56 protein-coding genes and 1 other annotated feature are annotated in these 48819 nt (G+C 26.1%); of the genes, 8 read left to right on the forward strand and 48 right to left on the reverse strand.

Going from position 1 to position 48819, the window contains the following annotated elements; genetic code table 11:
• Positions 1-151: 151 nt before the first annotated feature.
• The 33 genes from RWY47_RS17720 to RWY47_RS17880 all read right to left on the reverse strand — a co-directional run bounded on the left by RWY47_RS17720 (position 152) and on the right by RWY47_RS17880 (position 25629).
• Positions 152-547 carry a hypothetical protein gene (locus tag RWY47_RS17720; protein ID WP_224170791.1) on the reverse strand — a complete coding sequence of 132 codons (396 nt, stop codon included), beginning with the start codon at positions 545-547 and terminating at the stop codon, positions 152-154.
• Positions 544-1008, reverse strand: coding sequence for a LytTR family DNA-binding domain-containing protein (locus RWY47_RS17725; protein ID WP_224170792.1), 465 nt, complete (start codon positions 1006-1008; stop codon positions 544-546). The genes RWY47_RS17720 and RWY47_RS17725 overlap by 4 nt, the downstream gene beginning before the upstream one ends.
• Positions 1009-1477: 469 nt before the next feature.
• The gene (locus tag RWY47_RS17730) at positions 1478-1912 is read right to left on the reverse strand and encodes a GNAT family N-acetyltransferase (RefSeq protein ID WP_224170793.1); all 435 of its coding nucleotides are present in this window, start codon (positions 1910-1912) and stop codon (positions 1478-1480) included.
• Between the two features lie 102 nt (positions 1913-2014).
• A complete protein-coding gene (locus tag RWY47_RS17735) occupies positions 2015-2536 on the reverse strand; it encodes a GNAT family N-acetyltransferase (RefSeq protein ID WP_199874290.1) in 522 nt (173 codons plus the stop codon).
• A 57-nt stretch (positions 2537-2593) separates the two neighbouring features.
• Positions 2594-3277 (reverse strand): helix-turn-helix transcriptional regulator, encoded by a 684-nt coding sequence (locus RWY47_RS17740; protein WP_224170794.1) that lies wholly within the window; start codon positions 3275-3277, stop codon positions 2594-2596.
• A gap of 31 nt (positions 3278-3308) precedes the next feature.
• Complete coding sequence (locus RWY47_RS17745) at positions 3309-4490, reverse strand: M20 metallopeptidase family protein (RefSeq protein ID WP_224170795.1); 1182 nt, start codon at positions 4488-4490, stop codon at positions 3309-3311.
• Between the two features lie 263 nt (positions 4491-4753).
• Positions 4754-5377, reverse strand: a complete 624-nt coding sequence (locus RWY47_RS17750; protein ID WP_224170796.1) for a hypothetical protein — start codon at positions 5375-5377, stop codon at positions 4754-4756.
• A 337-nt stretch (positions 5378-5714) separates the two neighbouring features.
• Complete coding sequence (locus RWY47_RS17755) at positions 5715-6491, reverse strand: CPBP family intramembrane glutamic endopeptidase (RefSeq protein WP_224170797.1); 777 nt, start codon at positions 6489-6491, stop codon at positions 5715-5717.
• A gap of 451 nt (positions 6492-6942) precedes the next feature.
• Positions 6943-8910 carry an ABC transporter ATP-binding protein/permease gene (locus RWY47_RS17760; protein WP_224170798.1) on the reverse strand — a complete coding sequence of 656 codons (1968 nt, stop codon included), beginning with the start codon at positions 8908-8910 and terminating at the stop codon, positions 6943-6945.
• 585 nt (positions 8911-9495) lie between these two features.
• Positions 9496-10197: a DUF4097 family beta strand repeat-containing protein gene (locus RWY47_RS17765; protein WP_025161707.1), complete on the reverse strand. Its 702-nt coding sequence runs from the start codon at positions 10195-10197 to the stop codon at positions 9496-9498.
• Between the two features lie 31 nt (positions 10198-10228).
• Positions 10229-11941 (reverse strand): ABC transporter ATP-binding protein, encoded by a 1713-nt coding sequence (locus RWY47_RS17770; protein WP_224170799.1) that lies wholly within the window; start codon positions 11939-11941, stop codon positions 10229-10231.
• Between the two features lie 32 nt (positions 11942-11973).
• Positions 11974-12594, reverse strand: a complete 621-nt coding sequence (locus RWY47_RS17775; RefSeq protein WP_224170800.1) for a hypothetical protein — start codon at positions 12592-12594, stop codon at positions 11974-11976.
• Positions 12566-13933: a radical SAM/SPASM domain Clo7bot peptide maturase gene (gene ctpM, locus RWY47_RS17780; protein ID WP_224170801.1), complete on the reverse strand. Its 1368-nt coding sequence runs from the start codon at positions 13931-13933 to the stop codon at positions 12566-12568. Before ctpM ends, RWY47_RS17775 begins: the two co-directional genes overlap by 29 nt.
• A 98-nt stretch (positions 13934-14031) precedes the next feature.
• Positions 14032-14178 (reverse strand): Clo7bot family Cys-rich peptide, encoded by a 147-nt coding sequence (locus tag RWY47_RS17785; protein WP_114543294.1) that lies wholly within the window; start codon positions 14176-14178, stop codon positions 14032-14034.
• A gap of 102 nt (positions 14179-14280) precedes the next feature.
• Positions 14281-14433, reverse strand: coding sequence for a hypothetical protein (locus tag RWY47_RS17790; protein WP_156317215.1), 153 nt, complete (start codon positions 14431-14433; stop codon positions 14281-14283).
• Between the two features lie 17 nt (positions 14434-14450).
• On the reverse strand, positions 14451-14585 hold the full coding sequence (locus RWY47_RS17795) for a hypothetical protein (protein ID WP_264319274.1): 135 nt from the start codon (positions 14583-14585) through the stop codon (positions 14451-14453).
• Between the two features lie 42 nt (positions 14586-14627).
• Positions 14628-14780 (reverse strand): Clo7bot family Cys-rich peptide, encoded by a 153-nt coding sequence (locus tag RWY47_RS17800; protein WP_021431926.1) that lies wholly within the window; start codon positions 14778-14780, stop codon positions 14628-14630.
• Between the two features lie 32 nt (positions 14781-14812).
• Positions 14813-14941, reverse strand: a complete 129-nt coding sequence (locus RWY47_RS17805) for a Clo7bot family Cys-rich peptide (protein WP_077175909.1) — start codon at positions 14939-14941, stop codon at positions 14813-14815.
• A 43-nt stretch (positions 14942-14984) separates the two neighbouring features.
• On the reverse strand, positions 14985-15137 hold the full coding sequence (locus RWY47_RS17810; RefSeq protein ID WP_021428669.1) for a Clo7bot family Cys-rich peptide: 153 nt from the start codon (positions 15135-15137) through the stop codon (positions 14985-14987).
• A gap of 22 nt (positions 15138-15159) precedes the next feature.
• The gene (locus RWY47_RS17815; protein WP_142731034.1) at positions 15160-15285 is read right to left on the reverse strand and encodes a Clo7bot family Cys-rich peptide; all 126 of its coding nucleotides are present in this window, start codon (positions 15283-15285) and stop codon (positions 15160-15162) included.
• Between the two features lie 272 nt (positions 15286-15557).
• A complete protein-coding gene (locus tag RWY47_RS17820; protein ID WP_021428754.1) occupies positions 15558-15719 on the reverse strand; it encodes a Clo7bot family Cys-rich peptide in 162 nt (53 codons plus the stop codon).
• A 52-nt stretch (positions 15720-15771) separates the two neighbouring features.
• The gene (locus RWY47_RS17825) at positions 15772-15933 is read right to left on the reverse strand and encodes a Clo7bot family Cys-rich peptide (RefSeq protein ID WP_021428894.1); all 162 of its coding nucleotides are present in this window, start codon (positions 15931-15933) and stop codon (positions 15772-15774) included.
• Positions 15934-16364: 431 nt separating this feature from the next.
• Positions 16365-16781 (reverse strand): hypothetical protein, encoded by a 417-nt coding sequence (locus RWY47_RS17830; RefSeq protein ID WP_224170742.1) that lies wholly within the window; start codon positions 16779-16781, stop codon positions 16365-16367.
• Positions 16782-17081: 300 nt separating this feature from the next.
• Entirely contained in the window at positions 17082-17642 is a 561-nt protein-coding gene (locus RWY47_RS17835; protein WP_150842066.1) for a histidine phosphatase family protein, read from the reverse strand.
• Between the two features lie 381 nt (positions 17643-18023).
• Positions 18024-18476: a GNAT family N-acetyltransferase gene (locus RWY47_RS17840; RefSeq protein WP_150842065.1), complete on the reverse strand. Its 453-nt coding sequence runs from the start codon at positions 18474-18476 to the stop codon at positions 18024-18026.
• Positions 18477-18824: 348 nt separating this feature from the next.
• Entirely contained in the window at positions 18825-19472 is a 648-nt protein-coding gene (locus RWY47_RS17845; protein ID WP_150842064.1) for an ABC-2 transporter permease, read from the reverse strand.
• The gene (locus RWY47_RS17850) at positions 19457-20332 is read right to left on the reverse strand and encodes an ABC transporter ATP-binding protein (protein ID WP_150842063.1); all 876 of its coding nucleotides are present in this window, start codon (positions 20330-20332) and stop codon (positions 19457-19459) included. The genes RWY47_RS17845 and RWY47_RS17850 overlap by 16 nt, the downstream gene beginning before the upstream one ends.
• Positions 20333-20372: 40 nt before the next feature.
• On the reverse strand, positions 20373-21644 hold the full coding sequence (locus RWY47_RS17855) for a radical SAM protein (RefSeq protein ID WP_224170743.1): 1272 nt from the start codon (positions 21642-21644) through the stop codon (positions 20373-20375).
• Between the two features lie 467 nt (positions 21645-22111).
• A complete protein-coding gene (locus tag RWY47_RS17860) occupies positions 22112-22249 on the reverse strand; it encodes a cyclic lactone autoinducer peptide (RefSeq protein ID WP_021428901.1) in 138 nt (45 codons plus the stop codon).
• Entirely contained in the window at positions 22230-22835 is a 606-nt protein-coding gene (locus tag RWY47_RS17865; protein ID WP_150842061.1) for an accessory gene regulator ArgB-like protein, read from the reverse strand. Before RWY47_RS17865 ends, RWY47_RS17860 begins: the two co-directional genes overlap by 20 nt.
• Before the next feature lie 61 nt (positions 22836-22896).
• Positions 22897-24225, reverse strand: a complete 1329-nt coding sequence (locus RWY47_RS17870) for an ATP-binding protein (RefSeq protein ID WP_224170744.1) — start codon at positions 24223-24225, stop codon at positions 22897-22899.
• Positions 24219-24929 carry a LytR/AlgR family response regulator transcription factor gene (locus RWY47_RS17875; RefSeq protein WP_021428698.1) on the reverse strand — a complete coding sequence of 237 codons (711 nt, stop codon included), beginning with the start codon at positions 24927-24929 and terminating at the stop codon, positions 24219-24221. The genes RWY47_RS17870 and RWY47_RS17875 overlap by 7 nt, the downstream gene beginning before the upstream one ends.
• Positions 24930-25314: 385 nt before the next feature.
• Positions 25315-25629, reverse strand: a complete 315-nt coding sequence (locus tag RWY47_RS17880) for a hypothetical protein (RefSeq protein WP_021428715.1) — start codon at positions 25627-25629, stop codon at positions 25315-25317.
• Positions 25630-25906: 277 nt separating this feature from the next.
• Here RWY47_RS17880 and RWY47_RS17885 point away from each other — a divergent pair, with 277 nt between their 5' ends.
• A complete protein-coding gene (locus RWY47_RS17885) occupies positions 25907-26797 on the forward strand; it encodes an AraC family transcriptional regulator (RefSeq protein ID WP_150842060.1) in 891 nt (296 codons plus the stop codon).
• A 111-nt stretch (positions 26798-26908) separates the two neighbouring features.
• On the opposite strand, the gene RWY47_RS17890 is transcribed toward RWY47_RS17885, so the two are convergent.
• Positions 26909-27418: a VanZ family protein gene (locus tag RWY47_RS17890; protein WP_224170745.1), complete on the reverse strand. Its 510-nt coding sequence runs from the start codon at positions 27416-27418 to the stop codon at positions 26909-26911.
• 210 nt (positions 27419-27628) lie between these two features.
• On the opposite strand from RWY47_RS17890, the gene RWY47_RS17895 reads away from it, so the two are divergent.
• On the forward strand, positions 27629-28444 hold the full coding sequence (locus tag RWY47_RS17895) for a CPBP family intramembrane glutamic endopeptidase (RefSeq protein WP_224170746.1): 816 nt from the start codon (positions 27629-27631) through the stop codon (positions 28442-28444).
• A 94-nt stretch (positions 28445-28538) separates the two neighbouring features.
• Here the strand turns inward: RWY47_RS17895 and aspS are convergent, their stop codons facing one another.
• The 3 genes from aspS to RWY47_RS17910 form a co-directional block, all read right to left on the reverse strand.
• A complete protein-coding gene (gene aspS, locus RWY47_RS17900) occupies positions 28539-29828 on the reverse strand; it encodes an aspartate--tRNA(Asn) ligase (protein ID WP_224170747.1) in 1290 nt (429 codons plus the stop codon).
• Between the two features lie 175 nt (positions 29829-30003).
• Positions 30004-30228, reverse strand: a binding site (T-box leader).
• 109 nt (positions 30229-30337) lie between these two features.
• On the reverse strand, positions 30338-30520 hold the full coding sequence (locus RWY47_RS17905; protein WP_021428861.1) for a hypothetical protein: 183 nt from the start codon (positions 30518-30520) through the stop codon (positions 30338-30340).
• 234 nt (positions 30521-30754) lie between these two features.
• The gene (locus tag RWY47_RS17910) at positions 30755-31462 is read right to left on the reverse strand and encodes a cyclic nucleotide-binding domain-containing protein (RefSeq protein ID WP_142731022.1); all 708 of its coding nucleotides are present in this window, start codon (positions 31460-31462) and stop codon (positions 30755-30757) included.
• Between the two features lie 119 nt (positions 31463-31581).
• On the opposite strand from RWY47_RS17910, the gene RWY47_RS17915 reads away from it, so the two are divergent.
• The 3 genes from RWY47_RS17915 (at position 31582) to RWY47_RS17925 (ending at position 33419) form a co-directional block, all read left to right on the forward strand.
• On the forward strand, positions 31582-32001 hold the full coding sequence (locus RWY47_RS17915) for a DMT family transporter (protein WP_142731021.1): 420 nt from the start codon (positions 31582-31584) through the stop codon (positions 31999-32001).
• Positions 32002-32017: 16 nt separating this feature from the next.
• Positions 32018-32473 carry a DMT family transporter gene (locus tag RWY47_RS17920; protein WP_142731020.1) on the forward strand — a complete coding sequence of 152 codons (456 nt, stop codon included), beginning with the start codon at positions 32018-32020 and terminating at the stop codon, positions 32471-32473.
• A 253-nt stretch (positions 32474-32726) separates the two neighbouring features.
• A complete protein-coding gene (locus tag RWY47_RS17925) occupies positions 32727-33419 on the forward strand; it encodes a CPBP family glutamic-type intramembrane protease (protein WP_224170748.1) in 693 nt (230 codons plus the stop codon).
• Between the two features lie 73 nt (positions 33420-33492).
• Here the strand turns inward: RWY47_RS17925 and RWY47_RS17930 are convergent, their stop codons facing one another.
• The 3 genes from RWY47_RS17930 to RWY47_RS17940 all read right to left on the reverse strand — a co-directional run bounded on the left by RWY47_RS17930 (position 33493) and on the right by RWY47_RS17940 (position 38521).
• Positions 33493-36765, reverse strand: coding sequence for a ligand-binding sensor domain-containing protein (locus tag RWY47_RS17930; protein WP_316030384.1), 3273 nt, complete (start codon positions 36763-36765; stop codon positions 33493-33495).
• Positions 36766-37095: 330 nt separating this feature from the next.
• On the reverse strand, positions 37096-38025 hold the full coding sequence (locus RWY47_RS17935; protein WP_142731017.1) for an anti-sigma factor family protein: 930 nt from the start codon (positions 38023-38025) through the stop codon (positions 37096-37098).
• 4 nt (positions 38026-38029) lie between these two features.
• Positions 38030-38521: an RNA polymerase sigma factor SigX gene (locus RWY47_RS17940; protein ID WP_021428781.1), complete on the reverse strand. Its 492-nt coding sequence runs from the start codon at positions 38519-38521 to the stop codon at positions 38030-38032.
• 315 nt (positions 38522-38836) lie between these two features.
• Between RWY47_RS17940 and RWY47_RS17945 the strand changes: the two genes are divergently transcribed.
• From RWY47_RS17945 to RWY47_RS17955, 3 genes are all read left to right on the forward strand, one after another.
• Positions 38837-39424 carry a cupin domain-containing protein gene (locus RWY47_RS17945; protein WP_150842053.1) on the forward strand — a complete coding sequence of 196 codons (588 nt, stop codon included), beginning with the start codon at positions 38837-38839 and terminating at the stop codon, positions 39422-39424.
• Positions 39425-39814: 390 nt separating this feature from the next.
• Positions 39815-40126, forward strand: coding sequence for a PadR family transcriptional regulator (locus RWY47_RS17950; RefSeq protein ID WP_142731015.1), 312 nt, complete (start codon positions 39815-39817; stop codon positions 40124-40126).
• Between the two features lie 17 nt (positions 40127-40143).
• A complete protein-coding gene (locus RWY47_RS17955) occupies positions 40144-40680 on the forward strand; it encodes a DUF2812 domain-containing protein (protein WP_142731014.1) in 537 nt (178 codons plus the stop codon).
• Between the two features lie 77 nt (positions 40681-40757).
• Here the strand turns inward: RWY47_RS17955 and RWY47_RS17960 are convergent, their stop codons facing one another.
• The 8 genes from RWY47_RS17960 to RWY47_RS17995 all read right to left on the reverse strand — a co-directional run bounded on the left by RWY47_RS17960 (position 40758) and on the right by RWY47_RS17995 (position 48722).
• Entirely contained in the window at positions 40758-41498 is a 741-nt protein-coding gene (locus RWY47_RS17960; protein WP_150842050.1) for a hypothetical protein, read from the reverse strand.
• A gap of 112 nt (positions 41499-41610) precedes the next feature.
• Entirely contained in the window at positions 41611-42276 is a 666-nt protein-coding gene (locus tag RWY47_RS17965) for a DUF3885 domain-containing protein (RefSeq protein ID WP_142731012.1), read from the reverse strand.
• A gap of 31 nt (positions 42277-42307) precedes the next feature.
• Positions 42308-43591 (reverse strand): B12-binding domain-containing radical SAM protein, encoded by a 1284-nt coding sequence (locus RWY47_RS17970; RefSeq protein ID WP_142731011.1) that lies wholly within the window; start codon positions 43589-43591, stop codon positions 42308-42310.
• Between the two features lie 156 nt (positions 43592-43747).
• The gene (locus tag RWY47_RS17975; RefSeq protein WP_142731010.1) at positions 43748-44572 is read right to left on the reverse strand and encodes a DUF6544 family protein; all 825 of its coding nucleotides are present in this window, start codon (positions 44570-44572) and stop codon (positions 43748-43750) included.
• 14 nt (positions 44573-44586) lie between these two features.
• Positions 44587-45018, reverse strand: coding sequence for a MarR family winged helix-turn-helix transcriptional regulator (locus RWY47_RS17980; protein WP_142731009.1), 432 nt, complete (start codon positions 45016-45018; stop codon positions 44587-44589).
• Positions 45019-45198: 180 nt separating this feature from the next.
• The gene (locus tag RWY47_RS17985; RefSeq protein WP_224170751.1) at positions 45199-45813 is read right to left on the reverse strand and encodes a sugar O-acetyltransferase; all 615 of its coding nucleotides are present in this window, start codon (positions 45811-45813) and stop codon (positions 45199-45201) included.
• A 237-nt stretch (positions 45814-46050) separates the two neighbouring features.
• Positions 46051-47121 carry a hypothetical protein gene (locus tag RWY47_RS17990; protein ID WP_150842047.1) on the reverse strand — a complete coding sequence of 357 codons (1071 nt, stop codon included), beginning with the start codon at positions 47119-47121 and terminating at the stop codon, positions 46051-46053.
• A 434-nt stretch (positions 47122-47555) separates the two neighbouring features.
• Positions 47556-48722, reverse strand: coding sequence for an MFS transporter (locus tag RWY47_RS17995; RefSeq protein WP_168932523.1), 1167 nt, complete (start codon positions 48720-48722; stop codon positions 47556-47558).
• Positions 48723-48819: the final 97 nt, after the last annotated feature.

Raw genomic sequence — 48819 nt, forward strand, 5'->3', positions numbered from 1 at the left:
GTTTAATACTATTAAGACATCCATAAAATTTAAATAAGATCAAAAGAGTTCAATATTTGCATGAGTCCTTTTGATCTTATTTGATGTAAGAAATTTGCTTACACATTTTTTATAATAAAAAAATTATATTCATTTAGGTAATTTATATAATTTAATACTTTGAATTTTTTACAAGATTATTTAAGTATCTTATTTCTTTTATATAAATTCTCTTATTTATATAATACGTTACGATAGCAATTAAACTATACTGAATTAAAAAACTAATATAGTTTGTTAAATATCCTAATGTATTTCCTAATACATATAAAATCGTTGATATGAATAAATTTTGAGCAATTAATATGAGTTTATAATTGTTTTCTCCGTATTTAATCAATAATTTTGGATATAGTACTGTAATTGAGTATGAAAATAGAAAAGATATTCCTAAAATAGTTATCAACCAATTAGATATAGTCCTATCAGATGTAACTATTCCATATATCATAAATATAATTAAACACTCTGATAATATAAGAAAAAATTTGGAGTTATAGGTTTTCATTGATCATATTCCTCCTCTATACATTTTTTGAAATCTTTAAAATAACTTCTATTTACTACTTGCTTATATTGATTGCTTAGTATTACTTGAAATCTCATATTAGAATGGTAACTAATCTCCTCTATATGCTTAACATTTATTATTGTATTTTTATTTACTTTTATAAAATAATTTCTTCTTGATAGAATTTCCTCTAATCTTTTCATCGATATCTTTATAATTAATAATTTGTTTTCAATAGTTGTAAAACATACATCTCTTCCATAAGTTTCAAAATATATTATATCTTTATCCTTTACCTTTATTTCTTTATTTGTATCTAAGTCCTTACCTATAATACTTGAATTATGCACTGTTAATAATTCTTTTATATAAATATAGTCATTTTCATTATCGTCATTGGTTATTACATTTACATTAGTTTCATTTATTAAATTATCTTTAATATGGTTTATTTTCATTTTTACCTCCTCTCTCAATATAATTTAATTGTATGAATACTATTCCTTGCTGTCTACATAACTCTCTTCTTGTTTCAAATATCAATACACTTTTTACAAAACTAGTTCGTGTATTTATAAACTTACATAAATATTACTTCCTGTAATATTTGATTTTGCTAAACTTTGCCTTTAATTAACTTAAAAACTTCTATAATTTAACTTTATTTAAATATATTTTTAACACAAATAAAACTAATAAATAACAAATTTATTTATTAGTTTTATTTGTGCCCCCTCTTTTATCCTGTTTTGTATATTTCTTGTAAGCACAATTCTTACAGGTTGATTTCTAATTAGTTACTAATTGTAAGCTTTATTTTCAATATGTTTTAACTAAATTTATTTTACAAATTATCTTAGTTAAAACATAGTTATATTATAATTCAAACTATTTTTTAATAACTAATAGTTCTACATTTAAGTATTTCTAGTTAATAGGTAGTACATAATTATCTTCAATATCCTTTTGAACTTTAATCATATAACAACAATGTTCATTAACTGTTTTAAACCCCAACTTATTATAAAAATCTTCTTTATAAGGTGTCGCTAAATATATAGTCCTAACATACATCTCTGGTTGTTCTAATAAACTTTCAATTATCTTACTCCCTATACCTTTACCTCTATGCTCAGGATGAACCAATACATCTATTATTGTAGCCCATCTTACTTCGTCACTTAAAGATCTAGCCATTCCTATCAAACTATTATTATCCCAGCAAGTTATAATACTTGAAGATTTTTTTATTATTTTTTCCCAATCCTCATATTTACTTGGTATTTTCCAGGTTGCATAGTTACAATAAAAGTCCTTTACTTTATCTATATCTAAATCTTTAGAATTCAAAAATCTAACCAACCTAATCCCTCCTAATTAAAATCTAGTTTAATTTTATCAGATTATTTATGCTTAATTCATTTCTAAAATATATGTTTTTAACATAAAAAAAGAGCAATAATATTATTGCTCCGTAATTAATAGACTTAATATATCTACATTATGACTTTTATTTTCAATGTGCATGGTTGTTGTTTTTACATACTGGTATTCTAGTGAATCCCAGAATCTTCGTCCATTAATATTATCTTCTAGTACTCCTATTCTCAATTTTATAGCACCTTCACTTAATGCATATCTCTTTATTTCTTCATGAACATCTCTACCTAATTTTTTATTTCTCTCGCTTGGCGAAAGTAAAAGTAGACCTATCATCCAAGTTCCAATTTCTGGGTAGTCCTTAAATATATCTACTATTCCAATTAGAACTTGACTATTATCGTATACTCCTAATGTTAAAGAATCCTCTACAGTCTTTTTTTCACTATACTTAAAGATATTATCTATATCTTTATCAGTCGCACTTCTCCCACTAGCCAGCATGTGATAATCAGAGCATAAATCATACAACTGCTTTATCTCCCTATGATTAACTTTGGTTAAAGTCTTAATTAAATACCCATTTTCTAATGCGATTTTCACCATTTTTTATCCCCCAAATTAACATTAATTAGTCTTCAATCTAATCCTATACTAATTGACTTAAATTTTACTACTTTTATTGTTCTCACTACAATAATACTTTATATTCTCTTTATTATCATTATATTTTATTATAGGACTATCACAGTATCTTTCACATTCCCAAGCATTACATATACAGTCTATTGATATCAAATTATACTCAAACTCATCATAATAATATAAATGCAGCCCTGATTTTTTAAAAACATACGATATTGGAAATATTTCTATGAAATTGCCTTCAATCTCTAATCTTACAAAAGATTTTTTATCTAAACATTTGTCTATTACTTTGCATGTACTGCTATCAGTAATTACTTTATCTTCATCTAAATCTATTATTAATCTTTCCTCTAACTTGTCTAATATTTCAGTGCATCTATGTGAATCAACAAGTCTAAACTTATCTATAAGATCTGATTTTTTTAAATTATCTACTATATTTTCAGAAATATATAATGATAATATTAAATCTTTGTAATCACTATCAGTTAATACATATTTAGCTATAATATAATGTTTATCTATCTCTATACCTCCACTTTTACCCCTATATGAAATTATAGGAATCCCAAGAGCTGATAGTTTATCTAAATCTCTTTGTATTGTTTTCGTCGAAACATTAAACATATCAGATAATTCTTTTACAGTGGTTTTAGAATTTATCTTTAATAAATAGAATAGCATTTCCAGCAATCTCATATCAATCTCCTTTAACTCATCTATGTTTAATCTAATTATTTTTTAACCATTCAATTGCACAGTAGGCATGCATAGCAGCTCCTGTAACCATTATATCCTCATTGAATACAACTTTATTATTGTGCATTGGCAATCCGTATAATGGATTTTCTTGCTTTGTTCCTGCTCCTAACATAAAATACACACTTGGAACTTCATATGAATAAGATGCGAAATCTTCAGAACCCATACCGCCACCTTCAAATGAAACAACACCTTTTTCACCAACTAAATCTTTTACATAAGATCCTAGTTCATTTGCTAAATCAGTATCGTTTGCTAATGGTGGAACTGAAGATAATTCTATTAGCTTAGCCTCTCCTCTAAACATATTTGCTGTTGATTTTACTATTTCATTCATCCTATCAAATATAAATTGCCCTAATTCTTTATCTAAACTTCTTATTGTACCTTCCATAATAACTTCTTCAGGTATTATATTAGGAGCATCTCCTCCTGCAAATTTTCCAATTGTCAGTACAGCTGGTTTAGTTGAAGGTACTTCTCTACTAATTATCTCTTGTAAAGATAAGTATATATGTGCCGCTATATTTATTGGATCTACTCCTGTTTCTGGTAGAGCTCCATGACATCCAGTTCCCTTTACTACTATTCTAAATCTATTGCATCCAGCTATGCTAGTTCCTAAACCATATAGAACAACATTAGAAGGTGTTCCTGAATGTACATGCATAGCCATAGCTGCATCAACCTTAGGATTCTCAAGTACGCCTGCTTTTATCATCTTTTTAGCACCAGTAAACCCTTCTTCATCAGGTTGAAATACTAATTTAACTGTACCTTCAATTTTATCTTGATTTTGTTTAAGTAGTTTTGCTGCACCTAGAAGCATTGCAGTATGCATATCATGCCCGCATGAGTGCATACATCCATTTGTTGACTTAAAATCATAATCAGTAATTTCTTCCATAGGTAAAGCATCCATATCAGCTCTAAGTAAAAATGTTTTTGAAGACTTATTTCCTTCAATAGTAGCAACTATTCCACTTTCACAAATTTCTGTTGGTTCGTATCCAAATTCTCTTAATTTATCCATTACGAAGGCTTTAGTTTTTGGTAGTTTATCTCCGACCTCCGGATTTTTATGAATTGTTCTTCTGTAACTTAATAAATCTTCTTTAATCATTTTTGCTTGTTTTAAAAAATCATTCATATTAACACCTCATTCTTTATTCATTAATCTTTTATTTTTTATAAAAAATCTAACTATTTATTTAAAAAGTATTTTAAACCTTAAACAGGACATATATAGTCCTATTTTGAAATATTTTTTAAATTTCTATTCAATTAAATTTATAAGATATATAAAGAATCCCATTAGTATTAATACCCGACTTATTAAGTTTATCTATTAAATAAAAAAGAAACCGCCATAAGTACGATTTCTATTAGTTACTACAAGTTTACTCAACCTTATTAGTTTTTACACTCTAATAAAACTTTAACTTTTTTAAAGGTTTCTGTATCCGTTACTATTTTTCTATCAATAAATCCTTTTGAAATTTTAATTACCTTTTTATTGTTTTGTATAAATGAGTCCTTATATTCTATTTCTTCTATTTTATTAATATCAAATACTGTTCCATCGTAGAAAATCACTTTATCTCTAGATACTATACATGGATTTAATATTACTTGTATTATATTAATAATAAAAAATATACTAATTACAGAAATCATTAAAAGAATCACCTTTTCATTCAACTCAAAACTATTTGTATATGATAAAAGATTTTTAATAGTATAATTATTTCCATGGTTAAAACCTGCATACCTTGATTTAATCATACTATACATATTAAATAGTAAAACTACCATAAGTACAATAACAAATTTATTATTTTCTTTTACTTTTATACATTCTATTTTTTCTTTATCTATTCTCTTTATAAGCTTTCTTCTTAAAATGTTATCCTTTAGTTTCATTGATAAGATTAAAGTTGTAAATCCAACTAATGATATACTACTTACTACTTGATTTTCTGGTACTATAGCCATTATCGCTAATATCACCATAATAACTATTAATAATTTTCTCATATCAACCCCCCATTCCCAAACTTAAAATCCCCAAAATTTTAATAGTATTTAATTTATTATAGCTGAATTTATAAGTCTTTGTATATAAATAACTTACTAATAAAAAAAGAACTCTAAAAGAGTTCCTTTAAATTTATTAATTGCAATCCCCAAGCTTACAAATTTATTACTAGTTAATTACTAACTGTAAGCTTTGATTTTGCTTGTATCTAGATTTAACTCATTAAATATAAAAATTAAAAATTAGTTTTATACTACATAAATTATTATATTTTATTAGTTTAATTTTAATATTAACTAAATTATAACTATGTTTTTATTAAGTTAATACTAACTATTATTTTACTCCAAATAAACTCCACTTTCTGTGATTTCTTCTATAATCTAAAACCATTTTATAAGAGGCCATTATTAAAAATACAAAGCAAATTGTAGCCAATATATAGTATGTAAATTTATTTAGATTGTATAGCTTTAGATCTATCACTCCTCCAAATAAATTAAAGATCATATGTAACATTATATTTGCATAGATAGAGTTAAAATACATATACATTAAAGCAAGTACTATACCTAATATAAATGTATATATACTTTGAACTATATTTCCATGTTCTATTCCAAATACTAATGCTTGTACAACTATAGCTATACCTATTTTATAATTTTCTTTTAAGTGATTGAATATAATCCCTCTAAATATTATTTCTTCATATATAGGAACTAATACTACGATGCACATTATATTTAAAATTGAACTTGTTTGTGATGTTATTCTATTGCTTACTTCTTCATAACTTGGAAATAATTGAGTTAAGAAATCTATTAATATTGATAAAACAATGCTGAGTGCAATCCCCATCAATATAATGTACAATATATCTTTTAATTTAATTCTTTTTAACTTATATATGTATGCAATGTTTTTGCCTTCGCCACAAAATTTATATATAATAGCTAATGTAATAAATCCTCCTAAACTTGCAGCTACTGTATTATATTGATCACTATTTTCAAATAAAATATTCACAAATAATTTTCCAATACCTGTACTAATACTAACAACTATTAATAATCCAAATAATAGGCCCAAGGTCCTTGAAATTCTTTCCATAAATATTTCTCCTTTTAATTTAAAACTTTATCATCTATTAAAAATGAACATATTACCATTAATACATTTAAAAGTTTTTTAATCAATAGCTATGCACTAACATTGGATATTTTGAGGTTAAGATTGAATTAATTAATAAAATATATGAAAATAAAAATCTTTCTATATTATTCATTATTATTTTGTAAGCAATATACTTACTATTTCATTACTAAATAATTACTAGCTGTAAGCTTTGATTTTACTCAATCCTATATATAACTATATAAAATCAATATTAATTATATTATAAAACTTTAATTTAATATATAAAAATAAAACTTAAAACTATATTAAAACTAAGTTAATTCTTAGTTTATATTTTAAAATTTAAGAGCCGCTAAGTTTTAAGTAATACATCTAGACCTATTAATTTATTTCATTTGATTAATTTTAATTCATTCAATATACATTAATCTCTACGTAAAGATTCAACTGGATCTAATCTTGCCGCTTTATTAGCTGGTAAGAAACTAGCTAGCATACTTATCACTACACTAATTAATATACCCGCTAGTGCATATGTAGGAGTAATTCTTACAACATTAAAATCAAATGTAGTTCTAGTAAAGTGGTTTGCTATTGCCCCTATCCCATAGCTTGCTCCAATACCTATTAAGCCACCAAATATGCCAAGTAAAAATGCTTCTGTTACAAATATACGGCGTATATCTTTTAATCTTGCTCCTAAAGCCTTTAATACTCCGATCTCTTTAGTTCTCTCAACAACACTTATATTTAGTACAACAAGGATCATAATTGCTGAAACAACTAGTGATATTCCAGCTACTCCTGTTAATACGTAAGATAACATATCTATCATATCTGTAAACATTTCAATCATAGACTCTTGCATTGATCCTGTGTATCCTAAATCTTTCACTGCATTCTTAATTGAGTCTGTATTAGATTTGTCATCTGCATGTAGATAAACTGTGTTTGGCTCTAAATTAATCCCTTCTTTGCTAAACCATGAACTTATAGAATTATAAGGCATATAGGCCATATTTCCTGTACCTTCATATACCCCACTTACCTTAAAGCTTTCTGTTATTATCTTTTCATCCACTAATAGTTTAACCTCTACTGTTTTTCCAACTATATCATCACCTAACTCGCTAGCAACCATGTCTGAAATTAAGATTTCTCCATCTTTAGGCATCTTTCCTTTTGATAGGTTAGATTCAACTAAGTTTGATGAAGTTGACATAAAGTCCATAATCATTGCCTTTTTACCGTCATAAGTTATATAGTTTGATCCCATTGCAGTCAGATTGTAACCTTTCTCTACAGAATCTACATGATTAATTTTCTCTAATTTGTTAATATCATTACCTGTAATAGGTGTAGATCTTAGTCCATTCATCATTTGCTCTGATTGAGCCTCTTGTTGTTCTTTTATAGACATATTTTCTGTTGATTTAGTTTTATTCTCAGCAGGCTTATTTACCTGTATTACTTCAGGATTCACAAAGCTATTCATTTTATCTGTAACATATCCTGTAACTCCATTACCAATGGACATCATTAAAATTACACTCATAATCCCTATACTAGACCCTAGAGCAACTAATAAGTTACGAGAAAATTTCTCTTTCATATTTAATAAAGATAATCTCATTGCAGAGAAAAGCCCTAAGTTTTTATTTTTCTTATTCTTTTTGCAAACTTGTCTTTCTTCTATATGATTAAGTGTTCTTCCTTCCTCATCTCCTACAATCTCGCCATTGTCAATTTTTACAACACGGCTAGAATATGCAGCCACTTTTTCAGAGTGAGTTACCATAATTACCAACTTACCACGCTGTGCTATTTCTGTAATTATATCTAATACTTGATTTGTAGTCTCTGCATCAAGGGCTCCAGTAGGTTCATCTGCAATAATAATATCTGGATCATTTACTAATGCTCTCGCTATAGCAACACGCTGTTTTTGTCCTCCCGATATTTGGTTAGGCTTTTTATAAATATGATCTTTTAGCCCCATATCAGTTAATACTTCTAACGCCCTTTTCTTTCTAGTTTCTGAATCTACATTAGATAAGGTCATAGCCATTGCTACATTATCTAATAAATTTAAATGTGGTATTAAATTAAAACTCTGAAAAACAAATCCTATATTTTCTTTGTGATAATTTACTAACTCCGATTCTTTGAAGGTACCTATGTTTCTTCCTTTATATAAGAGTTCTCCTTCGAAATTTGAATCTAATCCTCCGATTAAATTCATCAATGTAGACTTTCCACTTCCCGATTCCCCAATGATTGAAACTAGTTCACCTTTATCAAAAGATACATTGATATTTTTCAAAGCGGTAAACTCTTCATTTCCTGCTAACTTATACTTTTTATAAATATTCTTTAGCTCTAATAATGCCATATTGGTCACCTCCATTTAAAAGTATTTTGAAATTATATCATACTTTTATGAATTAATTATGAAAGTTTATTTCTTTGTAAAAATACCTATCCATAAAAATTATCGCATGATAAAGTTCTTTATTTTTATTTTGACCTAATTTTTACTTGCACCTCAATTATTACCCTTCATATTAATAACTAAACACCATGCACAGGTTCAACCTTTTATAGAGTCATTTATTTGATAATTGATATATTTATATAGTTTTTAATTTTTTAATATTATATACCACTTACAAAAAACAAAGTCTTAAGAAAGTAGTTTCTATATATAAAATCTTTAAGTACAATAAAAAAGGAGTTCATAATTTTATAAACTCCTTTGACATTATTTATTGTAATCAATTCACTTAAAATATTATTACTATTTGTAAGCTTTGATTTAACTGGGTTACAATTTTAACTATATAATATTAAAATAATATCTATATTTTAATATTATATAATTTTAGTTTTAATTAATAAATAACTAATTTATAACATAGTTTTATTTCAACCTTTTACAATTTAAACATTAGATTATATTCGCTTTGTTCTATTGTTTTTAACTCTCTATAGTTACATTTGATACTTTTTTCTTTATCTCAAATATAGCTCCGTTATTATCAATTTGAATTTCAGATTTTCCATTTATATCTTTTTCATCAATTCCATCAATATTAATTTTACTTCCTTTTGGAATAGTAACTTTTATGTCCCCAATATCTTTATTAATATGATATTCATAGCCATCTTTAATATTTTTCAGATTTAATCTAATGTCTCCTATTTTAGAGTTTATATAGAGCTGTTTTATCTCTCCAGTATAAACTAAATCCCCAATATTTATATCCACATCTAATCTATCATAATCATCATCTAATATAATATCTCCAATTTTACTTCTAACATCAAGAAAATTAATATTTTCAGGAATCATAATTATACTTTCAATATTCGTAGCAGTTATACTTTCCTTACTTTTGAATAATGGATTTAAATATATATCTCCATCTTGAATTTCACAGTAAATACTATCTAATGTGTCCTTTAATTCTTTTTCATTTGTCCCACTAAGTTTTTTATTCATAGTTATTATAACCTGTGAGGAACTATGTTTTTTTATTTTTAATAAACTACAATTATTCTTTATAACTAGCTTACATCCTTCAACTTTAAAGCTGTATTCTGACACTTCTTCTTTACTATATTCATTACAATTTTCTTTAGAAAATCCTATTCCGCCTTTTATAAAAGTTTTTTTCATTATTTTCTCCCTTTATATTAACTGTACAATATTATTTTTTAGAAAGTTCATTCATAAGTTTAGAAAAGTATGTATCTCCTTTTATTAAAGTTTCATAACTTCCTTTTTCTACTATTTCTCCATTTTTCATGGTATAGATACAATCTGCTTTATTTAATAAACTTAGATTATGAGTTACTATTATCACAAGTCGTTTCTTTGACAATTCTTCTAAAATATCTTTCACTCTTTTTTCATTAATAGTATCAAGCGCTGCTGTAGGCTCATCAAAAATATAGACTAAAGAATCCTCAACTAAAGCTCTAGCAATAGATATCCTTTGCTTTTCTCCCCCTGATAAATTAATTCTTTCATTTATTATAGTCTCATATCTTAACTCTAGTTTATTTATTGTTTCTTCTAAATTAAGTTTTTCAATAACTTCTTTTATTTGTATTTCTTCTATGTCTCTTCCCATTTTTATATTATCTTTAATAGATTTGTTAAGTAATTCTATATCTTGAGAAACTAAACTTATAACGCTTCTGATATCACTTACCCCATACGATTTTAGTTCTTTTTTATTTATGCTTATTTCTCCATCATATGAATTATAAAATGCACTTAATAATTTTATTAAAGAACTTTTTCCTGCTCCAGAATCTCCTACAATTGCAAATATTCCTTTTGATGGTAGCTTTAAATTAATATTGTTTAAAGCATGACTTCCATTTTTATATTTAAAGCTAACATTTTTCATTTCTATTTCTTCAATAGATACAATGTCACTATTTCCATCACTAGATTTTTCAGTTTCTAAGTCAATATATTCATTAATTCTATCAAATATAGGCATTATACTTCGTATGTCTATATTGCTATTTAATATTTCATAAACTGGTTGTACTAAAATTTGGAAGTAAGTCCCTAGTGCAATTACTGTTCCTATAGTAATTGTTCCATTCATAGCAAAAAAACTGCCCATACCATATATAATAGATAGTGAGGTTATCATTATTGCATTACTAATACTTCCCATTAGCATATTTAATTTTTTAAACTTAATATTATTTAAATAGTTTTCTTCTATTATTTCTTTGAATTCCTTTTTTACTTGGTCTTCTCTATTAAAAGCTTTTATAGTGTTTATAGAGCCAACACTTCTATTGATTTTTATGCATATTTGATCATAACTCTTTTGAATTTCTCTCGACATAGGAGTAAATTTCTTTGATATTTTCCAATTAAAGAAGAAATAAATCGAATATAAAAAAATAACTATTAGTGTTACTTCCTTACATAAAAATAACATTTGAATTATTACCATAGCTATTAAAATTATATTCTTTAAAATAACAATAAAAAAATTAGCAATAAACTCACTAATACTTTTCCCATCATTACTTATCCTAGAAACAATAGCTCCATTATTGCTATTATCAAAAAAATCTATAGGAGCATTTATAATTTTATTGAACATTTTCTCTCTAAATAATATAGTCATTTTTTCACTAACGCTCATAAATACTATATTTTTTAAATATCCAAATATCGGTTGGGATATACAAACACAAAAGAACATCAGAATACCTACAATTAAATTCTTTAAAGAATCACTCGGAATTACGTTATCCACTAAATCTTTAAAAATCAATGGGACCTCAAATACGGCAATTGTATATAAAATAGTATATACTAGCCCTTTAAGCTCATACCACTTATATATTTTTGCTATTTTCCATAAGTCTTTTATAAATTTTTTCATATCTTCTCCCTAAAATATTTGTAAAATTATACTTACTTACTATTAATAACTTTTAGTAAGTTTTCATTATTAAAAATTACATTTTTTTCAAAGTCCTTAGTATTTAAAGCCTCATGAATAACTTTTTCTATACCATACTTATCAATTAATTTAATAAGTACACACATAGATATAAAGTATATATTTCCATGACTATAATCAACTTCATAAAAATTAATATTGATCTTGTTATCAAAATTTTGATTTTTAAAAGAATGATATTGATCTGAAAAGTATACAGCTAGTCCTTCATTTAACCAAGCAGGTAAATTTGTTTTTGATTTTAAACTTAATACTACATGAATAAATTCATGTAGTATTAAGTTTTCAACAGTCTCATTATTTGATGTCTTCCACTTGTCATAGTCTAAGATTAAAATAACATTATTAAAACTTGTCCCTATTACCCATTTAGGTACCTTTGTTTCAAGCAAATTTTCTAACTCTTGTAAATCATCAAATACATCTATTACAATTTTTTTATCAAAATCGAATATTTTTCTTATTTTATTTACTCTATTATAAAAATCTGAATAATCTCTAATCCCTTTTAATACTCTTAAATCTCTAGCGTAAAAATTAAGTCTATCCACAGCTACAACATCCTTTTTCACATCCCATTTCTCCATTTTGTTCATATGTAGAAATTATTGTTTGCTCAAGACTAAATTTCCATTTTTCACACTTTGGATCATTATTTATTAATCCATTATATGGACATCCACCCATACATATCGGTAATATTTCACATTCTATACATTTTTCATTTTCAAAAGGAGACCACATAATATAATCCATATTCATTGCATGCATCTTTTCCTCTGTTTTTTCATTAAGTTTAGCAACATTTCCAACTGCTCTATCTATATTTCCTATATCATTCCAACATTTATACATATATCCTTCTGGATCAATTACATAAGCGCCTGTATTATCAGCGCAGCAGTAATTTGCTTTTATACTTGGATAATATGGATATACCCCTGCTACTTTGTATCCTCTTTCAAAAAGTACCTTTTGATATTTACTATCTTCTTCTGCATATTCTTTTATGCTTAAGCAATTACTTGCTATAGAGCTACAAGCATCTGTATATGCGCTAACATGACCTAAACTAATATTTGCACCTTTTAAGCCTTTTTTCTCTAAAATTTGTAAAAGCTCCTCAATATGATCTATATTTGTTTTATCAATATTTATTCTTATAGCTACATTTGTAATTCCACCATCTATAAGTTTTTTTACATTGTCTACTATTTTATCAAATGTCTCATCCTTTGAATTTTTTAGTATTCTTCTTTGATTGTGAATACTAGGAGGTCCGTCTATTGTAATTTGAGCTCCATTGATTCTGTAATCTTTAAACATTTGAACTGTTTCATCATCGATTAAGTATCCATTTGTCACAATAAATGATGAATAATGAACTCCTTCTCTTTCAGTTATCTCTATAACTTGCTTAGAAAAATCCGCTATTATGTCTTTAGCTAATAGAGGTTCTCCTCCGTACCAAGTAATACTAATATTTTTTTTACGTTTAGCATTTTCTTCTACCAGTTTTATTAAAGAATCTTGAACTTCCTTACTAATCATTCCTGGTTTTGGAGTTTCATAGCAATAAGGACAAGCGAAGTTACATGCTAATGTTGGAGCAATTACTAATCCTAGACCGCCTTTTGAGAATTTCCCACTATAATTTCTATACTTTATTAGTTTTAATTCATCTATTTCATTTTGAATTATAAAGTTTCCATCTGACATATTTCCAACTAAATCTTTCATGTTTCCACTGATTTTATCTGTATCTATATTTTCTATATTTTCTAATACATTTAGAAATTCTTCATCTACTTCTGCTAACGCACAAGTTAAGCTATTAAATGCTATTGTTTTTCCATTTTCTAATTCTATTATTTTGTTGTATTTAGATTTTTTCATAGTTGATCCTTTCATCTCCCCAATATTGTATTTATATCTTTTTATTAAATGCCTTCGTGCTTTAAACCTAAATTTTAATCATAAAATGCTAATTAAATTTCCGCTTAACTATATTAGTTATTAAAACTATCGCAATTAGTGTTACAAACCATCCCACAATTGCTACTGCAAACATTAGTACATGTATATTTTGTACATATGCTTCCAATGTCAAAGCAAAATCCATCTCTAAAGTTTATTGATTTAATAATATATCTCATTTCATACTCTCCCTTTAACTAAAATTCATATTACTCTGTAATGAATAACATTATTCGATTTTTTAATTTCATATTTAAGCCTTATAGTATATCTACTTACTTTTAATAGTAATAACATATGTCTAGCTGACACATCGATGGACATTCTGGACTAGTGTTAGAAGAACAGTAATATATGCACATAGTGAAGGCACAATCTTCTGTACACAGACAAAATCCATGTCTATAACCTGTTGGTTTAACAATATATTTCATTTAGCCTTCTCCTTTCTCTAAAAAAAACCTGTACATGATAGAGACTCACAATTATAGGGCATGCAGCTACTATTAGATTCACAGTATCCCATACAGCTAAAATAGCAGTACCCTATTTCAAATCTTTTTGATGGTTTTTTTATAAATTTCATATTTTGTTCCTCCTAATTTCACTTAGTAAAATTTATAATTTACTATGATGTATGGTAACTTATACATCCAGAGTTTGTTCCACAGCCTGAATAAGTACCACAGTTCATTCCACATAAAGAACCACAATCTTGATTACAACTTAAAAAACAATATCCTTCTTCGAATTTTCTTGCTGGTTTTTTTATAAATTTCATTTGTATTCCCCTTCTTTTTAATTAAACTAAAATTAATACATAAATATATTGCAACTGTATACCCCACAATTAAATGAACAGTAATTATTACAGTCAATATCACAACTTAAAAAACAATATCCTTCTTCAAACTTTTTTGCTGGTTTTCTTATAAATTTCATATTTTTACTCCACCTATTTTTATTAGCAAAATTTATTTACTCCTTATGCTGGGTGATAACTTATACATCCAGAGTTTGTTCCACAGCCTGAATAAGTACCACAGTTCATTCCACATAAAGAACCACAGTCTTGACTACAACTTAAAAAACAATATCCTTCTTCAAATCTTCTTGCTGGTTTTTTTATAAATTTCATTTTCTAATCCTCCTATTTTCATTTAATAAAATATATAGTTTCCATCTCTGTAGTCAACACATCCAGAGTTTGTTCCACAATATGATGTACAGCTAGTATAGCAATATGCCTCTTCAAATTTTTTTACTGGTTTTTTTATAAATTTCATTTGTATCCCCTTTTGAAATATAGTTATAAATTCTACCGAAAATTTTTTAATTTGTTTAAAATTTTTTACAGGAGTCTGGATTATAACTATCTAATTATTTAGCATTTATAGTTGAAAAAGTGGAAAAGAAATTTAACATAAAAGTATAAACTTCATGCAATATAATCTAATTAATTACTTTTTTCTTTTCCACTTCAAGGATTTGTTATAAATTTAACCATTCAATATAAATCATTTATCTATCCCTTTAATAAGATGTCATAAATATAGATTTAGTTTCCATTATTAACTATGCATCCATTATTATTAGTTGTACAAGTACCGTAAGTACCCATACAGTTACTTGGACAGTTTCCAAAGCATTGATCTTTACATTCCATGCCAAAACAGAATCCTTCTTCAAATTTTCTTGCTGGTTTTTTTATAAATTTCATTAATATTCCCCCTCCTTTTTCATTTGATTAATTATTAAAATTCATTTTAAATTTAATTTCCATTGTTAACTATGCATCCATTATTGTTAGTTGTACAAGTACCGTAAGTACCCATACAGTTACTTGGACAGTTCCCAAAACATTCTTGACTACATTCCCATCCAAAACAGAATCCTTCTTCAAATTTTCTTGCTGGTTTTTTTATAAACTTCATTAATATTCCCCTCCTTTTTCATTTGATTAATTTATTAAAATTCATTTTCACTTAAAATATGTCTTTATTTGGCTCAAATTTAAGGAAATATGAAATTTTAATCTGTGTATCTGTTAAAACTTAAATCAATCTAATTCCTTGTATAAGGTTACTTTATTCCAAAATCTTATTGAATTCAATATTTAAGTATATGTTGTTGTTATATGGTATAAATTGCAGAAAAATTATAAAATTTGTATTATTTTTAATATTTATTATTATATTTTTTAGTCTTTGCTTATATTTTTTAACATACAAAAGAGGTATTACTATTTATCTAAAGATAAAAGTAATACCTCTTTTAATTATTTCCTCATAAACTATGTAAACTGCATATTGTTATTTAATTTTATGAACCTTTTATATTATTAGTTATAATTGCTAGTGTATATCTATTTACTATTTTTTATTAAATAAATCAACCTATTATAAGTATTTACCGTCTCATCTGATTTATTTTCATTAAATACAATTACTGAATCTTTGGTTTTGATTCTTATAAATGGACTTTCATTTTTATGTATATATACTTCCGACTCAAACTTATCTCCATTAACCTTATAAACTCCATTATTTGTATTTGGAGTATTACTCCCTGATCCTCCAGATAAAACTACTTTGTCTAATAATTCTACATCCATTATATTGTTTACTTTATATGTCTTATGAGTTATTTTAATTTCATTATCTTTAAATTCTATAGGTTTTAATGCTGAATCCATTTGTTTAAATAAAAAGTTTATAGAAAAACCTATTATTATAAACATAAACATCATAAAAATATATCCGTATTTTCTAATTTTTATCATATTAGTTTTTCTTACTCCCCCAGTTTATTAATTCTATATAACTTGTAAGTTTATTTAAATATACTATACCTTACATGTTTTTAATTGTCATTAAGAGTATATATTTATAATAAAGTAACCCTAAATTTAAAACTTTTCTTCATATTATTCATTGTAATCAATTTACTTACAATATTATTACTATCTGTAAGCTTTGATTTCACTACTTTTTCAATTTAAGCTTATGTTTTAACTAAAATTAAACATATTTTCTTATTAAAATAAACTATATTATAACTTAGTTATTTATTAGTTTTAATTTTAATCAATCCAACCTATACATTGATACTCCTTATTATAATCTACCTCATATGGGGTGCAATATTTTATATTTGATTCTCCTATAAACCTTCTAATAATTCCCCCATGTGCAACAATTATAATTTTATTAAATCCACGTTCAAGGTACTTATCTAATACTGGTATAACTCTATCTATAATTTCATTAATTGTTTCCCAATTCCTTTTATCTCCATTTGAATATTCCCCTTTACATCTAACAAAATCTTTATGTAGCTCATCTAATTGTTCTAATGTCTTATATTGATATGTTTTATCAGGGCACCATTCGTGTAAATCAACATCTACTTCTATTTTTATGCCTGTATTTCTAGAGATAATAGCTGCAGTTTGCAATGCTCTTGTATACGGAGAAGATATTATAACTTCACAATCCCACAAATCTGTATTTTTAGAAATTCTTTCTGCCTGTTGAATCCCTAAACTTGATAATGGAGCTAAATCTCTACCATGTCCAATAAATCCTCTTTCTTCACAAGGTAAATAGTCAGATTCACCATGTCTTATAAAAACTACTTGCATTTTAAATTCTCCCTTTTATATACCGTATATTTATATTAACCTCACTAATAAGTTTTATTAAGTAATAATATTGTAATAACCATACTTACAATATTATTACTTCCTGTAAGCTGTTATAAACTTATCTTATAAGAGCGATATGTATCTATTTGCTTAAATCCTATACTTAAAACCTCACCTATCTTTACAACATGCAAGCTCCCATGAAAAATCTACAACCTCTTTAATATTCTCTATTTTAGCCTCTATAACCATATCCTACCTCCCCTAGCATACTATACCTTTAATTTTAGTAAATTCCACCATATAATATTCTTTATACAAAAAAAGGGAGATAACAATGCACCTCCCTTTTAATTGTTTAGTTAACTATATTTAAACTTAAATTACTAATTTCATCATTATCTCATCATCTTCACAATTACCGATTTCCTTAAATCCTAACTTATTATAAATGTGAATTCCATGATCATTTTCTATGCTACAAGTTAATACAACATCATTTGATACTCCAAATGGCTTTGATCTTATATATTCTAAACATAACTCCAAAGCTTTAGTTCCATACCCATTATTTTGATATTTTTCATCAATCATCATATGCCAAATATTGTACATCTCTTCATCATAATCATAAATAACCATAACATACCCTACCATAACATTCTCTTTATAAATTCCAAAAGGAGTGCATTGATTATAATATACATATGCTTGCGCCAAACTACGAATAGGATGTGATACAAACTTATCTTGGTCTTTTCCAAGCTTTAAATTAAAACACTCAACAAAATTGCTTTCATCAATTTTTTTCAATTTTAATTCTTTGTTCATAAATTTCCTCCATTAATTTATGGGGGAACTATTAGTTTTCTATCCCCCTATTGTTTAAATAACTCAGTTTTAATGCATTGTATGTCATAATGACCAACTCCCTTCAATTTTTAATGATTACAATTAAATTTTATCATAGCTTAATTACCTATAAAACACTAACTATAATACAAATTTATATTTAAAAATATATAAATATTGATATTACATGTGATTTATACAAATATTTGTTACATCAGCCTTAACATTATCCAATATTAGTTATGGTATTTTTGCTTATTCATATAAATTTTATGAAGTATACAAGTAAATAGTATTAATTTATAAACTATAATACTATTTGCATACTTATACTAAATCTTTTTTAGAGTAAATATTTATAGATATTTTTATAGATATTGCTAAAATAGTTAAGGACAGTATTATTAAAATTATGTATTTTATCATATTTGGAACCCTATTTATTATATTTAAATGTATATGCTTACTTTGAATCCATTTTACGATTGCCGGAAGTGAAAGTGGCGAAATTAAAACAAAGCAAGAAGATATATACTTTGTTTTTTCTGTTCCATATTTATACTGTATCGGAATATAAACTCCAAAGAAAATTGCTATAACTAAGAACGATATTAGTATAGAATTTATACTTAAAAAATTCATCTCTATAGGTGTTATTAATGCTGCCAATATGTATAGTACATACGTTATGATAAATATAGATGCTATAAATAAGTATTTAGACTTAACTATTTGTGAACGAGAATATGGAATTGTTGTTAGTAGTATACAACCTTTATTTTTTTCTTCTAATCTAGATACCGACCCATATAATATAAACTCTAAAAATAATATAGTAATAATGAAACTTATAAAACTACTATCAAAACCTCGTGTCTGATAGTTAATAAAAATCGGCCCTAAAATTGAAAACATTATGAAAAATGGCCAAAAGTTTCTAATCATTATAAAGTCTTTTTTTAGAAGGTTAAACATTCATAGTCTCTCCCTTCTATGTAAGCTGACATTATATCCTCTATATTTGGCTGTATAATTGTTATATCATACTTTTTATCATTAAAAATTGATATATCATGTATAATACCTTCAAAGTACTCTCCATAATAATTTAAACTTATAAATGATTTCTTTACCTCTTCATTTAGTATATTTTGTTTTCCTTTAATAATTTTGTGCGAACTTATCAATGTATCTTTCCTTTCATTAAAAACAATTTGTCCCTTATCTATTAAAATTAATTTATCAGCTACTTTTTCTAAATCTAACGTTGTATGAGTGGCGTAAAATACACCTTTACCGCCCTTTTTCATGAACTCTACTAGGATATTTATTAATTCATTTCTTAATGATGGCTCAATACCATTGGTGGGTTCATCAATTATTAAAAATTTTGCTTTATGAGAAAGTGCTATTGCAATTGAATATTTCATTCTCATACTTTTTGAAAGAGCCTCTATCCTTTGATTTAATTTTAAGTTAAATCTTTTTATATAATTATTAAAAACTTCATCATCCCAATTTTCATATGCAGAAGAAATTATATTTTTCATTTCTTTTAAAGATAGATTATTATAAAAATATCCTTCATCTAATACTACGCCTATCATATTTTTAATTTCATTTTCATTCATGTTTATATCTTTTTCAAAAAAACTTATGGTTCCACAATCCTTAAGTATTTGTCCCAAAATAGTCTTAATCGTTGTTGTTTTTCCAGCTCCATTAACTCCAATAAATCCCGTAAAACAATTTTCCTCTAGTTCAAAACTTACATTTTCTAAAACAAAATCTCCAAAATCCTTTTTAAGTCCTTCAACTACTAAAATATTTTCCATTTTATTCACCTTTAAAAATTTTAATTCCATGTTCATTCTTTTAATTACTATAAAAACTTCTCTGCTCACAATCTTTAATCTCTAATGATTTAAATATAGGGTCTCCTAAATGTAAGAAGTCCTTTATATATTCAGATTTTTCATGGTAAATGTCTTTTATACTCTTTTCAAATATGTTTCCTATCCTACTATTAAAGTACTCTATTTTATCCATTGTACAGATATTTATATCCCCATTATAAGAAATTGCTACATGAGGAGTTAAAAATCCAAAACCTTTACTTCTAAATCTTCTTCCTTCTGTAAACGCTACATTGCTTTTATATTTTTTATTTATTTTCCCTACTATATCATTTACACATTTAAAGTCCTGTATGTTTAAATATAGTTCACTATCCACATTGTCTGCCCTTCCCATAAAAGTTACAGGTGTGATTTCATAATCTCTAATCCCCAAATTATGTATCCACTCTGCAATATCTTCAATTTCGTGGATATTTTTTCTTGTAACTATTGTTTCTACCTTCATTTTTACGTTACTCTTAGCAAGTTTTATTATATTATTTTTTACTGTATCTAAAATATTTGGAATTTTAGAAAACCATGTGAAATAATCATTATTTAAACTGTGTAAATCAACTTTTGTATATATTTTCGAACTGTTCTTAATGATTATATCTACAACTTCATCTGATATCCCTACTCCATTTACCAAAAGTGATATATTATCAAAGTCTAACTTAATTGCATGTAATAATACTTCTTTAAGGTTTGTATAAACTGTAGATTCTCCACCTGTAAACTCTATTTTTTTTACACCTATATTTTTCAAATCATGTAACACTCCTTTTATATGTTCTAGTGTTATACAACTCGTCTCTATACAACTAAAATTTCCAAAACAATGCATACACTTTACATTGCATTTATTTGTTATCTCAACTGATGCAACATGTGGGTATATGTACTTTTCTATTATATTCATATTAATTTTTTGTGTAGATTCTTGTTCATTGATTTTAATTCCATACAAATTTGTTATCTTATTTAAAAACATAGATAGTTTCTCTCTAGTTTTTTTGCTACTTTCATTATGCTTTGTTGATAGTAAATATATAATTTCTTCATATGTCTTTGTTCCATCTATTAAACCTATTATCTCTACAGTGTTGTTATTTAGTTTATAAGTCTGAATGTCATCTCTAGTTAATCTTTCATTTTTATAATTATTTTTTATTGCTAATAATGATCTCCCAGTCTCATATTTTCTTATTTCTAAATCCTTACTCCAATATAAATATTTATTGACCATAACGTTCCTCCCTTTAATTTAACTTTTAAGTTTAAATCTTTCACTCAGGTAATTTAATTAAAAAAATAAAGTCTAAGTATAAAAATTTAAGTTTTTATAAGTTTGATAAAAGAGATTTATAAAAAACAATTTAATAAATTTTGCTTTATTGTAAATGTCTTATAAGTTGTTTTCCCTTTCACAGTTATAAAATATCACTGTGAATTTTAATCATCAATAAATATACACAACTTGCAAGTATATAGTATAACTTGCTTCAAAATTCATAAAAATGTGAATACCTGCTATCTAAAAAACGCATTATCCATTGAGTAAAATTCAACTCAACTCAATCAAATGTATTTAAAAGTTATTTCTTTATTTCAATTGTTTCATGCGTAAAAAAGAACTAACTTGGCTTTTATTAATAAAAATCGAGTTAGTTCTTTTATTTAATTAAGAAACTTATTTAGGGTAAATAAAGAAACTTATTTAGGGCTTTTTAATTTTTTTGGTACTTTTGGTTGGTGATTATACCATAGGCAAGTTTTATTAGCAGATAAATTCGCTACAGACATTGCCATACCTCCAACACATTTCATGCTTTTATCTAACAGTTTTTTCATATTTGGTGTCCCCCTTATTTTTAATTACTTGTAAAATAAGCATAAAGTTTATCCAACATAATGCTAATGCACTATACACCGTATACTCATATACTTGTTGGACTTGTGAACCTATAATTGTAAATAATAAGAATACTGTAACTCTAATTCTTGCTTTTTTTTGATTGCTAATTAATTCATCATTGTTTAAAGGATTGTTAGCATGCTCCGCAGGTGATAATAAATATATACTAGTCCAATTAATTGTGCTTATAGCTATTATCATCACTTCTAAGTGTATGTCGTGTATGCTATCGGCAATTAGAATAGTCGCTAGGTACATACACAGAAATGTCAAAATACACTTTGTATGACTGCTTGCATGATATCCACCTGAATATTGTCTAATGTAGCAATAACATCCTACAAAGACTAATGTTTGTAAAAACTTGTTTAGAATAATTCCTAGAGTTAGTACTAAAATTGAATTTATTAGTGAAGAAATTAATACTTCAAATCCATAGGAACACACCTCAGTATCTTCACTTTCTATAAAATTCCTATCCTCTAAAAAATATGCTATCTTCTCTGACAAAAGCTTTATCATATTGACTCCCTTGAAATACTTTAATTATTTTATAACATATAAAAATCTAAAAGTCTTAATTTTAGTATAACTTGTCATTATACAGTACAATTGGTATTAAAATATTCAAAATAAACTTATCATCTGTATAATCTATTACAACTTCTCCATTATATTTTTTTACTGATTCCTTGATACTTTTTATTCCTAATCCATGTAAAAACTTATCTTTCTTATCAGTAATAACCTTTCTATCTTTAATATTTATCTTATTAGACTTAGAGTTTTCTGCTTTTAATACAAAGAAACTTTCTATTATCTTACCTTCCAAAGATATATACTTATTACAATCGTTTATCTTTTCACATGCTTCAATAGAATTATCTAACACATTTGAAAAAATACTACATATATCTTCTAACTCCATAAAGTTACATTTAGTAAAATTTATATTACAATTGAAATTTATATTGTTTTTATCACAAAGTTCTTTCTTATCACTTAAAATTATATCAAGTAACATATTTCCACTATCAAATGTGTTATCATAACTTGTCAACTGATTTTCTAAGTTCCTTATATAATTATTTGAACTATACCCATTTTCATTTAGTTTTTTTATGCATATAATATGGTTTTTCATATCATGGTACAACTGTCTTGTTTTTAATTGATTGTCTTTAACCTTCATATAGTACTTATACTGCATATCTACACTTTTTTTCATTACTTTGTATTCTGCCAATAACTTATTGTCTCTTCTAATTTTTCTTATAACTAAAATAATCGAAATGTTTGATAAAAATAACAATATAGAAAAGTTTAATATATGTATTTCGCTTATTAAACCTTGTTGAGAAAATTTAAATAAATATTTAAACACAATGAAAAATGATGTAATGTTACCAATTATCGGAATACCTAAACAAAAAATATCTTTCTTATTTATTTCAATTTCACTTTTAATTATCTTGTATATAACTATATAAAAAATTAATATAATTTTTCCTAATATAATTGATTCCAGCCTATAAACATTATTTGAAAGCAAATTACTCATATCATGAATAGAGTTAGCCCTTATTATAAGACTCATACTTAATGCATCTATCCCTAATAAAACCATCCAATACATCAATATGTTTACTATCCCTGTGTAAAAATCTATATCGTAAGTTGTAATATAAAAAACAAAAGTTAATACTATAGATATTGTTATTCTACTATTCGGATATACTTCTGTATGTAATAAGAACAGCATAAAAACTATAATAAACAACATAATTATGTTAATTTTAGTTTTACTAATTCTTTTTTCACTTGTATAATCAAAAATCTTTTTACATCCCCATAATTCTATTATTGAAGAAATTGTGATAACACTTTCCCAAAATAAGCGGCTCTTTAACATAACGAGCTCCCTAATAAGCTAGTGAGTCTAACTTTAAACTCTTTATATTTACCTCTACTTACAGGAATTTCAATATCATTGATTATTATAGAATTGTTTCTTAACTCATTTACTTTCTTTAAATTTACCAAATAGCTGTGATGGCACCTGAAAAAGTTATAATTTAGAAGTTTTCTTTCAACTTTTTTCATACTAACTTCAATTGTGTAAGTCTTGTCCTTTGTGTATATAGTAACTTCTTTTCTTTGAACCTCAGCATATAAAATTTCGTCTACTGGAAGAACTATAGTTTCTTTTCTAGACTCTATAGATACTATACTATGTCTGTTTAAATACTCCGATATACAAAGCTTTAATTGTCTTTTAATTTCTTCATATTCAAGTGGCTTAAGTAAATATCTATAAGCCTTAACTTCATACGCTTCAAACACATACTGAGCTATAGCTGTTGTAAAAATTATTTCTACATTGCTATCAAACTCTCTAATTTTTCTAGCTGTATCCATTCCTGATAAATCATTCATTTGGATATCTAAAAACAAAATATCTGCTTTCTTAGGATAAGATTCTAATAATTCTTCTCCTGATGAAAACTCTAGCAAATTGTACTCTAAAAACTCTTCCTCTAAAACCTTACATAGAAAATCCCTTAAAATAGATCGATGTACAAAATCATCATCACAAATAATTATTTCTAAACTCATAAAAACCTCCTTATTAAAAGTCAATCCATACTTATTTTTTCATCCCATTTCTTAAACGCCTGTTGTATACAACTAACTTAATACAGTACAGATCTTAAATTAAGTTTTTATCTCTGAATTTCATTTATATTTAATTTTAAGTGTATTTACACATTTCTTATTAGTCAATTTATATTAATTTCTATTTTTAGTCTACTGTGTTAAGTGAGTTGTTATATAGCTACATAACAACTCACTCTATATTTTCCATATCGGTTTTAATTTCAAAATTTTTAGTCTTTTCTATTTATGTTTCTATCAAAATGTATATTCATATATCTGATATTTTGTTTTCTACAGCCTTATACACTATTTAAATCGTGTATTATTCATGTGTTTATTAAGATTAATATTTTTTATTGAAGTATATATTGCATACAATAATATTTAGTATTATTGTGCTTATAAGAAGTAATAAAGATCCAAGTGACACCATACTTAAAGTATCCATCATCGCTGTCCAATCCTCTATATTTACTAAATGGTTAATATAAAAAATTTGTAAACATAACGATATCCCACACGCACTAAAACTGGCTATAGATATAATCCCCCAATATCTATTTCCAACCTTATTTTGCATTATGATATTACCCATTGGAAGTATACATGCAACTAATCCAAGCATTAAACTCCCTCTATTTAATAACCCATAATCCATAATAAATTTTTCCTCCTACAGTTCTCACTTATATATTATTTTAAGTGAGGCTAATTATCATTATTTAGTAATTAACAACTTTGATTATATTATATATTTCATTATATTACCAATTATAAATTTGAATAATTTTATATATTCAATCAATCATCAGTTATATACTTACTTTACGCTGTATAATAAAATTAAAAAGTTTAGAACATAGCAATTTAGGAACAACATCCCCTTATTTTAGTTACTATACTTAAATTATCACGTGATGAAGGTAGGTGCTAGCATGAACTATAGTGATGTTATATCACAGTGTATTGAATTCATAGAAGAAAATATAAATAGCGAACTAACACCAGATTTAATTGCAAATAAATGTGGATATTCAACTTTTCATTTTTGTAGAATATTTAATATTTGCCAAGGTATGACTTTGATGGACTATGTTAAAAAAAGAAGATTATCATTGGCAGCTACAAAGTTATTTGATGGAAATAGAATTATAGATGTAGCTTTGGAATATGGATTTGATACACATAATGGATTTTCAAAAGCATTCAAAAAAGAATATGGATTTACTCCTACACAGTATATAAAACGTATGGAGGACTATTATTTCAACAAAGAATCAGTATATAAAATTGGAGGTTATATTATGAATCCTGTTATTGTAAGTAAACCTGCATTTAAAGTTGCAGGTTATGGTATCCAAACAAACATTTCAAATGGCAATTTTACTAAAGATATTGCTTCATTTTGGAGTAATTATAGTGGAGAAAATTTAGAAAGTAAAATGTATGAAATTCTAAACCCAAACAAACATGGTGAAGTTGGTGTGTTCATCCCATCTAATGATAAAAATGGAGATGCTATATACCTTATGGGTGTAATAGTTAATGACTTTGAATCTGTTTCAGAAGATATGATTACCATAGAAATTCCAGAAGCAACATATGCCGTTTTTACAACTCCACCAGTAAATACAAGCAACGATTCATCTCAAAATGATTTTGCAAAAACAATAAAAGCTACTTGGAAATATATATTTGAAGATTGGTTTAGTAAAAGTGATTATGTATTTGATGAGGATAAGATAGATTTTGAGTTTTATGATGAAAGATGCCACTTCAGAAAAGATACAGTTATGGATATTTATGTTCCTGTATTAAAAATATAGTTTTTTAATTATATAAGTTTATAAGTAAAAAGAGCAATATTTAAATTGCTCTTTTTGCTACTCAAAATATATATTTTAATAATTAGATTTTTTAATTTGTATATAAAAATTCTAATTATACATTACTATTCCAGTTATTAAAATCCCAACAAAAACCATAACAACCGTACTGCAGATCGTTACGAAGTTTTTCACTTTAACTTTATTTTTAAATAACTTTTCAATTACTATATAAATCCCTATTCCAATAAGGCCTCCAACAGTATTTGTAATTATATCAGTTGTATCCTTAGCCCCTAACCCTAGTATATACTGAATACATTCAAATGCTAAACTTGTCCCGATTATGATGCAAATATTATTAGATATTTTAGATGCTGGATTAATTATATTTAAATAAATACCTAGTGGAATAAATAATATCACATTTCCTATAATATCTAGTTTATTAAAATTACCATTAATTATATCATTAAATGGAATTAGATTAACTGACCTAAAATATTCCCTATTTCCAAACAACTGTAATGGCGTTGAATATTTAAATAAAATCTCACCTACTACAACTAAAACATAAAATACAAACCCCGCAATAAATAAATTATTAATTATCTTTTTCATTTTAAACCTCCCTCGATGTTATATTTTACCAAATATTTAGTAAAAAAGATAATATTTCAAATTTTAAAAAGTTCCCTCATGTCGTATTTATATAAAATTTCCTTAGTTATTTTTAAATTCTTCCTTACATACTAAATAATAGTATAATTAAATATATCCAGTTTTTGTAATTAAGTATTATCAAATAGTAAAAGTTTTAAGGGGGAAGTAATGAAAGAAATTAAGATTTGGAAGATGGCTCTAATATGGTTTGGAACAACCTTTTTAGTCTCTTTAGGAGAAATACTATATTCATTATCAAGTTTTGGCATGGCATTAAGTAATATACAGTTTAATTTTATTACGTTTTTATCAATTCTAGTCATAACATTAATATCAGGAAAGGTAAATTCAAACTTAGTAAAAGAACGATTTTATAACTTCAAAAAAGCCTCTAATAAAAAAGAAATATTAAAAGTTGTATGTACCCAGATATTTTTATCTTTTGGTCTAGCTAATTTAAGTATTGGAATTTTAGCAATTGCTAATCAAAACAAAGCTTTAGAACTTTTAAATGATTCTTGGGGAAATCCAACTAATTTTATGGACTTGATACTTCTTCTTATTGTATTAGTAATATTAGCTCCAATTTTAGAAGAAATAGTTTTTAGAAGAGTTCTTTTTAAAAGACTCAACATGAGATTTAGTTTTATTTTTTCATCAATTGTATCTTCTTTAATATTTGGACTTGGCCACGAAACTTTAGGGATGTTAGGCGCTATAGCCTTTGGTATCGCTTGCTGTGTACTATATAAAAAATATAATAATTTAGTAGTATCCATCTCAGTACATTCACTAAATAACTTATTTGCAGGTATTTTTATAGTTATAAGTTATTTTGCTGGTACGTTAAATATAAAGGTAACTAATATTACTAACTTGGAAATTGCATTTTATTTAATATCTGGTGGATTAGTTACTTTAATAGGTCTAGTAATCTTTATTAAATTTATTATTAAAAATAAGAAGTACCTAGTATCAAATTAAATAATATAGAAGAGTTCCCTCATGTCGTATTTAATATAAAATATTTAATGAAAGGCGTTATCTTATTTATAGATAACGCCTTTATAAACTTAATTTATGGTATCAGCCTATGTCTGTCTCTTGTTATAAGCGTTGCTTCTCTTACATTTTCAAGTCCTAATATTTTACTAACGATTCGTTCTAACCCTATTGCTAATCCACCATGCTTAGGTACACCATATTTAAATACCTCAGTATAACTTAGATAGTTTTCAGGATTTAAACCTTTATATTTTATATTATTTATTAACATATCATAATCATGGATTCTTTGACCTCCTGTCGTAATCTCAATTCCTCTAAATAGTAAGTCAAAGCTATGTGTTTCATTCTCTCCACATGGCATAGTATACATTGATCTTTTTACCGTTGGATAGTGAGTTACAAATATAAAATCACTTCCTAACTTTTCTTTAGCATATTCACATAGCAATTTTTCTGCCTCTGGATCTAAATCATTTTCTAAATTTATTTTATTATATTCTTCTTTTAAAATTTCTATAGCCTTACTAAATTTTATCCTTGGAATACTTCCATTTATATTTGGAAGTTCTACGTTTAGTAAATTTAAATACTTTTGAGTTTCTTTTTTTAATTTATTTATTATAAATTTTAATAACTCTTCTTCTAACTTCATAATATCTTCTTCATTTTCAATAAATCCAAACTCTAAGTCCATACTTACATATTCATTTAAATGTCTGTTTGTATCATGTTGTTCAGCTCTATAAACATGCCCAATTTCAAATACTTTTTCAAATCCAGCTGCAACCATCATCTGTTTATAAAATTGTGGGCTTTGAGCTAGATATGCTTTGTTCTCAAAGTACTTAACTTCAAAAACTTCAGTTCCACCTTCTACCCCTTCTGAAACAAGTTTTGGTGTGAATATTTCAGTAAAACCTTCACCAATCAAGTATTCTCTAAACCCATTAACAATTACATTTTGTACTTTAAAAATAGCATTAATTTTTTCATGTCTTAAACTTAAAATCCTGTTATTTAGCATAGTAACTAGATTTATATTTAAATCTTCTTTATTTATTTCAATTGGTAATTCATCTTTACATTTGCTAATTACTTCAAATTTCCTAACTTCAATTTCAAAATTATTTAGTTTATTATTACTCTCTTTTACCCTACCAGTTATCGATACAACTGATTCTAATTTTATATCTTCTGAATTAATCAATTTATTATCAATAACACATTGAACTAATCCAGTTCTATCTCTTAATATTACAAATGTTATTGATTTTAAAGCTCTTATACGATGTATCCATCCTTCAATTTTAACTTCATTTTCTATATAATTATTTAATTTATTTATCAAAATTCTTTTCATGTTATTAATCCTCCTTGTAATTTAAAAGTATTAAAAAAACCCCTTGAGATATTGATCCCAAGGGGCGAAGATTCGCGGTACCACCCTTTTTGACTTATATTATAACTTTATCAAGCAAAATAGTTCCATAGAATGGGCCCTATTCTATAATAATAAAAAAAGCTTTCACTTCTATGATAGAAGTGAAAGCTATATTCACGGTGCCATTCTACTTGACTAAAGTTAAATAACTCTAAGTCATCTCTATTACATATAACGGTGTAACCCGACTCATCCTACTTTATTTCAGATAAGTTTCTCTGGGATGTCTTTCAATATTCCTTTTCTCATGGAGCTTTCACCGACCTCCACTCGCTTTGGATACTTAGTAAATATTTACTCTTCCCTTCACTGAAGTTTTAATATTATTTTACATTATAGTATGCCTTTTATTTTAAAATGTCAATCATTATTTTTGTAAAATGTATATTAATTTATTCAATAACTAGTTTTTAAGATTAATAATTTTATTAACAGCTTATAAAGCCTTTAATAAATCCATCAATAAAAGGAATAAAAGCTCCTATTGTAGCTAAACTAATTCCTGCTTTTTGTATAGAGTTTAAAGACCCAAAATTTTTTCTAAATCCAGTTAATAAAATAATTACTCCTAAAAAACTTATACTTCCTCCGACTGCATAAATGCTATCCATAATTTTACCTCCCTGTAAATAAGTATCCACTGCTTTATTAAGAATATCATATATACCCAATAACTTCCATAAAATGGTATTATTTTATATATATACCTACAATTCTAATTAATATAAAAACAAAAAAATAACTATATTAAAACATAGTTATTTTTCTGTTTTTATATTAATTTAACTAAATTAAATACTTTATATCTGTATATTGCTCAATTTTAATACTGCTCAATTTTAATACTACTCAATATATACAGCCTTATACAAATCTCCAGCTAAATCTGCTAATTTGTTTTTATCTATAACCTTATATCCTAATTTATCTTTATCTAAAATATTCTTTTCAATCAATAGGTTTAGAGTTCTTAATAAATGCCTATAACTACTTCCTAGATTTTCTGCTACCCCTGATAAACTTTCATCAAAATCTACATATTCTATTTCAGAATTAGGTTCTATCATTAACTCATTTATGTAGCTTGCTAATCTATTTTCAAGTGGATACAGCAAGTTTATGGAGCTACTCGTACTTATGTCAGCTAATTTTTCTGCTAAACGCAAACAAGAAAATCTTAAAAACTTACAATCATTTATAAGCTTAACTCTAGCTATATCCATAGGTATAGCTAGACAATTACATGTACTTAGTGCTTGCAATGTTCCTGATGCTACTTCTTCATTTATAAATTCTAAGTCTCCTATAACTCCAAGTGAATTATAAAAACTAAGAAGGGAAGACTTCCCATTTGGCAATGTTTTAAATACTTTAGCTTTTCCTTCAACTAAAAAAAGAAAATATTCTAGCTCCTCCCCTTCTCTACATAAATACTCGTTTTTTTCAAACCTAAGAAGTTTTATGTCATCACTCATATCTTTTTCAAATAATTCATCTATTTTAAACTTATTATAAAACGTTTTTATAATAAATCTGTCATCTATTTTTTTCATAATAAACTCCCCTTTCATAAACATACATAAAGATTATATCTCTATATATGACATATGTCATTATTAATACTTTCTTTCTATGTTATATTATTTATTAATCTAGCATGGAGGTAAAATATATGAATTATTTAATTTCAATTTTAACAGGTGTAGTTTTATCTATAATGGTTGTTCTAAATGGGGATCTTGGAAATGCAACTGGAAACTATATTTCTAGCGTCATCATACACTTTGTAGGTCTTATTGGAATTATACTATTACTTGTTGTGACTAAGTCTAAGATAAAAACCCTTAAGGGAATACCTTTTTACATGTTCTCAGGAGGACTTATAGGTATATTGACTGTACTGTTTACTAATATTAGTTTTACAAATCTTGGTGTATCTCTTACTGTTTCATTAGCTTTATTAGGCCAACTAGTCACATCAATTGTTATCGATCACTTTGGATACTTTGACTTAGAAGTCACTAAATTTGAAAAGAAAAAAATAATAGGATTAGGAATAATAATCTTAGGTATTTTTATTATGACATTGTAATAAGGAGGTATTATTTATGTTTTATGCACTAATAGCTATATTATCTGGAATTTCAAATGTGATTTCAAGATCGGTAAACTTTGTTTTATCTGAAAAATTAGGAGTTTACCAAAGCACACTATTTAATTATATATTTGGTCTCGCTGGTTCAATATTGATCTTATTTATAAGCGGTGAGGCTTCTAAATTGTTTGCATCTACTTCTTACGATGCTAATTGGCTTGCTTATACTGGAGGTCTTGTTGGTGTGGCTGTAGTATCTTTACAAGTGTTTTTATCATCTAAAGTTTCATCATTTTATTTAACTTTATTGTTATTTGTGGGGCAACTATTCACTGGAATAATTTTAGATTTCATCCTGTCAGGAAAAATATCTATTTGGCAAGTTGTTGGAGGTATATTAGTTATTATAGGACTTTCTTATAATTTATATGTCGATAGAGTTGAAGAAATAGAGGTCGCATCACATTAAATGATGCGATTTTTTTATATCATAAAAAGATAATAATTAGGAAATACTTTAGAAAGGTTTTAGAAAGATTTAAAGCTTAAAATAAACTTACTAGATACACAAATATAGAATAATTTAACCTGTTAAATCCAATACAGTTTATTTTTTGCTTTTTTAATTATTAAAAAAATAAGAATGTATTGACTGTATTAACTTTTAACTCTCTTAACTAAAATATTGTTTTATTAAACAAATAAAAAAAGAGGTGTACATTATGAATCAAATTATTACAAAATATCAACTTAAGCTTTTTCCAGTTATAGCATCAATGCTATTATTATTAGTTACATTTAAAATTGATATAATTAAATCAGATACTATGGGGCTATATATGTTTAAAATTGTATCAGTTCCTTTATTATCTATTGTTAGTTTAGTTATTGCTTTTGGAAAGAGTGGGTTAAGTGATGTATTCTCAAAACCTATAAAGCCTATAAAGAATATAGTGGTATGGTATATAGTGTCTTTAATAGCTAGCTTTATCTCTGGAATTTTACTAACTGTAGTTTTTAAACTTAATTTACACAGTAATCCAGGATCTGAACATATTGTTCAAACACTTATATCTTTACCTTTTGTATTATTATTTGAAGAAGTAATAAGTATATTTGTTCTCTTAGTTGTTTCAAATTTCACTTACAAAAAAACTGATAACTTAAAGTTAGCTAACACAATTGGAATTGTATTAAGTTCTATATTCTTTGGATTGTTGCACTACTCTACTTACTTTAATGGTAATGTAATGAATACACTTATTCATATTCTTTTTGTTCAAGGCTTAGCTAGAATATTTTTTAACTTAGCAGCATTAAAGTCAAATAGTATTATTGTTCCATGGATTGTCCATGTTGTGTTTGACTTCACAACATTTGGATTAGGTACAGTTATGTTATTCTCTCTAATGTAAAAATAAATAAATCTTTGTTATTGCAAAAATAGCTCCAGGTAATTGAATTTAATACTTAGAGCTATTTTTTATCTTAATTTAAATTTTCATTAAACACGTTATCTTCTAATTTATCTGGTAATCCTATTGTAAACTTACTTCCTTTACTTATTTCGCTTTCAAGTCTCACATATCCACCGTGAAGATCTGCAATATATTTAACAAGTGTAAGTCCTATTCCGCTGCTACTTGCTTTAGTAGCACCATTGCCTTCTACCTGAGAGAATCTTTTAAATATGAAATCCTGATCTTCTTTTGAAATTCCTATTCCATTATCTTCTACGGTAATCTCAATATATTGTTCAACTTCTTTTATATATACTGTAATTTTTCCACCTTCTGGAGTAAATTTTACTGCGTTTGCCAATAAGTTTATTATACATCTTTCAATTTCTGTAGCATCGCATGAAATAACCTTTTCTTCTATCTCTGGATCAATTACTAGAGATAGCCCTCCTTTTCCTTCAATAAATTTGCTCATATTAAGTGCGGCTTCTTCAACAATATATACAATGTCATTATTTTTTTTATATATTTTATACTGCCCTGTTTCTATTTTAGAACTATCTATAATATCATTTATTATCTTTAACAAATTATCACAGCTTTTACTTATGATATTCATGTATTTTTCAGACTTTTCATATGTTAAATTCTTATTAACGTTATTTATAAGTTGTACTGTCGATGATATAACATTTATCGGGGTTCTAAGCTCATGTGATAAATTTACAAAATAATTATTTTTAAATTTTTCATTTTGTATTATTTCTTCACTTAATTTTTTATTCTCTTTTAATTGTTTATTTAAACTCTTAGTTTTTTGGTTTACTAAATTATGTAGTATCTTAACATAGTTAAAAATATATACAATTATTGATACAATAATGACTATATATATTAGATAAGCTAAAGGAGTTTTCCATATAGGATTTTTAACTTTTATACTCATCTTTGTTTCTTTTGTCAACTTACCATGCCCGTCTCTAGCTCTTAACTTTAACGTATATTTACCTGGATTTAATGATTTAATATCTAAAAAGTTTTTATTATCTAGATACGTCCACTGCGTGTCCAAACCTTCAATCATATACTCATAGGTTGTTTGACTCAAGTTTTCATAATTAGGCAAGAAATACTCTATAAATAAATCATTTTCTTTATATTCTAGTACTAATTCATTTCCGTCATAATTTAATTTATTTTTTCCTACAAATATGTCTCCAATAACAACTTTATTTTTATTTGAAATAGGATTCTGTATTTCATTTGGATTGAAATATATAAATCCATTTGTACTTCCAAACATAAGGTTTCCCTTTATAGTTTTCAAACTAGAGTTTAAATTAAATTGATATCCTAATATTCCATCCATTTTTGTGAAATTTATTATATTCTCACTTTTTATATCTAATTTATTTAATCCCCTGTTAGTGCTTATCCAAATATTATTATTGTTATCGACTAAAATAGAATTAATAAAATTATTTGTAAGACCGTCTGATGTAGTGTACGAGTTAAATCTATTTGTTTTTATATTGAATTTACTTAGGCCTATATTAGTTCCTATCCATAAATTTCCTGAATTATCAAAGCTCATACAATTTATATTATTACTTATTAGTGAGTTTTTATCATTAGAATTAGAATTGTATTGTGCCATTACCCCTTTTTCTTTGTCATATTTAACTAATCCAATTCCAGTTCCACCCAACCATAAAGTATTATTATCTTCATTATCTTGTAATATATATTTTATTCCTCCAGGATTAATCTCAAATCTAGTTAAATTTTCATTGTGATATTTCTTTTCTCCAGTTTTAGTATTAAAGGAAATAAGATTAGTTGTGCTCGCAATCCAAATTATTCTATCATCATCACTATACATATAGTTTGCTTCTGATGAATATCCACCTTCAATTAAATGAGTTTTATATGTTAAATCTTTTGTATTAATAGATACTATAACTTTGTTAGTTACAACATCTATATTATTATCTGTAATTTTGAATAAATTCTTTATGTATTGACCTCTTAAGTCTTTGTCAAAATCCTCTAGGTTTATGTTTTTTTCTAAAGATCTAGTTTCTATATTATATATATATATTCCATCATACTTAGTAGCTACCCAAATGTATTTATTGTTCATGAGTATAGATACTATATTTTTGTCATATAAAAAATCTGTTTTTTTAGCATATTCATAATTAGTATAAAATCTATTTCCTCTATTTAATATATTTACCCCTTTATCAGTTCCTACCCATATAGTTCCGTTCCTGTCTTCATAAAAACACGATACAAAGTTACTAGTAATAGAATTATTTTGCCTAGTATCTTTTTTAAACATATCAATAGTTTCATCTTTAAGTGAATATTTCATTATTCCATTACTACTTGATATCCACATATTATCTTTACTATCAATTAAAAGCGATTTGTTATTATATATATTTTCACTCATACCTATATCAGCATAAAAATCCTTAATTTTGTTTTCTTTTAGATTCTCATAATTTTTAATTCCTGATATACCTTTTTTTCCTTTTATTATATCTGAAATAAAAATACCATCTTTTGTTGAAATCCACATTTTACCTGATGAATCAAACTCTATATCATAGATAAACGGTTTATTATTCTTTATTTCATTTTCACTATATATTACACTTAAATTTGTTTTATTCACTATATTAATTCCAGATGTTGTCCCAACCCATAAATTATTATTTTCATCTTCTTCTATGCATTTTATATATGAGTTAGTCAGTGAATTTTCAATACTTTTATCATGATATAAAGCATCAATAGTTGATTTTTCAATATCTATCTTAATAAGACCATTTTCAGTTCCAACCCACATAATGTTATTATCGCTTAGCAAAGAAGTTATTTTTAAGTTCCCTAAATTAAATTTACCTTTCTCTAAATCCTTCATTCTTACAATAGTATTTGTATCTTTAACTAAGAAATCTAACCCACAATCTGTTCCTATCCATAAATTACCTTTCGAATCTTCTTGTATAACATTTATATAATTTGAACTTAATTTATCTTCATTATCAAGATCACAATTATATACTTTAAATCTTTCTCCATCAAATCTATTTAATCCATCTATGGTCCCTATCCACATATAACCTTTGCTATCTTGGTAAATTGAAGTTACTTGCTCGTTTGAAAGACCTTGATCAATAGATAGATGTTCAAAGTTTCCTATATTCAACACTTCTGCCGATACTATTATCGGTAATAAAATAGTTAGGATTAATCCTAAAAATATGCTTATTGATAATTTAGTTCTCATATTCTTACTCCCCCAAAATTTTATATAAGTATCTACTATTTATTTTTTCAACAATATTATATTAAAAATTGATAAAATTTTCAAAATAAATTTAATAAAATGTTTTATGAATATACAAAAAAAATCAAATAAATTCTAATTTAAGGATAAATATTCATTCTAAACTCTCCATACTATACTATTTTTCTACTTACATTAGATAACTACTTTCTATTTTAAAAATAAAAAAGAACTAGTAAATTTAAAACTTATTACTAGTTCTTTTTATTATATTTTCAATAATCATTATTATGGTTTTACTACATTAAAGGCTATATTGCTTAATTAATTTTACTCAGCTTTAATTTCTACTTGACCAGTCCAAGATCCTGATATTTTCCCAATCTTACTAATATTAATGTCCAAGTTAACAGGATAATCTATAGGATTAAATCCTGCGAATGTAATAGTGCCTTCATTTACAGCTCCAACTTGTCTTATCCCAATATCTAAAGATTTGTTTCCTTTTTTCAATTCAAAAGGTAATCCATCTTTAGATTCTAAAAACTGGAGTTGTGATACTTTGTCAACTTCTTTCCCTCCGTAAATCTCTTTTCCTACATATGCCTCAGGGGCCTCTACCTGTTTTCCATCTACTATACCATCACTTTTTAATTCTAGACCTTCTATATCGTATTCGATAGGTGCTAAATTTCCATTTGCAGTTTCTATTTTATAGTTTACAGATACACGACTTTCAGCAACATACAACCCAGTTAGATGTACTATAATATCTTTGTCTTTAATTTTAATATCTAAAGGTTTAAATTTACCTTCTTTTGTAGAGTCTACTACAGATCCATCTTCACGCACTAACCCTTTATTCACAACATCATCTTCTAGTACATGCTGTGAAAATAAGTTATATGTAGCCATTGCAACTCCTGAACCACCTATAAATACCAATAATGACGCCGCTGCTACTGTACTAATCTTTTTCATTTTATTCATATTATTGAATCTCCCTTTTATTACGTTTGATTTACTTTTTCTATCTAATTTTGAATTAAATGTATCCCACGCTACTTCAACATCTATTTTATTTTGTAAGTTCCCATGATTTTCTAAGCTAGTTTTATAATCATCAACTTCTACTAATTCATTAAATTTATGTTGGCAAACTTCACATTTATCTAAATGCTTTGAAACTTTTTCCATCATATCTACAGACATTTCTCCATCTATATAAGACTGTAATTCTCCACTTTCATAGCATTTCATACATTTACCTCCCTTTTCTTTCTGTGTGTATTTTCTTAAATTTATTTTGAGCACGTACAAGCATTGTTCCAATAGAAGACTTTTCTACTCCTAATATTTCAGCTATTTCTTTATATTTAAAGCCTGAGTACCTTAAGATTAAAATTTTCTTATCTTGTTCTCGTAACTCATTCATTGTATTTCTCACATTCTCTATTTCTTCTTTCTTAATATATCTATCATCTAATGTCTGTACATCTATAGTTTCTAAATTTAAACTTGCTTTTTCTATTCTTAACTCGTGCCTTTTTTCTGATCTAATATGATTATATGAGCTGTATATGGCTGTTTTAATAAGCCAAGCTTTGATATTTTCAATTTCTTTCCAGTTCGTTTTATATAGTTGTATAAATACATCTTGAGCAATAGATTCCGCAATTTCTTGACTTTTAACAATCTTCATAACGTATTTAACTACATATGTATATTGAGATTTAAAAATTTCCTCAAATGTCATAATTACTGTGACCACCTCCTACTGTTGCTGATATATATATCAATATTTTAAATCAATTTTCTATAGAAAAACCTTACTACTAGTATTTTGTGTCTTACATATATATAGAAACCACATTCATATTTTTTATGACACTTTTTTTGATTTTTTATTTAAATTCAAATTTTTATCCTTTATTGCTTTATATTAGAACTATATTTAAACAATTATTATATCAATTTTAAATTTAAACTCCTATTACTTAATATTTGTAAAAGCACCTTACTCAAACACAACTCATATATTGTTATTAAATCTATAAAAGGAGTGATTTATATGTATAATAGCCAAAATCAATATCCATGGCCTTATTTCCCTAATATGCAAATGTTTAATATGTTCCCCTATCCTTTCTGGGCCTTTCCTCAAATGCAAAATATGAACCCCTATAATTTTTGGGGAAATCCACCAATGCACAACCAAGGATTTCAAAGACCACTTCCTCAATTGAAGGATTATGGTCCTAATCCATTTGTAATTAATATTGAGGAGGCAACTGAGCAAAACAATACTTTCCGCACTGCTTTATGGACTGGAACTGATTTACAAGTTACATTAATGAGCATAGATATTGGAGATGATATAGGGTTAGAGGTTCATGAGACTGGTGATCAATTCATACGTATTGAAGAAGGTCAAGGCCTTGTTAAGATGGGTGACAGTAAAGATAAGTTAGATTTTCAAAAAATGATTTATGAAGATTATGCTATCATGATACCTGGTGGTAAATGGCATAATGTAATTAACACAGGAAATAAACCTCTTAAATTATATGCTATCTATGCACCTCCTGAACATGAAAGTGGTACAGTTCACCAAACTAAATCAGATGCAGAATTAGCTGAACAAAACTCTAGATACTAATTAAGGTTAATTTAACTAATATTCATACTCAAATCTAGCTATATTAACTTAGACTACTTAGTATTTTCATTAGGAGTAAAAACCCACATATTCTAAATATGGTTAGTTAAAATTTCAATATAACTTCTTAATTATAAAACTTTATAAAACAATAAAATAACTGTATGAAAACTTAGTTTTTATACAGTTATTTTATTGTTCTTATTTTCATTTAACTTAAATAATCTTTACAAGTAAGCATATCACTTAATCTTTACCTAATTATAAATCAAAATTTTAATTAATGTCGATATTTGTATTTAAAATCCAGTTGATATATATTACGTTTAACGATATACTTTTATTACGGTTACTGATATATATTTAACCGTAATAAAGTGAGGTGATACTTTGAAGGATAATGTTAAAGGTGGGGCTCTAACAGAGGTAACATTGTATATTTTATTAGCACTATATAACCCTAACCATGGTTATGGAATAATGCAATTTGTTGAAGAAAAAACTAATGGTCGTTTAATCTTAGGCGCAGGTACGTTGTATGGAGCAATAAATACACTTGTAGATAAAAAATGGATACAACTTGTTAGTGAAGAAAAGAAGAAGAAAAATTATCTAATTACAGAATTAGGAAAAGAGATTGTTAGTAAGGAATTAAAAAGATTGAATGATGTTTTAGAACTTGCTAATCAAGTAGTTAAGTAAAAGGGGTGTAATTTTTTATGAATAAATCAAAGGTGTTCTTTGATATTGAAAAAGAAACTAAATGGCTTAATAGCTTAGCAAAACAAGGATATAGATTGACTGGTAAGAGTGGGTTCACATATCGTTTTAAACCTTGTGAAAAAGGTGCTTACATTTATCAAGTGGAAAAAAGAAAGCCTTTTACCTCTGATGAAAATTTAGATTATCTAGATTTTGTATCTAGCTTAGATATTAATACGGTAGCTATTCAATGGGGTTGGTTTTACTTTGAGAAAGAAAATAACGGAAAAGAGTTTGAGATATTTTCAGATATTCAATCAAAGATATCTCATTATAAAAACCTTATTTTTACACTTTTAATAATAGGCTTTTTTAGTTTTTGCATCTTTAATAATTGTTTAAATTCACCAATAGGATCACAAGGGCCTTATATATTTAATATCTCATTCCCACTTATAGCAAACCCATTGTTGATGGCTGCTGTAGCTTTTACAATTATAAAATACTTTATTAAAATTCATAAATTAAAAAAGGAAAGATTCATAAATGAATAAATAACCTTTTTTATTATAAGAACCGTCTCACTTTATTGTGATACGGTTTCTTATAATTTAATAACATGTTAAAATTTTTATAAAAACTCCTTAATTTGATTTATCAAATCTTCCTTGTTTTCTTCTAGTTGCTCTAGCCTATTTACATTAGCTCCAGATGGATGTGGAAATCCTTTAAGAATTTGTCTTGTATTTATAATTCCTTCTTCAGATAACTTATGTAATACTTCTTCAACAGCTTTTCCTAAAGGTATTATTAATATATCTTTAAAATTTTCAATATCTTTAAGTTCTTTAATAAAATTATCATAAACATATTTCATTAAGAACTCACTTTTTAATAATTTAGGTGTATGACCTGAGTAATTCTGTTTTTTTACGAAGACAGGATAAGGTATAAGTGATACAGTGTGTAGTAAATAATCTTTATCCTCAAACAATGATGAACAACTATTTATGTTTAGCGCATCATTGAGTTTTATATCATCTAACATACTAATTATATTTTTTCTAAGTCCTCCACTAAATCTACCTGCCACTTTACACTTATATTGTATTTCTTCAATATCTGTTCCTGACTCTAATTCTTTTCTAGCAGTTGAAATAGCTGTGCTCATTTGCTGAAATCCTGGTGTTATTCCAATAATAAACACCTTGGCTTTTGGGTTCAAATATTCATTATGTGGAGCATAATATATTTCTATATTCCCTTCTCTTTCTATAAGAAAATCATCTGTCAGTAATTCATCTTTTCCATATTTATCTTTTATCGAAAGTCTTTTTATAACTTCTTCATATTCATACAGTGTTTTTTTCATATGATTATACCTCTCTGTATTTTATCGCTTGCTAGTATTTTTTTCTTTATAAGTTATATATTATATTTACCATTGGTTATTATGTATTTCAAATTTAAATATTAAAACTAAACTAATTTTCTAGTTTCAACATATACTTGCTGTACTTCTCTTTAAAAAACGCAAAATCACCCTCGTTCTTAAATGCTAAGTCTACCCACTCATCATTACATAAATGGTATACGTATCCTTTTTCCTTGTGTACTATATAGTAATCAGCCATTCCTTTTAAACTATTCACTACTTCTTCCTCAATTAATTCCCTTATTAATTTCTTGTATCTTATATCTTTAACCTTACAACTAGTATAAAAATTATGCACTTTTTTAATTCCTACCTCATTTGATTCTCCTAAATCTGTAACTATACAGTTAAGGTTTTTTAATATACGTTTATTGAATATATATTGATTTATTCTTATATTTGATTGTGTATATGTAGGTTCACAGTATAAGTCTTTGCGTTCATATTCTCCATCTTCATTTTTTATAATCTCCCATTGATATTCATCGTACTTATTTATTATAAAGAATATATCATCATTATCATTAAATAGATCCTTAAATATACGCACTGCTCGTATATATACTCTTTCTAAAGCTTTATTATCTTCACAAATTGATTCTTCAATATTATTTTTTAAATCTAATTCTAACACGTTTTTGTTGACTCTACAAAATGGCTGATATAATTTTAAATTTTCATATTTATTGACTATGTATTTTTTCAATTCACTCATAATTTATATTCTCCTACGCAAATTTTGTTAATTACAATGTTTTTCTTATTGAAATCTTATACCCTAAGTTAACTATTAAATTGTATAAAATATTAGCCTTTGATTTTCTTAATCTAATATATATTGATTTTAAAGAATAAAAGTTTCTTCTAAACCACATATATCCTTCAAACAATTCATCTTTGCTCATATTCTTAGGTTTAAATGCTACTTTTGTCTTTCCATTGTAATATGACCAATCCTCAGTTAATAATCTATCCTCTTCTTTTAATTGATAATATAATGGAGTCTTTGGAAGTGGTGTTAATATACTAACTGTAACACCGTCAATACCTAAAAAATTACACATATCTAAAGTTGTTTTAAATACTTCAGTTGTATCAGTATCAAAACCAAATATTATTCCTGCTTGTATGCAAATTCCATATTTATGAACAGAGTCTATTAAATCTTTATATTTATCTACGTTGTTCAATCCTTTGTTTACACTATTTAAAGTTTCTTTTGAAAAAGATTCTAATCCTACAAAAAAGTAAATACATCCTGCTTTTTTAGCTAACTTCAATAACTCCTCATCATTGCATCTTTCTAATGTAACCTGTGCTGCCCACTTTTTATTTAACTTACTAAGTTCTTTTAATAATTCTTTTACATATTCAACATCCCCAAAGAAATTATCATCCCAAAATACGAAAAACCTACTTTTTATATTTTTAATATCATCTATAACCTCATTTACAGGCCTTTTTCTAAATGAATCTTTATATATTTGTTTTAGATTACAGTAAGAGCAGCTATATGGACATCCTCTTGTTGCAAAAACTGCACCTTTAGTAAACCACCTTCCTTTTATTAAATCTCTTCTTGGTATTGGAATTCCTTCTAACGATGGAGTATTTAAACACTTATATTCCCTTTTATAGTTTCCATTATAAAATTCTTCTAAAAATACTGGCCAACTTTCTTCAGCCTCCCCTATAATCAGTACATCACAATGTTCTTGTGCCTCATATGGTAATAAAGTTGCATGAGGCCCTCCAAAAGCAACCTTACTCCCTTTATTTCTAAACTTTTTTGAGATATTATAACAATGAGGTGCATTTGCAGTATTAACCGTAATTACAACTAAATCAAAATTTTTTTCAAAAGGGATCTTTTGATTGTACTCATCTATTAGTGTAATTTCATATTTGCTTTCATCAATAAATGCTGCTAAATATGGCATTGTTATTTGTATAAAGTTGTTTATTTGCCTTTTTCTAAATCTATTAATCTCCTTATTTTCAGGAGTTATCATTAATATACTTTTTTTCATGTCGCCCTCCAAATGCTTCATCATATTATTTACCATTTCTTTCTAATAAATCTTACACATATTACATTATAATACTTATAATAAGAAAAACCGCATCACATTATTGTGATACGGATCTAGGTTACATTCCCATAATATCTATATTTTATAATTATACTACTCATAGCTAATTTTCATATTTTTACTGTCAAAGTAAACTAAATCGCCTTCACTAAAGTTCCAAACAGCTTGAAATTTAGTAGGCCTATTTACTCCATTAACTACCTTATAATCACTTGTAACAGCAGACCATTTTTCATAAGTGTTAGTATCTGAAGATAGCCTCTTCTCATCTATAAAGTGAGTCATTTCATAGTTTTCATTGAAGTAAAAAATCCCTGTAGTTTTTCTTCCATTTTTTCTTATTGTTGCCTCAACACTATAATCATCAATTTGTTTATACGTAATATTTTCTTGAAGAGCAAGACTTGGATGCATCATACATTCTGATAAATATGAAGAGTCAATAATATCAAACTTAGTATTAAAAAGTGTTATGTTCTTTGCAAGTGTACCTTTCATTTTTGCCTTTCCATCTTTGCAAATATCTATACCTTGAAATGGTATTCCAAACATTTTTGAATCAATTAATGCTACTCTCGTAGGCTCTTTTACAAAATCATATACTGTATAATCAATTTTTATATTAGGCTTATTAACCCCCATAGAAAATTCTACATCCTTAAAATCAAATTTAATTATACTCGCACTTTCAATTCCTACATATCCATTTTTAATAAAATACTTTTGTATAACTTCCGGAAGAACTTTTAAATCGTCCTCAGTGATTATACTCTTAGGCATTTTATTTGCCTCAGAAAGTTCTCCGACAATACTGCTATATTCTTTTTTTACCGGAGAATATGGAATCATTAAGTAAACAATAATAACTACAAGTAAAATAAAAATTACTCCAATCACTATTTTTCTCCCCTTTTTCATATTAATTTATCTCCCTAATCCAAACTTAATATATTTTTTTCTAGCTTTTTCATAACCAACAACATACTATCTAATTCATCTTCTGTTATTCCATGATATAACCTTTCTATAAATTCGTCTTCTTTCTCTTGTCTATTTATAAAATATTGATAGCAATTATCTGTCAGCGATATTCTTAGAGCTCTGCTATCATTAACGTCTTTTTGTAACTCTACAAGACCAGCTTTTTCCAAACTAACAGAAAGTTTTTTTACATTTTGTCTACTATATCCAATTATTTTTGAAACTTCTGTAAGAGTAGGACTCTTCACTCCACTTCTTATTATTGAAATTAATAAAAACCATTGCTTAGTTGTAATTTCACTAAAAACTTTGTCTCCTTCATTTTGAATTCTATTAGAAAGAAAAAATATTGCTCCAAATATGTATGCTTTTTTTTCAAACATTTTATTATCACCTCAAATACGTAACTAGTTACCTTTTAGTGTAAATTAGCTCTTATATATTGTCAATCTTTTGTTTTATTAGATAAGTATGTATCAACGTTTGCGTCAACACATACTTATCTAATATCTATAAAATTATTTGATTGTATATACTATTTAACGAATACATACCATATAAAACTACTCAATATCTATTTTCATATCTTTGTAATAATAATTCATATCATTTTCATTAATTTCTCTTAAAACTCTACAAGGATTACCAATAGCAACTACATTTGAAGGAATATCCTTAGTGACTACGCTACCTGCACCTATTACTGTATTCTCTCCAATTTTTACACCTGGAAGTACTACTGCACCTGCTCCAATCCAAACATTATTTCCTATATGTATAGGTAAGTTATATTGAGCTTGTTTTCTTCTTAACTCTGGATGTATAGGGTGTGTTGCACTTGCGATAACTACATTAGGAGCAAACATAACATTATTCCCCACAAATATGTCTCCATCATCAACTAAAGTAAGATTAAAATTAGCATAAACCCCATTCCCAAAGTGAACATTTTTACCACCCCAATTTGCTCTAAGTGGAGGTTCTATATAGCAATCTTCACCTATTTCAGCAAACATTTTTTTTAATAGTTCACTTCGCTTTTCTTGTTCTAATGGACGTGTTTGATTAAAATCATATAGTAAATCTAAGCATTTTAATTGTTCTTGTACTAATTTTTCATCATTGCAGTAATACAATTTCTGATTATACTGTCTATCTATTATCTCTTTTAACTCCATTTTCCCCTCCTGAATAAATAATATAATTTTTTATATTATAACATTTTATATGTATAACTAAATAAAATCTATACATACTTCATTTTATTTTAACTGTATTATAACAATAAAATAACTATATAAAAACTAAGTTTTTATATAGTTATTTTTAACATTTAACTAATTTACTTTTTAAGAGTATGCTCAATTCAAGTTAATACCTTAAGTTAAGCATAAGTATTACAAATATAATTTATTTTATCTTAACTTATATCTTTCACTTAATAAATTCGGTATTTCTCTATACTTACTTAAATCGTATATTTTTTTTACATCGTCAATTGAATTTGAGAAATTTAAAAATGCAATTGAACTTAACTGAGAAACCTCAACTAATTTTTTATCTTTTAATATATTTTCAGGTATTTCCTTTGATAAAAATACATCTTCCGAATATAAGAAAATTATATAATTGATTAACGATAACTTATCATCATTAGGTAATTCATTAAATTTCCTATAAAAATGTTCATATCTATCATCGCTTGAATCTATAAACATCATAACTATGCTCGTATCCTTTAGTGGAAAAATACAGATATGTAAGCTTTGTATGCTATATTTTCGTTCTTTAAAATATATATCATTTACAATTTCTCCATCCAAATCTGTTACAAGAGCTATACTTCCTTGAAATGCAAGAGGTACAACATAGTCTAACTTCTGATGATAAAATTGATAGTATTCTCCATTACAATTTAATTTACTTAATCTCTTTGCTTTATCATAATTTCGCTTGTATTCATCTATTTCAACATCCTGAATACTATGCATATTTCGAATGAAGTCTAATGCAAAAGGATTTTTCTCACCTATTATTTCATATAATGCATGATCATTAGTTCTATTTCCTATATGCCTTAGAAAGTTTTTCATAGCTATCTGTGCTAACATTTTAGGCGTTGCCTCATTTTCATAGTTATCTGGATTTTCATACTCTTGAAAAATTGTACTATCACACTCTTTACATATTATTTGAAATGTTCCTGCATTTTTAACACCTTTCTCCTCATCTAATAACGGTATATTTATTAATGTGTTTGAATAATACAAATATCCATTAGTTGATATGTTTCTTAAACAAAATGCTGGTACTGAGTGTGAATTACAGAAACTAGACTTCTTTTCATTGCAATGTAAACATCTATCTCCTTTAGCTCTTTTTCTTGTTTGTGCCATTATATGTCCAAACTCTTTTTTTCTAGCTAAAGCATCGGTTCCTATCTCACCTTCATATAATCCAAGTTTAAAAAATTCTATTTCTTTCATACTGTACCCCTTTATTAAATAGCTAAAAATATATCTATTAAATCTTTAAAGTTACTATATTTAATAGGCATAAAATTAAATATTTTACGTGGAAAAGAAGAAACGTATTTACATTAAGAGGTTCTTCTTTTTTAATCCTGTATATGAATTCACTTTATAATATCTATACTTAATTATATCATTTAATGCTTTTTTAACTTTATTTAATATTAAATTTTTTACTTACATATAATTTTTTAAAGTTCCCTCATGTCGTATTTAGGGTTCCCATGTGTCGTATTTCAAATTGAATTTTACTATCAATTTAATTTGCATTTTATGTCTAAAAATTAAACTTAACTTTATTATAGATATCTAATCTTTTATTAAAAAGAAAAAACTAGTAGAAAATTCAGTTCTACTAGTTCCCTACTTACATCTTTTCAGTTTTATCTCTATCCTAAATCCTCTACGTTTTTCTTATAGATTCTATCTTTCTTCATATATAAATAAACTCCGAATACTCCTATAGCCATTATTATAAAACACGCTAAAAATGCATATTTCAAATATATATCTGCACAAAATCCTATAACAATGTTTATAAAAGCAGAGAATAAACTTCCTATCATTGAGTAAACTGATAAAATAGTAGCTCTATTCTTACTTATAGATTTATTTTTAATATCTAATACAATTGGTGAAATCATTGATATTAATCCACTTAAAGAGCATACTGCAATAATACTTATAAATATGTTTTTAGTAAATACTAATATTAACACACATAAAAGCATCATACTTACCATTGTTTTTAAAGTTTTCACTTGCCCAAATTTTTTGCTAATTACATGGGTTTTAAAAGATAACATTGCTAGAAGTTCTGAAAGTGCCGTTATATACCCCAGAAATCTTATATCCACCCCTATACTTTCAAAGTGTAATTGCCCTAAATTTACACTTATTCCATAGGATATTTCAGATATTATAGCTGTAGATATAACAAATATAAACATTAGCTTTACATTCTTTATATTTTTAAAACTATCTTTAATTATGGATTCATTTTTATTATTAGAAATCTCTATCTCTACATCTTTTGTAAAACAAATAGTAATAATACTTAAACCACATGCAACAACTGTTGCAACTATAGCTGATTCTATGGATATATTTATGAAAAAGAATGATGTTATTGATGAAATAAAAAATGCTAGGCTATTAAAGGCTCTATATCTACCAAAAACCTTCTCACTTTCTTCTGAATTGCATGATTTATATAGAAATGCTATATCACATCCAGAGGTTCCTGACACCCCAATAGCAGTTAATATTGTCTGGAATAAAAATCCCATAAAAGTATTACAAAATAATAAGCTAAATCTTGCTAAAAAGAATATTATATAAGATATTGTTAGTGTCTTTTTATATCCATATTTATCTGCAAAATATCCCCATGGAATTTCTGTCAGCACTATTATAAATAGTAATATAAATTCTAAAAAGAAAAATTCACTTATCGATAAGCCTCTTTGTGTTCTATATATTAAACTTACAGGACCATAAAATACTAGTCCTTGTAGGAATGCTATTAAATACATTAATTTTAAATTTCGTTTCATTGAATTGCCCCCTAGTTATATAATTTTTAACTAATAGGGGCTTAATCTTGCAGATGCATTTTACATCCCTCCGTTTTTTATTTATACAATTTATTAT

The sequence above is a fragment of the Paraclostridium sp. MRS3W1 genome (assembly GCF_032465715.1).
Lineage (GTDB): Bacteria > Bacillota > Clostridia > Peptostreptococcales > Peptostreptococcaceae > Paraclostridium > Paraclostridium dentum.

Bases quoted from the DNA above. Each gene is read 5' to 3' on its own strand.
- RWY47_RS17720 (WP_224170791.1), bottom strand. From the start codon at position 547: ATGAAAACCTATAACTCCAAATTTTTTCTTATATTATCAGAGTGTTTA.
- RWY47_RS17725 (WP_224170792.1), bottom strand. From the start codon at position 1,008: ATGAAAATAAACCATATTAAAGATAATTTAATAAATGAAACTAATGTA.
- RWY47_RS17735 (WP_199874290.1), bottom strand. From the start codon at position 2,536: ATGGTGAAAATCGCATTAGAAAATGGGTATTTAATTAAGACTTTAACC.
- RWY47_RS17740 (WP_224170794.1), bottom strand. From the start codon at position 3,277: ATGAGATTGCTGGAAATGCTATTCTATTTATTAAAGATAAATTCTAAA.
- RWY47_RS17745 (WP_224170795.1), bottom strand. From the start codon at position 4,490: ATGAATGATTTTTTAAAACAAGCAAAAATGATTAAAGAAGATTTATTA.
- RWY47_RS17750 (WP_224170796.1), bottom strand. From the start codon at position 5,377: ATGAGAAAATTATTAATAGTTATTATGGTGATATTAGCGATAATGGCT.
- RWY47_RS17755 (WP_224170797.1), bottom strand. From the start codon at position 6,491: ATGGAAAGAATTTCAAGGACCTTGGGCCTATTATTTGGATTATTAATA.
- RWY47_RS17760 (WP_224170798.1), bottom strand. From the start codon at position 8,910: ATGGCATTATTAGAGCTAAAGAATATTTATAAAAAGTATAAGTTAGCA.
- RWY47_RS17765 (WP_025161707.1), bottom strand. From the start codon at position 10,197: ATGAAAAAAACTTTTATAAAAGGCGGAATAGGATTTTCTAAAGAAAAT.
- RWY47_RS17770 (WP_224170799.1), bottom strand. From the start codon at position 11,941: ATGAAAAAATTTATAAAAGACTTATGGAAAATAGCAAAAATATATAAG.
- ctpM (WP_224170801.1), bottom strand. From the start codon at position 13,933: ATGAAAGGATCAACTATGAAAAAATCTAAATACAACAAAATAATAGAA.
- RWY47_RS17785 (WP_114543294.1), bottom strand. From the start codon at position 14,178: ATGAGATATATTATTAAATCAATAAACTTTAGAGATGGATTTTGCTTT.
- RWY47_RS17790 (WP_156317215.1), bottom strand. From the start codon at position 14,433: ATGAAATATATTGTTAAACCAACAGGTTATAGACATGGATTTTGTCTG.
- RWY47_RS17795 (WP_264319274.1), bottom strand. From the start codon at position 14,585: ATGAAATTTATAAAAAAACCATCAAAAAGATTTGAAATAGGGTACTGC.
- RWY47_RS17800 (WP_021431926.1), bottom strand. From the start codon at position 14,780: ATGAAATTTATAAAAAAACCAGCAAGAAAATTCGAAGAAGGATATTGT.
- RWY47_RS17805 (WP_077175909.1), bottom strand. From the start codon at position 14,941: ATGAAATTTATAAGAAAACCAGCAAAAAAGTTTGAAGAAGGATATTGT.
- RWY47_RS17810 (WP_021428669.1), bottom strand. From the start codon at position 15,137: ATGAAATTTATAAAAAAACCAGCAAGAAGATTTGAAGAAGGATATTGT.
- RWY47_RS17815 (WP_142731034.1), bottom strand. From the start codon at position 15,285: ATGAAATTTATAAAAAAACCAGTAAAAAAATTTGAAGAGGCATATTGC.
- RWY47_RS17820 (WP_021428754.1), bottom strand. From the start codon at position 15,719: ATGAAATTTATAAAAAAACCAGCAAGAAAATTTGAAGAAGGATTCTGT.
- RWY47_RS17825 (WP_021428894.1), bottom strand. From the start codon at position 15,933: ATGAAGTTTATAAAAAAACCAGCAAGAAAATTTGAAGAAGGATTCTGT.
- RWY47_RS17830 (WP_224170742.1), bottom strand. From the start codon at position 16,781: ATGATAAAAATTAGAAAATACGGATATATTTTTATGATGTTTATGTTT.
- RWY47_RS17835 (WP_150842066.1), bottom strand. From the start codon at position 17,642: ATGCAAGTAGTTTTTATAAGACATGGTGAATCTGACTATTTACCTTGT.
- RWY47_RS17840 (WP_150842065.1), bottom strand. From the start codon at position 18,476: ATGAACAAAGAATTAAAATTGAAAAAAATTGATGAAAGCAATTTTGTT.
- RWY47_RS17845 (WP_150842064.1), bottom strand. From the start codon at position 19,472: ATGTTTAACCTTCTAAAAAAAGACTTTATAATGATTAGAAACTTTTGG.
- RWY47_RS17850 (WP_150842063.1), bottom strand. From the start codon at position 20,332: ATGGAAAATATTTTAGTAGTTGAAGGACTTAAAAAGGATTTTGGAGAT.
- RWY47_RS17855 (WP_224170743.1), bottom strand. From the start codon at position 21,644: ATGGTCAATAAATATTTATATTGGAGTAAGGATTTAGAAATAAGAAAA.
- RWY47_RS17860 (WP_021428901.1), bottom strand. From the start codon at position 22,249: ATGAAAAAACTGTTAGATAAAAGCATGAAATGTGTTGGAGGTATGGCA.
- RWY47_RS17865 (WP_150842061.1), bottom strand. From the start codon at position 22,835: ATGATAAAGCTTTTGTCAGAGAAGATAGCATATTTTTTAGAGGATAGG.
- RWY47_RS17870 (WP_224170744.1), bottom strand. From the start codon at position 24,225: ATGTTAAAGAGCCGCTTATTTTGGGAAAGTGTTATCACAATTTCTTCA.
- RWY47_RS17875 (WP_021428698.1), bottom strand. From the start codon at position 24,929: ATGAGTTTAGAAATAATTATTTGTGATGATGATTTTGTACATCGATCT.
- RWY47_RS17880 (WP_021428715.1), bottom strand. From the start codon at position 25,629: ATGGATTATGGGTTATTAAATAGAGGGAGTTTAATGCTTGGATTAGTT.
- RWY47_RS17885 (WP_150842060.1), top strand. From the start codon at position 25,907: ATGAACTATAGTGATGTTATATCACAGTGTATTGAATTCATAGAAGAA.
- RWY47_RS17890 (WP_224170745.1), bottom strand. From the start codon at position 27,418: ATGAAAAAGATAATTAATAATTTATTTATTGCGGGGTTTGTATTTTAT.
- RWY47_RS17895 (WP_224170746.1), top strand. From the start codon at position 27,629: ATGAAAGAAATTAAGATTTGGAAGATGGCTCTAATATGGTTTGGAACA.
- aspS (WP_224170747.1), bottom strand. From the start codon at position 29,828: ATGAAAAGAATTTTGATAAATAAATTAAATAATTATATAGAAAATGAA.
- RWY47_RS17905 (WP_021428861.1), bottom strand. From the start codon at position 30,520: ATGGATAGCATTTATGCAGTCGGAGGAAGTATAAGTTTTTTAGGAGTA.
- RWY47_RS17910 (WP_142731022.1), bottom strand. From the start codon at position 31,462: ATGAAAAAAATAGATGACAGATTTATTATAAAAACGTTTTATAATAAG.
- RWY47_RS17915 (WP_142731021.1), top strand. From the start codon at position 31,582: ATGAATTATTTAATTTCAATTTTAACAGGTGTAGTTTTATCTATAATG.
- RWY47_RS17920 (WP_142731020.1), top strand. From the start codon at position 32,018: ATGTTTTATGCACTAATAGCTATATTATCTGGAATTTCAAATGTGATT.
- RWY47_RS17925 (WP_224170748.1), top strand. From the start codon at position 32,727: ATGAATCAAATTATTACAAAATATCAACTTAAGCTTTTTCCAGTTATA.
- RWY47_RS17930 (WP_316030384.1), bottom strand. From the start codon at position 36,765: ATGAGAACTAAATTATCAATAAGCATATTTTTAGGATTAATCCTAACT.
- RWY47_RS17935 (WP_142731017.1), bottom strand. From the start codon at position 38,025: ATGAAATGCTATGAAAGTGGAGAATTACAGTCTTATATAGATGGAGAA.
- RWY47_RS17940 (WP_021428781.1), bottom strand. From the start codon at position 38,521: ATGACATTTGAGGAAATTTTTAAATCTCAATATACATATGTAGTTAAA.
- RWY47_RS17945 (WP_150842053.1), top strand. From the start codon at position 38,837: ATGTATAATAGCCAAAATCAATATCCATGGCCTTATTTCCCTAATATG.
- RWY47_RS17955 (WP_142731014.1), top strand. From the start codon at position 40,144: ATGAATAAATCAAAGGTGTTCTTTGATATTGAAAAAGAAACTAAATGG.
- RWY47_RS17960 (WP_150842050.1), bottom strand. From the start codon at position 41,498: ATGAAAAAAACACTGTATGAATATGAAGAAGTTATAAAAAGACTTTCG.
- RWY47_RS17965 (WP_142731012.1), bottom strand. From the start codon at position 42,276: ATGAGTGAATTGAAAAAATACATAGTCAATAAATATGAAAATTTAAAA.
- RWY47_RS17970 (WP_142731011.1), bottom strand. From the start codon at position 43,591: ATGAAAAAAAGTATATTAATGATAACTCCTGAAAATAAGGAGATTAAT.
- RWY47_RS17975 (WP_142731010.1), bottom strand. From the start codon at position 44,572: ATGAAAAAGGGGAGAAAAATAGTGATTGGAGTAATTTTTATTTTACTT.
- RWY47_RS17980 (WP_142731009.1), bottom strand. From the start codon at position 45,018: ATGTTTGAAAAAAAAGCATACATATTTGGAGCAATATTTTTTCTTTCT.
- RWY47_RS17985 (WP_224170751.1), bottom strand. From the start codon at position 45,813: ATGGAGTTAAAAGAGATAATAGATAGACAGTATAATCAGAAATTGTAT.
- RWY47_RS17990 (WP_150842047.1), bottom strand. From the start codon at position 47,121: ATGAAAGAAATAGAATTTTTTAAACTTGGATTATATGAAGGTGAGATA.
- RWY47_RS17995 (WP_168932523.1), bottom strand. From the start codon at position 48,722: ATGAAACGAAATTTAAAATTAATGTATTTAATAGCATTCCTACAAGGA.